We start from the raw sequence: 57,671 nt of genomic DNA, 5'->3' as shown, positions 1-57,671 counted from the left end.
GCCGTGCACCCGCGGGATGGCCTCGACCTCGGCGGCCAGGGTGCGGATGTCGGTGACACCGCGGCCGTCGATGCGCTTCTTCTCCTTGATGACGCGCTCGCGGACCAGGGACTTGGTCAGCGCGCGGTACGCGGCGGAGATCTCCTTCTCGCGGCCCTCGAACTCCGGCAGGAGCTTCTCGGCGGCGAGCTGCTTGACGCGGTCCAGCTCGGTCTCGCGCTCCTGCTTGCCGGCGATGGTGAGCGCCTGGGCGAGCTCGGGGCGGACGGCGGCGGTCAGCGCCTCCAGGACGTCGTCCTGGTGGTCCAGGAAGATCGGGAACTCGCCGGTCGGCTTGGCGGCCTTCGCGGCGAGGTCGGCCTGGGCCTTGCAGAGGACCTTGATGAAGGGCTTCGCGGCCTCGAGGCCGGCGGCGACGACCTCCTCCGTGGGGGCCTCGGCACCGCCCTCGACCAGCTTGACGGTCTGGTCGGTGGCCTCGGCCTCGACCATCATGATCGCGACGTCGCCGTCCTCCAGGACGCGGCCCGCGACGACCATGTCGAAGACGGCGTCCTCGAGCTCGGTGTGCGTCGGGAAGGCGACCCACTGACCGCGGATCAGCGCGACGCGGACGCCGCCGATCGGGCCGGAGAAGGGCAGACCGGCCAGCTGCGTGGACGCGGAGGCGGCGTTGATCGCCACGACGTCGTACAGGTGGTCGGGGTTGAGCGCCATGATCGTGGCGACGACCTGGATCTCGTTGCGCAGGCCCTTCTTGAAGGACGGGCGCAGCGGGCGGTCGATGAGGCGGCAGGTGAGGATCGCGTCCTCGGAGGGCCGGCCCTCCCGGCGGAAGAAGGAGCCGGGGATCTTGCCGGCCGCGTACATCCGCTCCTCGACGTCCACCGTGAGGGGGAAGAAGTCAAGCTGGTCCTTGGGGTTCTTCGAGGCCGAGGTGGCCGACAGCACCATGGTGTCGTCGTCCAGGTAGGCCACGGCGGAACCGGCGGCCTGCCGGGCGAGGCGGCCCGTCTCGAAGCGGATGGTGCGGGTGCCGAAGGAGCCGTTGTCGATGACGGCTTCGGCGTAGTGGGTCTCGTTCTCCACCAGTGGGTTCTCCGTTACTTGTCGTCTTTTGTCCCGCCTCGCCCGTGTGGCGGGGGGGACGGGGTGGAGAAGCGCGCCGTCTGGTGCGGGCCGGTCTTCGATCGAAGCTCCCGGGTTCATTCACCCGGGGGCCACTACCGAGGACCGGCGGCGGCGAGGTGCGCTTCCCTCGTACATCGGGACGTCCAGGGACGTCGGGGTGGCGCCGGCGACGACCGCGACCTGGTGCGGTACCGGTCGTCACAGCGAGTCGGTGTTCTTGTTGCCGCGTTGTGCTACCACACTACAAAGACGTGGTGACACTCCGCACGTACAGGCACGTACAGCAAAGGGAGCGGTCCCCTTTCCTCAGGGGAACCGCTCCCGTCACGGCGTCTTACTTGGCGCCCGCCGCACCGCGGCGGATGCCGAGGCGGTCGACCAGCGCGCGGAAGCGCTGGATGTCCTTCTTGGCGAGGTACTGCAGCAGTCGGCGGCGCTGACCGACCAGGATGAGCAGACCACGACGGGAGTGGTGGTCGTGCTTGTGGGTCTTGAGGTGCTCCGTCAGGTCGGAGATCCGACGGGACAGGAGAGCGACCTGGACCTCGGGGGAGCCGGTGTCACCTTCCTTGGTGCGGAAGTCGGCGATGATCTGGTTCTTCGTAGCGGCGTCGAGCGACACGCGTACTCCTCATGGTCTGTGACTGGCCACCGAGCGCCCCCGGTCTTCGCCTCGGGGGATCTTCCATGACTCGGAAGGCGGGATCCGCAGGGCGCGGCCTTCGGGGCTGGGCTCCGAGGGTGCGTACACATACGGCCGTCAGCCAGGGTACCAGCCGGAGGCGGGCCTCTTTACCACGGTTCGTGGAGCCGCCCAGGTGGGGCGGGGGGTGCCACTAATGTGAGCGCTCGTACCAGTCCATCGGGTCAGTCCATCGGACCAGTCATACGTCGGGAAGGGGTCGCTGCGACATGGCGGAGACGGCTGAGGAGATCAAGGCACGCAAGGAGCGGGAGAAGGACGAGCTCTACGCTCTCGACATCTCCGGCGTCGAGTGGCACAGCGCGCCGGGTACCGAGGAGCACGAGGAGCGGGTCGAGATCGCCCATCTGCCCGAGGGCGCGGTGGCCATGCGGTCGTCCCTCGACCCGGACACGGTGCTGCGGTACACGGAGGCGGAGTGGCACGCGTTCGTGCTCGGCGCGCGGGACGGCGAGTTCGACCTGGAGCCGGCGCCGGGGGCCGGGGAGGCGGGCACCGGCGGGACGGTGGCCGAGGCCGCCGAGTAGTCCGGGACTCCGAGCAGCCCGAGCACCTCGGGGCAGGTCCGGTGCTCCGGACCTGCCCCGAGGGGGTGACCGCCCATGACTCTTCTCCCATGGGCGGTTTCTTTCGTTTGCGCAGCGAATGTGTACGCCCCTTGACAGCGACGGGTGTTGTGGGTGGCACTGACTGAGGGTGGGCAGGGCTGACGGGGTGGGGCCGCCCGTGATTAGGCTGGTACCCGACGCGACGCCAGAACCCGCGAACCGGGTACCGGCGTCACAGGCCCGGGGGAGGCCGGTTCGGACGATGTCGTCCTCATACAGGGCCAGTTCGGACCACTGCAGGTGGTCGCCCCCGGCACAGCGCGACGGCACAAGGGTGCTCGACCAGACCAGGAGGAACTGTGGGCAGCGATCGGGACGGGATCCGCGGGGGCTGGGCAACACCCGGCGATGACCAGCCCGATGCGGAGTCCGCCGTCGAGGCGACGGGTGAGTTCACCATCGACTACGCGCCGCCGGCCTGGTACACGCAGAACGCTTCGGTGAGTTCGGAGCCGGGGTCGGGGTCGGGGTCGGGGTCGGGGTCGGGGTCGGGGCAGACAGGGTCGGAGCAGGCGGGGCCGGGGGCCGACGTGTCGTCTTCTTCCTTTTCCCCGAGGCCTGTTCCACCGTTGCCCGGGTTGACTCCGCCGCCGCACGCGGTCGGTGCTTCGGGGTCCTCGCCCCTTCCTCCGGCGCCGGCGCCGGCACCGGGAGCGCCTTTCACCCCGCCCGCGCCCGCTCCCGCGCCGGGCGCTCCTTTCACTCCGCCGGCTCCCGCGCCGGGGACGCCTTTCACGCCGCCCGCTCCGCCGTCCGGGGGGCCGGGCGGCGTACCGCGGCTTCCGGTGGGCAGCGGGTTCGAGCCGACACCGGGACCGTCGTCGGCGTCCACGCCGGAGCCGGGCTCCCTTTCGCCTGCGGCCGTGCCGGATCTTCCGGTCAGTGGGCTCGACCGGGACTCCGGTGGCGGTGACCTCGAGAGCGGTGCCACCATCCGCTTCTCCGCCGCCGCGCTGAAGCAGGAGATCCAGGACCGTGAGGCCGAGGCCACCGCCGGGCCCGAGGCGGACGCGGAGCCGGACGCCCGGCAGGGGCCCGCCGACGACCAGGAGCCGGCCGACGACGGTGGGCGCGTCGGAGACGGCGTCGAAGACACCGGCGGGCCCAAGGACGACGCCGAGGGCGACGACACCGACATCACCGACGCCTCCGAGCCGTCCGCGGAGGTCGCTGACGACGAGCGCGACGTGAGCGACGCCTTCGACGAGCACGAGGCGGAGGCGAAGCCCGAGGGGCCCGGGGCGGAGACCACGGCCGAGGCGGACGCGCCCGCGCCCGCGCCTGAGCCCGAGGACGCGGTGCCTCCGACGACCGTTCCGGCGGTTGCCGGGCCCGAGGACGCGAAACCGGTGGACGACGAACCGGCGGACGACGCGGTGCGTTCCGCGTCCGGCACCCTCGGCGGTCCCGAGGACTCCGTGCCTGCCGCGTCCGACACCCCGGCCCCGGAGGTCTGGACCCCTCCGGCACCGCCGGTCGTGCCGCCCCCGTCGTACCCCGCCGCGCCGGCGCCGGCCGGCCAGTGGCCGGCACAGCAGCAGCCACAGCAGTCGCCGCAGGTTCCCGCGGCGCCCCCGGCACCGGTCACCCCGGAGCCGGCGCAGCCGGCGGACGTGGACGCAGGCGTGCCTGCCCAGCAGCCGCAGCCCCCGTTCCAGCCGCAGGCGCCGCAGCCCGCGCCCGCCGCCTGGAGCACGCCGGACGGACCGATGCCGCCGCACCAGGCCCCCGCCCCGGCCGCGCACCAGCCTCCGTTCCAGCCGGAACCGCAGCCGCCGCTGCTGCTGCCGCCGGGGCAACAGGCCGTTCCGCCGGCCGGATACGGCTTTCCCCAGCCGGGCGCTCCCCTCCCCGGCCCTCAGGCCGGTTACGGCTTCCCGCCCGTCGGCCCCGCCCCTTCCTCCCCGGCTCCCCCGGCCCAACCGGGCGGTTACGGCTTCCCGCAGCGGCCGTCGACACCGCAGGAGCCCTCGCAGCAACCCGGCGTGCCCCCGCAGGCTCAGCCGCAGCAACCGCAGGCCTCCCAGCAGAGGTTCCCCCTCCAGCAGTCCCCTGCCCCGCAGCCCTCGCAGGCCGCTGCTCAGCCCCCGCACACCCCGCCCCAGCCCTCGCAGGCCGGCCGGCCGCCGCAGCCGCCCGTCGATCCGCGTGCCGGGGCCGCCTGGCCGCAGCCCATCCGGCACGACCAGCGGCAGCCGACCAACCCCGGTGCCGCGCCGCTCGGTTACACCGCAGCCGTGGAACTCTCGTCGGACCGGCTGCTCAAAAGCCGGAAGCAGAAGGCCAAGAGCAGCCGTCCCGCGGCGGGCGGGTCGCGGTTCAAGCTCGGCGGCAAGAAGGAGGAGGCCGAGCGGCAGCGGAAGCTGGAGCTGATCCGTACTCCGGTGCTGTCCTGCTACCGGATCGCCGTGATCAGCCTCAAGGGCGGCGTCGGCAAGACGACCACGACCACCGCGCTCGGGGCCACCCTCGCCAGCGAGCGGCAGGACAAGATCCTCGCGATCGACGCCAACCCCGACGCCGGGACACTCGGGCGGCGGGTGCGGCGGGAGACCGGGGCCACCATCCGTGACCTGGTGCAGGCGATCCCACATCTCCACTCGTACATGGACATCCGGCGGTTCACCTCGCAGGCTCCCTCCGGTCTGGAGATCATCGCCAACGACGTGGACCCCGCCGTCTCGACGACGTTCAACGACGAGGACTACCGGCGGGCGATCGACGTCCTGGGCAGGCAGTACCCGATCATCCTCACGGACTCCGGTACGGGCCTGCTCTACAGCGCCATGCGCGGGGTGCTCGACCTGGCCGATCAGCTCATCATCATCTCGACGCCGTCCGTGGACGGTGCGAGCAGCGCCAGTACGACGCTGGACTGGCTGTCGGCCCATGGGTACGCGGACCTGGTGTCGCGGTCGCTCACGGTCATCTCGGGTGTGCGGGAGACCGGAAAGATGATCAAGGTCGACGACATCGTGTCGCACTTCCAGACGCGGTGCCGCGGCGTGATCGTCGTACCGTTCGACGAGCATCTGGCCGCCGGTGCGGAGGTCGACCTGGACATGATGCGACCGAAGGTGCGGGAGTCGTACTTCCACCTCGCGTCGATGGTGGCCGAGGACTTCGTCCGGCACCAGCAGTCGCACGGCCTGTGGACCTCCGACGGCAACCCGCCGCCGGTCGCCGCCCCGCCGCTGCCGGGCCAGTACGCCCCTGGTCAGCCCCACGCCGGCCAGCAGGCACCGCACCCCCACCAGCCCCACCAGCCGCCGCAACACCCCCACCAGCCACAGCCCGGCCGGCCGTACGTCCCGCCCCCGGGGCAGCCCCACCCGCAGCCGGGCCATGGTCAGCCACCGGCGCAGCCCGGCCAGGAGTATCCGCAAGCCGCTCCCGGCCGGCCGTACCCCCAGCCGCCCGGTTACGGCTATCCCCAGCCGGAAGGACCGGACCAGCACGGCCGGCCCGGCGGCGGGCAGGCGCCGCCTCCGCAGCAGTAGCTGCCGCGCATGTCACCAGAGCGGCGCCTTCCGAGGGGCCGGCCCTGTTGTCGGCCCGCACCGTTCGTCCGTGGTGCGGGCCGTCCCCGTCTCCGGGTCGCAGCGCGGCGTCAGGCGCCGGCCGTCCCGCTGTCGGCCGGCCCCGGCGCGGACACCGTGAGGAGGCTCAGGGCAGTCCGCCGGAGCGGCCGAGCGCCGGTTCTCGCCTCGGGACCGACGGGTCCGGGCGCGATCTGCTCGGTGCTGGTGATCGGGGACGCGCGGGTGTCGCTGCCCGTGAGGGCTGCTCGCCGCCGGGCCTCGGTGCTCCCGCTCGGCGGGCAGGCGGACCGCGCGGGCGTCGCGGACGCGTGCCGGGGCAGGGATCCGGGCCCCGGAGAGCCTCGACGGCGGAGGCGGAGAGGGTGACGGCGGGGGCGTGGTCGGCCCAGTGGCCTGCCACTGGGCACACGCACGCGAAGCGGGGCCCGCTCCGGTCGGGTCGCCCGGGTCCCGCGTGCCCGGCTACGGCCTCTCGGCGGCTGCCACCAGTTCCTTGCAGCGCCTGACGTCCGCGGCCATCTGCTCCATCAGTGCCTCGAGTGAGTCGAACTTCGCCTGGCCGCGGACGAAGGCGAGGAAGTCGACGGCGACGTGGAGGCCGTAGAGGTCCAGGTCGACGCGGTCGATGGCGTACGCCTCGACCGTGCGCTCGGTGCCGTCGAACTGGGGGTTGGTGCCGACGGAGATCGCCGCAGGCATGGCCTCCCCCTGGGCGTGCAGCCAGCCCGCGTAGACGCCGTCGGCGGGGATCGCGCTGTGCGGGAGTGTCTCGACGTTGGCCGTGGGGAAACCCAGTTCACGGCCGCGCCGGGCGCCGCTGACGACCACGCCCTCCACCCGGTGCGGGCGGCCCAGGATCTCGGCGGCGCCCTCGACCTCGCCCTCGATGATCAGGCGGCGGGTGAGCGTGGAGGAGAAGGGCTCGCCGCCGCCCGCCTCACCGCTGACGTACAGATCCACGACCTCGACCTCGAAGTCGTAGACCTTGCCCTGTTCTGCGAGGAAGTCCACGGTGCCCGCGGCCCGGTGGCCGAAACGGAAGTTGGGGCCCTCGACGACCGCCCTGGCGTGCAGCTTGTCGACCAGGACCTTCACGACGAACTCGGCCGGCGACAGCTTCGAGAACTCCGTGGTGAAGGGGAGGATCAGGACCGCGTCCACTCCCAGTTCGGCCATGAGTTCGGCACGGCGGTGGTGCGGGGCGATCAGCGGCGGGTGGCTGCCGGGGCGGACCACCTCGCTGGGGTGCGGGTCGAAGGTGACGACGACCGCGGGGACGCCCAGCTGCCGCGCGCGGTCCACGGCATGCCTGATGATCAGCTGGTGCCCGCGGTGGACTCCGTCGTAGGAACCGATGGTGACGACGCTGCGCCCCCAGTCCTGGGGGATGTCCTCCAAGCCACGCCAGCGCTGCACTGCCTGCTCCTTGTCGAAACCTCGTCGGGCCGAGTCCGTGGACTTCTCCTGCGCAGGTCTAAGGGTGCCATGCCGACCGTGGTCGGCTCGCATCGGTATCGGCGCTCCGGTGCTGTGACGCTGTGCACTGCCCACCGCGGCTCAGGCGGGGACGCCCACTGCCGCCCGGGTTCCGATCATCCGCCGGGTGTCGGGGCCGACCAGGTCCGCCCATTCCCGGGGCGCGTCCGCCAGCCAGCGGGCCAGGGCGGCGGCGAAGCCCGGGACGTGCCGCCCCAGGTCGGCCAGGACGTGGTCGAAGCGGGCGGCGCCGTCGGGGGTGCGCAGGAGGAGCAGCCCGGTGTGGTGGACGAGCTCGCGTGCGGGGTCGCCGGTGCGGTAAGGGCCGTCGGTGTGGCGGGCGGCGGTGCCCAGCACCGCCGCCAGTACGTCGGGGTCGTCGTCGCGGGTGAGGAGCGGGTCCAGCAGCGCGCGGCGCAGGGGGCGCGAGGCGGGGGTGCCGGGCTCGGCGAGGGCACCGGCGAGGGCGGCCCGCAGCCGCCGCGGACCGGTGTCCAGCAGACCGGCGAGCAGGGGCAGGAGTACGTCGCGGTCGGCCGGCTCCTGGTCCAGGCGCCGGTCCGCGTACGCGGCCAGCTGTCCCGCGAGGTCCGGGCGCCGCTCCACCGCCGCACTCACCAGCGCGGCGACGCGGAGAACCGGGCCGGGCGTGTCGGCGCCGGCGTCCGCGGGGGCGGCCGCACGGGCATGCGCTGCAGTGGAAACGGGCTCATCGGCGGGGGTGTCCGGTGTTCGGCCCGCGTCCGTCCGGGCGGGCCCCGCGCGGACGGCGTCGAGGACGGCCTCCGGGCGGCTGGCGAGGGCGTCGGCCAGCGCGCCCGGCGGGACGTACGGGTCACCGGCCGCGAAGTGCTCCAGGGCCCGCGCGAGGTGACGGTCCCTGGTGCTCGGGTCCTGGACGAGCAGGGCGAGCGCGCCACCGTCGAGCGTGCGGTCGCCGGGGCGTACGAGCAGGGCGAGGGCCGCGTACCGCAGCAGGGTGCGGTCGGCCTCGTCACGGGCGTGCGGTGCGGCCAGCAGCCCGTACGTCACCGCCGCCTCGCGGCGGTCGGGGCGCTCGTCGCGGGCCCAGCGGTCGACGGCCCGGCACACCACCGGGGGATTCTCCTCGGCGAGCACACGGAGCAGTTGTCCGGCCCGCCGGTGCGGGCTGTCGGCGAGCGCCTCGGTCAGGGCGTCCGGAGCACGGTGCCGGTGGGTGTGCAGCAGTGCTTGTGCCGCTGTCGCGACCGTCGCGTGCGGGGTGGCGGGCAGCGGCCGTTCGTCCTCGAACCACCGGACGAGGTGCGGGAGTACGGCGACGGGGTCGGCGCCGAACAGACGGGAGGCAGCGTCCAGGAAGCGGGGGCCGGTCTCGTACGGGGGCCCGTCGGCGTGGACGAGCCCGCGCAGCAGCTCGAAGCCGGTCTCCAGGGGCAGGGGGAGAGCGGTCCAGAAGGCCGGGCCCAGCTCGCCGGGCACCGGCCGGCGCTGCTGCCGCCAGGCCACGATCCGGTCGGCCAGCAGCCGCAGCACCCCGGTGCAGGGCGTGGCGTCGGGCACGCGTGCGAGGGTTTCGGTGAGCAGCCGGGCGGCCCACCAGGAGCCGGTGTCGGTGTCGAGGGCGTACACCAGGTCGGTGAGTCGGGAGGCGAGGGGGCCGGTGCCCCGCTGGCGGGCGAGCAGCAGCATGGCCTGCACGACGGGGCCGACGCGGTGGTGCGGAACGGGCACGTTGTCGGGGCCGGGGGCGAGGCCGGGGCCACGAGAGGCGCCGAGGTTCTCGTGGACCAGGGCGCGCAGGGCGCCGTCCAGGTCCAGGTGGGTGCCCTGGAGCCAGTCGGCGAGTTCCTCATGGGCGAAGCGGTAGCCGGTCCCGGCGGGGACGAGGAGGCCCTCGGCGAGTACGGCGGAGGCCCAGCCGGTGCCGCCGCCCAGAGCGGCCGGGGCGGGCCCCCAGGGGAACACCGCTTCGAACGCCGCCCGGTCCAGCTCGCCCTGACCGGGGCCGAGGCTGCGGCGGGCGGCCTCGTGCACCTGCCCGGAGACCCTGGCGGCCAGCCGGCGTACGGCGGTGCCGCGCAGCCCGCTCCCGGCGGCGAGGCGTACGGCCACGCGCAGGCACGTCAGGTCCAGGTGGGCGGAGAGGACGTCGTGGCGGTCCGCGCGGGCGTCCGGCGCGTCCGGGGCGTCGGCGAGGGCGGCCCGGACCTCCGCGAGCAGCCGGAGCGTCAGCGGGTGCCGGGTGTCGGCCGGGGAGCCCTCCGGGATGCCGTAGCGGGCCCGTGCCTCGACGGCCTCGTCGGCGGTCAGGTCGCCGAGCCGCACGCACGCGGGAAGGCCCTCGGCGGCGGGCCCGCCCGGGGACTCGCCCCGGTGCCGGTGCAGCAGCTCCGCCGGGAGGAGCGCGCCCGCGTTCTCCCAGTACTCCGCGCGGCACCCCACCACCAGACGCGCCCCGGTCCGCCGCAGCCACCGTGCCGTTCCGTCGGTCCACTCGGCGAGGCGGCCGGCCAGGACGGGCGGCATCTCCTCGGGGCCGTCGAGCAGGAGCAGCAGAGGGCGGCCGGCGCCGCGGGCCAGGTCGGCGAGGCGCGCCGGGCCGAAGTCGCCGGGACCTTCGGGGCCGGCCGGGAACGGGGTGCGGGACGCGACGACGATGCGGGCGGCCCGGTCGAGCGCCCGCCGGGCCGCGTCGGCGACGGAGAGGTCCTCCTCCCGCAGATCGGCGCCGCGCAGCCACAGCGTGGGACCGCCGGCGCGGTGGCGGCGGGCGGCGAGCGCCGCGAGCTCCGTCGTACGGCCGCTGCCGGGCGGTCCGACAAGGCCGAGGACCGCGGCCGGACCGTGCTCGAACGCGGTGAACTCGGCGGTGGTGGCCGCTCGTTCCACCGGAACGACGTCTCCGGGGCCGAGGGCGCCCGGCGGGCCGTCCTGCCCGACCGAGGTGGCGGTGAGTTCCAGCACGCCGGCGAGGTTGAGGTCGGTGCCGTAGGCCGGGACCGTCGCCGCGTTCTCGGCGAGCAGTGCGGCGAGAGGGCCCGGTGCGGGGCAAAGCGGCACGGCGAAGCCGCCGTCGCGGCCGCCCGCGTGGAGCGCGGTGCCGAGCACGCCGAGGACGGCGCCGGTGGCGGCGTCGAGCACCGGCCCGCCGGCCGCTCCGCCGCCGGTGCGCAGCGCGTCGCGGCCGGTGGTGCCGATGGCCAGCTCCAGCGCGTCGTCGAGGGTGTGGCAGCGCCCGGTGGCGGTGTACGTCACGGTGGTCGCGCCGAGTACGCGCGCCTCGCGCCAGCATCCGGCGGCGATCCGCACGTAGGCGCCGCTGTCGACGCGGTCCCGCACGGTGACGGGCAGCGGGTCGACGCCGAGCCCCTCGGCACGCAGGAGCGCGAGGCCGAGCCCGGGCAGCGGCGTGACGGCGTCGGCGCCCACGACGCGGCGGCGGTCGCCGGGGGCGTGCAGGACGAGGCCGGGGAGGCCGTCGACGGCCTCGTGGCTGGTGATCAGCGTGCCGCGGTGGTCGGCAGGGAAGGCGAGACCGCGCGGGCGGCCGGCGAGGTCCTGCACGCGGACGAGGACATTGGCGGGTGACGGTCCCCGCCGCGCCGGAGAGGCCTGGTCCGGGCCCCGGCCGGCCGGGTCGTGGAGTGGGCCCCGCTCATGACGGGACGGATCGCGCGACGTCATCGTCGAACCTTCATGCCGAACCTTCGTGCCGTGCTGTCGTGCCGTGCTGTCGACTGCCTCGGCCTCGACGGTAGGGCCGGATGATCAGCGAAACAGCACCCTCGGCAAACGCGCCCCCTTCCACTCCCCCGTTCACTCCGAGCGCCTGCACTTACGGGTGAACGGGCGGCCCCGGATGGACACGCTGGAGGTGGGGGAACCGGGGGGACCGTGGAGCGGCGGCATGCGATCCCCGTGACGCCGCTCCACGGGCGGGTCCGGCAGTGCCGGACGGCCGGGCCGTCCGGCACCCGTCGGCCCCGCCCGTCAGCCGAAGACCGCCAGGCTCTTGGCCTTGCCCCGGTGTTCCTCGACGAGGGCGAGGAAGGTGCCCTCGGGGTCGAAGACGGCGACCGGGCCGGCGACCGCGTACTCCTCGGGCATCTCCAGGCGCACGCCGTTGGTGAGCAGCCGGGCGCGCCGGGCGTCGACGTCCCAGCGGGGGAAGGCCGCCGCGGCGGCCTCGGCGATCGGCATCACGGTCAGTTCCTGCTGGAGCTGGTCGAGCGTGCGGGCCGTGTCCAGCTTGTACGGGCCTACGCGGGTCCTGCGCAGCACCGTGAGGTGACCGCCGACGCCCAGGCCTGCGCCCAGGTCGCGGGCGAGGGCGCGGATGTACGTACCGGAGGAGCAGACGACGGAGACGACCAGGTCGAGCACCGGCGTGCCGTCCTCGGCGACGGCCGGGCGGACGTCGTAAACGGTGAACGAGGAGACGGTGACCGGCCGGGCCGGGATGTCGAACTCCTCGCCCTCACGGGCCCGCTTGTAGGAGCGCACGCCGTCGATCTTGATGGCGCTGACCTTGGACGGCACCTGCATGATGGCGCCGGTCAGCTCGGCCACCCCGGCGTCGACGGCCTCGCGGGTGACCTCGGAGGCGTCCGTGGACGAGGTGATCTCGCCCTCGGCATCGTCCGTGAGGGTGTTCTGCCCGAGCCGGATGGTGCCCAGGTACTCCTTCTCGGTCAGCGCGAGGTGACCGAGGAGCTTGGTGGCCCGCTCGATGCCGAGGACGAGGACGCCCGTCGCCATCGGGTCGAGGGTGCCGGCGTGGCCGACGCGGCGGGTCCGGGCGATGCCGCGCATCTTGGCGACCACGTCGTGCGAAGTGAAGCCCGACGGCTTGTCGACGATGACAAGGCCGTCGGGCGTGGTGTGCTTCTGGGTCATTCGGCGGTGTCGTCCGTCCCGGTGTCCGCAGGGTCCCCGGGGTCCTCGGGGTCCTCGGGCTTGCGGTACGGGTCGGCCCCGCCCGCGTACGTGGCTCCCGCGGACGCCTCGCGCACCTTGGCATCGGACTGACGCGCCCTGTCGAGGAGGTCCTCGATGTTGCGCGCGGTGTCCGGGAGCGCGTCCATGACGAACTCCAGGGTCGGCGTGAACTTCACACCCGCCGCCCGGCCCACCTCGGAGCGCAGGACGCCCTTGGCGCTCTCCAGGCCCGCCGCGGCGGCCTTGCGCTCCTCGTCGTCCCCGTACACCGTGTAGAAGACGGTCGCCTCCCGCAGGTCACCCGTGACCCGGGTGTCCGTGATGGTGACGTGCGTGCCGAGCCGCGGGTCCTTGATCCCGCGCTGCAGCTTCTGGGCCACCACCTCTCGGATGAGGTCCGCCAGCCTTTTCGCCCGCGCGTTGTCGGCCACTGGTCCGTCTCCCGTTCTTTCCTGTCCGCGTTGTCAAAGCCCCGCGTTCCCGGGGCTGGATTCGTCAGTCGTCCTCGCCGTGGAAGCGCCGCCTGACGGACAGCAGCTCCACCTCGGGGCGCCCGGCGACCAGCCGCTCGCACCGGTCCAGTACGTCGGTCAGGTGCGCCGCGTCGCCGGACACCACCGCCAGGCCGACGACGGCCCTGCGGTGAAGATCCATGTGATCCACCTCGGCCGCGCTCACCGCGTACTTCCGCTGGAGCTCGGCGACGATCGGGCGGACGACGGAGCGCTTCTCCTTCAGCGACCTGACGTCGCCGAGGAGGAGGTCGAAGGACAGCGTCCCCACATACATGCACAGCCGGTTCACCCGCCGGTACGGGATCGGTGACCCCGCCGTCCGTGGTGGGCGGGGACATCAGAACCGTACATCGAAGGGGCCTGCCGATCGACGGGTATTACGCTCCGCCGACCGGCCCGCCGGCCCCGGACGCACGAGCCGGCCGGCGGGACAGGGGTCCCGCCGGCCGGCCCACACCGTGGGGTGTTACGCCCGCGGCTTCTCGCGCATCTCGTAGGTCGCGATGACGTCGTCGACCTTGATGTCGTTGAAGTTTCCGAGGTTGATACCGCCCTCGAAGCCTTCCCGGATCTCGGTGACGTCGTCCTTGAAGCGGCGCAGACCGACGATGTTGAGGCTCTCCGCGATGACCTTGCCGTCGCGGAGGAGGCGCGCCTTGGTGTTGCGCCTGACCTCGCCGGAGCGGATGAGAACACCCGCGATGTTGCCCAGCTTGGACGAGCGGAAGACCTCGCGGATCTCCGCCGTGCCGAGCTCGACCTCTTCGTACTCCGGCTTGAGCATGCCCTTGAGGGCCGCCTCGATCTCCTCGATCGCCTGGTAGATGACCGAGTAGTACCGGACATCCACACCTTCGCGCTCGGCCATCTGCTGTGCCCGCCCGGCGGCGCGCACGTTGAAGCCGATCACGATGGCGTCCGAGCCCATCGCCAGGTCGATGTCGGACTCCGTGACCGCACCGACGCCGCGGTGCAGGACGCGGATGTCGACCTCTTCGCCGACGTCCAGCTGGAGCAGCGAGGACTCGAGGGCCTCGACCGATCCGGACGCGTCACCCTTGATGATCAGGTTCAGCTGCTGGATCTCGCCGGCCTTGAGCACCTTGTCCAGGTCCTCCAGCGACACGCGGCGCGTGCGCTTGGCGAACGCGGCGTTGCGCTCACGGGCGGCACGCTTCTCGGCGATCTGACGGGCCGTGCGGTCCTCGTCGACGACGATGAAGTTGTCGCCCGCACCCGGGACGTTGGTCAGGCCCAGGACCTGGACCGGCGTCGACGGGCCGGCCTCGGCGACGTTGTTGCCGTTGTCGTCGAGCATGGCGCGCACACGGCCGTAGGCGTCGCCCACCACCATCGTGTCGCCGACCCGCAGGGTGCCTCGCTGCACGAGGACGGTCGCCACGGCACCGCGGCCGCGGTCGAGCCGGGACTCGATCGAGATGCCCTGCGCGTCCTGCGTCGGGTTGGCCCGCAGGTCGAGCGAGGCGTCGGCGGTGAGGACGACGGCCTCCAGGAGGCTGTCGATGTGCAGACCCTGCTTGGCGGAGATGTCGACGAACATGGTGTCGCCGCCGTACTCCTCGGCCACCAGGCCGTACTCGGTCAGCTGACCGCGCACCTTGGTCGGGTCGGCGCCCTCGACGTCGATCTTGTTGACCGCGACGACGATCGGGACCTCGGCCGCCTTGGCGTGGTTGAGCGCCTCGACCGTCTGCGGCATGACGCCGTCGTTGGCCGCGACGACCAGGATCGCGATGTCGGTCGACCGCGCACCACGGGCACGCATGGCGGTGAACGCCTCGTGACCCGGGGTGTCGATGAAGGTGATCCTGCGCTCTTCCTCGTTGACCTCGGTCGCGACCTGGTAGGCACCGATGTGCTGGGTGATGCCGCCTGCCTCGCCCGCGATGACGTTCGTCTTGCGGATGGCGTCGAGGAGGCGGGTCTTGCCGTGGTCGACGTGACCCATGACGGTGACGACCGGCGGACGGACCACCAGGTCCTCCTCGCCGCCCTCGTCCTCGCCGAACTCCAGGTCGAAGGACTCGAGCAGCTCGCGGTCCTCCTCCTCCGGGCTGACGATCTGAACCGTGTAGTTCATCTCGCCGGCGAGGAGGTGGAGCGTCTCGTCGGAGACGGACTGGGTCGCGGTGACCATCTCGCCGAGGTTCATCATGACCGCGACGAGCGACGCCGGGTTGGCGTTGATCTTCTCCGCGAAGTCGGTGAGCGAGGCACCGCGCGACAGGCGAATGCTCTCGCCGTTGCCGCGGGGCAGCATCACGCCGCCGACCGACGGGGCCTGCATGGCCTCGTACTCCTGGCGCCTCTGCCGCTTCGACTTGCGGCCACGACGGGCCGGACCGCCGGGACGGCCGAAGGCGCCCTGCGTGCCACCACGGCCACCGGGACCGCCGGGACGGCCGCCGAAGCCGGGACGGCCACCGCCGCCGCCGAAGCCGCCGCCACCGGGACGACCGGCGAAGCCGCCGCCGCCACCGGGACGACCGCCGCCACCGCCACCCGGGCCGGCCGGGCGACCGGCGAAGCCGCCGCCACCGGGACGACCGCCGCCGGGACGACCGGCACCGGCCGGACCACGGCCACCGCCGGGACCGCCACCGGGGCGGGGACCGGCAGCCGGACGCTGCGGCATCATGCCGGGGTTGGGACGCGGGCCGCCGGGGCCGCCGCCACCGGGACGGGGACCGCCCTGCGGACGCGGCATCGAGCCCGGGGAGGGACGCTGCCCGCCCGGGGCCTGCGGACGCGGACCGCCACCGCCCTGGCCACCGGGGGCCTGGGGACGGGGACCGCCGCCGGGGGCACCGGGACCGCCGGGACGCGCGCCCTGCGGGCGGGGCGACTGCGGGCGGGCCATACCGGTGGAACCACCGGAGGTGAAGGGGTTGTTACCCGGACGCGGACCGGCCGGGCGTCCACCCGGACGCTGACCGCCGCCACCGGGACGCTGGCCCTGACCGGCCGGACGGCCGCCCTGACCACCCTGGCCGCCCTGACCGGCGGGACGACCGCCGGGCTTGGGGGCACCGGGACGCGCGCCGGGCTTCGGTCCGGCCGGAGCCGGGGACGGAGCCTGAGCGGCGGCCGGCGGGGCCTGGAACTCCGGGGCCGCCGGGGCCGGACGCGGCGCGGGGCGCGGGCCCGGCGTCGGACGCGGACCGGCGGGGGTCACCGGAGCGGGCGCCGACGGGGCCTCGGACTGCTGGGCCGCGGCGGGCTTGGGTGCGGCCGGCGGCCGCGGTGCTGCCGGACGTGCCTGCGCCGGGGACGGCGCGGGCCTGGGCGCGGCCTTCCTGGGCGCGCCGGGCTTGGCACCGGACCTGCCGTTGCCCCCGCCCTGCTGGAACGCGTCGGTCAGCTTGCGTACTACGGGCGCTTCGATGGTCGAAGACGCCGAACGGACGAATTCACCGAGCTCCTGGAGCTTGGCCATGACGACCTTGCTCTCGACACCGAACTCCTTGGCGAGTTCGTAGACCCGGACCTTAGCCACTTCGCTCCTTTGAGGTCCGGGTTGCGTCCGGACCGTCGCTAGTTCATGGGCGTACTCATCGCGTACTCATCGAGTGCTCATCGCAATCTCGACCTGCTTTCGACTCGCGAGGTACCAGACCGCACGGGGGGTTCCGCACGGCATGTCTTCTTACGGGTTGCTGTCGCAACCCTGTGCCTGCTCCACGTAGTGGCGCAACGCCTTTACGTCGAGCGGTCCCGGGACGCGGAGCGCCCGCGGAAGCGCCTTTCGGCGCACCGCCTGGTCAAGACAGACCGGGGCGGGGTGCACATACGCACCCCGACCGGACAGCGTACCGCGTGGATCGGGGACGCACACGTCCTCGACCGCCACGATCCGCAGCAGCTCACTCTTGACCGCTCGCTCCCGGCAGCCCACGCAGGTGCGCTCTGGGCGCGCGCGGGTAGGTGTCCGGCCAGACACTCCTAAGTCTACCTCCCCGGACCGACCTCACCCCTATGGGGCAAGCATCGAACATGCGCCGCGCGCAAGACTGTCGTGATCTCGGCGTGCGGCGGCTTGGATCTATTCCCCGGGCTGTTCCGTGTCCGGCCGGATGTCGATCCGCCAGCCGGTCAGGCGGGCGGCCAGGCGGGCGTTCTGCCCCTCCTTGCCGATCGCCAGGGACAGCTGGTAGTCCGGCACGGTCACCCGGGCGGACCGGGCCGCCAGGTCCACGACCTCCACCTTGGTGACGCGGGCCGGGGAGAGCGCGTTGGCCACCATCTCGGCCGGGTCGTCCGACCAGTCGACGATGTCGATCTTCTCGCCGTTCAGCTCGCCCATCACGTTGCGTACGCGGCCGCCCATGGGGCCGATGCAGGCGCCCTTGGCGTTCAGCCCGGACCGGGCGGCGCGGACGGCGATCTTCGTACGGTGGCCGGCCTCGCGGGCGATGGCGGAGATCTCCACCGAGCCGTCGGCGATCTCCGGCACCTCCAGGGCGAAGAGCTTCTTCACCAGATGGGGATGTGTGCGCGACAGGGTGACGGACGGGCCGCGCACCCCCTTCGCCACCCGGACGACGTAGCTGCGCAGCCGCAGCCCGTGCGCGTAGGTCTCGCCGGGCACCTGCTCCTGCACCGGCAGGATGGCCTCCAGCTTGCCGATGTCGACCAGGACGTTCTTCGGGTCGCGGCCCTGCTGGACCACACCGGTCACGATGTCGCCCTCACGGCCGGCGTACTCGCCCAGCGTCGCGTCGTCCTCGGCGTCCCGCAGGCGCTGCAGGATGACCTGCTTGGCCGTGGTGGCGGCGATGCGGCCGAAGTCGGACGGGGTGTCGTCGAACTCTCGGGCCTCCTGGCCCTCGTCGAGGTCCTCGGGGTCCTCCTTCGCCCACACCGTCACGTGCCCGGTCTCCCGGTCGAGTTTCACGCGCGCGTGGCGGCGGCTTCCCTCGGTGCGGTGGTAGGCGATGAGGAGGGCCGATTCGATTGCCTCGACCAGCAGGTCGAGGGAGATCTCCTTCTCCCGTACCAAGAGCCGAAGGGCACTCATGTCGATGTCCACGGTTACGCCTCCTCTTCCGTCTCGTCGTTGGTGTCGTGCACGTCGTTCGCGCCCTGCGCGGCGGGCCTGTCGTCCTTGCGGTTGAACTCGACCTGGACGCGCGCCCTGCCGATCTCCCCGAAGGCGAGCCGGCGCGCGGTGGGCCTGCGGCCCTTGACGCCGGGCACTTCGAGGTCGAGACCTTCGTCGTCGGTCCGCAGGATCCGGGCGGTCAGTTCGTCGCCCGTCGTCAGCCGGAAGCTCACCAGGCGGCCCGTGGCGCGCACGTAGTGCCGGTGCTCGGTGAGGGGGCGCTCGGCGCCCGGGGTGCCGACCTCGAGGGTGTACTCGCCGCTGCCCATCGCGTCGGTCTCGTCGAGCTTCGCCGAGAGCGCGCGGCTCACATCGGCGATCCGGTCCAGATCCGCGCCGCTGTCCGAGTCCACGACCACACGCAGCACCCGCTTGCGGCCGACCGCGTCGACGGCGATCTCCTCGAGATCGAGGCCCTGCGAGCTGACGAGCGGTTCCAGAAGTTCTCGGAGCCTCTCGCTCTGGGTGCTGCTCATCCGGGTGACTCCTCGGCCGCGTGTGCTGTTGTGGTGTGGGGCGCGTGTCTGGTTCAAAGGGTATCCGGTCGCGGGGGGTGATGCCGTCCACCCGGTGACGGAGGGTGCCGCTGAGCGCCGTCGGGGAGATGCACGGGTACCGTGATCACGGGACCGGGCCCTGCCGTCGCCCGGTGGACGGGAGTACGGCGACAGCGCCTGTGGGTCCCTCTTCCGTCGCCACGTTCCGTACGAGCCCCCGAGGACGTCTGCCGTGCCGTTCCCCCACGCTCCGCGCGCCCGTACGGGACCGCGCAGAAGGAGTTTGCTCGCCGTCGCCCCGGCGGCGCTGTTCGCGGCGGGCTGTTCCGCCGCGGCCGAGGATCCCGGCCCCACCGCCGGCAGCCGTCCCCCGGCCGGCGAGCGGGCACGCGCGCGTGCGGCGCGCGACAGCAGGGAGCTGGCCGAGCGGTACGACGCCGTGATCGCGGCGCACACCGGGCTCGCGCAGCGGCTGGCTCCGCTGCGCGAGGACGTCGTGCGGCATGCGAAGGCCTTCGAGAGTCCCGGGACCGCGGCGGGCACGGCGTCGGCCTCGCCCGAGTCGCCGGTGCCCACCGGGGCGGGGCCGTCCGCCTCGCCGCCGGTGCCGGTGCCGGTGCCCGCGAAGGAGAAGGACGCCCTCGCCGGGCTCGCCGCCACCGAGCGGGAGATCGCCGACCGTCGTCTGGAGGCGCTGCTCGACGCGCCGGCCGAGCTGGCCAGGCTGCTGGCGTCGGTGGCGGCGGCCGGGGCCGCGCACGTGTTTCTGCTGACGGAGGGCTGACGGGTGAGCGAGGCGAAGGACCGGGAGCTGCGGGCGCTGCAGGGCGCCCTGGCGGCGGAGCACGCGGCGGTGTACGGCTACGGGGTCGTCGGCGGGCTGATCGCCGACGACCGGCGTGCGGACGCGCGCGCGGCGTACGACGCGCACCGCGCGCGCCGGGACGCGCTGGTGCGTGAGGTGAAGGACACCGGCGCCGACCCCGTGGCGGCGGCCGCGGGGTACGCGCTGCCGTTCCAGGTGCCGGACTCGCCCGCGGCCGTACGGCTCGCGAAGGAGCTGGAGAGCCGGGTGGCCGGGGTGTACGCGGACCTGGTGCGGGCGAGCGGGGGCGAGCGCCGCCGTGCGGCGGCCGAGGCGCTGCGGGAGGCGGCGGTGCGGGCGGTGCGCTGGGGCGGGGAGAGCGTAGCCTTCCCTGGGCTCGCCGAGCGGGCCGAACCGTCCTCGGGGGCTCCGTCGACGCCGGCGGTGTGACAGGACCGCACGCGAGGGCGCGCCGGGGCGGCGGGAGCGGACGGCGGCAGGTGCCGCGCACGGCACGAAGGGAACGAAGGGAACGACTCGCGCATGGTCTTCGAACCGCCGCAGCGTCTGGTGAGGGCGCTGGGTGAGACGGCTCCCGACGGCGGTGCGCACTGGCTGGAGAGGCTGCCCGGGGCGGCGCGCGAGGCCGTCGCAGTGCGCGGGCTGACCGTGGAACGGGTGCAGGTGCCGGGGGGACGCAGCAGCCTGGTGGTGCTGGTGCGGACCGCCGACGGCCTGCCCGCCGTGCTGAAGCTGGCCCCGGCGCGGGCCCGGCCGGAGAGCGAGCGGGCCGCGCTGGCCCACTGGAACGGGCTGGGCGCGGTCCGGTTGCTGGAACCCTTCGCCTCGGACGGGGCGCTGCTGCTGGAGCGGCTGCACCCGGATGTCTCGGTGCGGTCCCTGCCGGAGGCGAAGGCACTGCTCGAGGCTTCCGGGACGCTGCGGCGGCTGTGGGTGGAGCCGCCCGCCGGGGACACCGCTCACGTCTTCGAGACGGTGGCCGAGCGGACCGGAAGGCAGGCCGAGGCGATGCGGACGGGTGCCGCCGGCGACCCGGAGGTGGAGCCGCTGGTCTCGGCGGCGCTGGCGGCCCGCGAGGAACTGCTGGCCGGACCGCCCGAGCACCGGCTGCTGCACGGCACCTTCCGCCAGAGCAAGGTGCTCTCCGCCGAGCGGATGCCGTGGCTGGCGGTGGGCCCGGACCCGGTGGTCGGGGAGCGCGCCTTCGATCTGGCCCGGCTGGTTCGCGACCGGGTGGAGGACCTGGTCGCCCAGCCGTCCGGCGCGGCGACGACCCGTCGGCGGGTGAAGCGCCTGGCGGAGTCCCTGGAGATCGACCAGGAGCGGCTGCGCGGCTGGACCCTGTTCCGCGCGGTGGAGTCCGGCGTACGCGCCCGCCGCGTCGGCCGCGGCCGGGACGCGGAGCTGCTCCTGGAGTTCGCGAGCTGGCTCTGACGCCGTGCGGGACCACCAGGAGCCCGCGCGAAGGACGCTTCCGCACGGGCTCCGGTGGTGGGGTGGTCAGGCCGTGAGACGGGTGATCGCCTCGGCCACGGTGAGTTCCTCGCGTTCGCCGGTGCGGCGGTCCTTCAGCTCGACGATGCCCTCGGCGGAGCGGCGGCCGGCCACCAGGATCTGCGGGACGCCGATCAGCTCGGAGTCGGTGAACTTCACGCCCGGCGAGACACCCGCGCGGTCGTCGACCAGGACGCGGACGCCGGCGGCGGCGAGCCGGTCGGAGACGTCGAGGGCGAGCTCGGTCTGCAGGGCCTTGCCGGCGGCGACCACGTGGACGTCGGCCGGGGCGACCTCCTTGGACCAGCACAGGCCCTTTTCGTCGGCGCTCTGCTCGGCCAGGGCCGCCACCGCGCGGGAGACGCCGATGCCGTAGGAGCCCATGGTGACGCGGACGGGCTTGCCCTGCGGGCCGAGGACGTCGAGCTTGAGGGCGTCGGCGTACTTGCGGCCCAGCTGGAAGATGTGGCCGATCTCGATGGCGCGGTCGAGCCGGAGCCCGGTGCCGCACCGGGGGCAGGGGTCGCCCTCGTCGACCACCACGACGTCCACGTAGGCGTCGACCTCGAAGTCACGGCCGGCGACCACGTTCCTGGCGTGGGTGTCGGCCTTGTTGGCCCCGGTGATCCAGGCGGTGCCGGGTGCCACGCGCGGGTCGGCGATGCAGCGGACCTTCTCCAGGCCCTGCGGGCCGACGTAGCCGCGCACCAGGTCCGGGCGGCCGACGAAGTCCTCGGCGGTGACCAGTTCGACGGCGGCCGGGGCGAAGTGCGCCTCGACCTTGCCCAGGTCGACCTCCCGGTCGCCGGGGACGCCCACGGCGACGATCTCGCCGTCGACCTTGACCAGCAGGTTCTTCAGCGTGGCCGAGGCGGGGACGCCGAGCGAGGCGGCGAGGGTCTCGATGGTGGGGGTGTCGGGCGTCGGGATGTCCTCGGCGGCCGGCACGGCGGAACCGTCGACGGGCTTCAGCTCGTAGGAGATCGCCTCGGTGTTCGCGGCGAAGTCGCAGTGGGGGCAGTCCGCGAAGGTGTCCTCGCCGGCCTCGGCGGGGGCGAGGAACTCCTCGGACTTGGAGCCGCCCATGGCGCCGGCGGTGGCGGCGCAGATGCGGTAGTCGAGACCGAGGCGCTCGAAGATCCGCTGATACGCCTGGCGGTGCAGACCGTAGGACTGTCCCAGGCCCTCGTCGTCGAGGTCGAAGGAGTAGGAGTCCTTCATCAGGAACTCGCGGCCGCGCAGGATGCCCGCGCGGGGGCGGGCCTCGTCACGGTACTTGCTCTGGATCTGGTAGAGGGTCACCGGCAGGTCCTTGTAGGAGGACGCCTGGTCCTTCACCAGGAGGGTGAAGATCTCCTCGTGGGTGGGGCCGAGGAGGTAGTCGCCGCCCTTGCGGTCCTGGAGGCGGAAGAGCTCGGGGCCGTACTCCTCCCAGCGGCCGGTCGCCTCGTAGGGCTCACGCGGCAGGATGGCGGGGAGCAGCACTTCCTGGGCGCCGATGGCGTCCATCTCCTCGCGGACGACGCGTTCGACGTTGGCGAGGACCTTCCTGCCCAGGGGCAGCCAGCTCCAGATGCCGGCGGCGGTCCGGCGTACGTAGCCGGCCCGGACGAGCAGCTTGTGGCTGAGGACCTCGGCGTCCGCCGGGTCGTCGCGCAGCGTCTTCGCCATCAACTGGGACATGCGCTGGACCGGTGCATTCGCCATGGTTCTCGTACTCCTGCTGCGTCTGGGTGATGACAGGAGGTTAGCCGGGCGGGACCGGGGGGCGGAAATCCGTTATCGGCGAAGGAGTGGCAAGGGGGCGCCCATCACGGCGTACGGCTTGGGAGCGCTGGGGAAGTGGACGCGGCGGGCGAGGTCGTCGTAGCCGAGGGAGCGGTACAGGCGGCGGGCGGGGCTCTCGATGTCGATGGCGGAGAGGATCGAGCGGGGTTCCTCGGCGCCGTCGGTGATCGTGGTGATCAGGGAGCGGCCGATGCCGTGCTTCTGGTAGCGCGGGTGGACGTGGAGTTCGGTGATGACGAAGGAGTCGTCGAGCCAGTCGTCGTGGCCGCGGGCGCGCAGGTGGGGCTCGACGACGGTGGACCACCAGTGGGCGCGGTCGTTGGGCATGCCGTAGACGAAGCCGACGAGACGGCCGTCGACGGTGGCTCCGAAGGCTCTGGCGCCCTGCAGGGTCATGTGGCGCAGCACGATCTGCCGGCGTACGGCCACCTCGTCGGGGCCGAGGCCGAACGCCTTCGCCTGGACCGCCAGTGCCTCGTCGACGTGGGCGACGAGGTCGAGGGGGCCGATCACGATGTCGTCGGGGCGGGGGTGCCCGTGACCGGGAAAGCGCAGCATGCCGGGGAGACTACAGGGGACGGTGGGAGACCGTGGGGTCAGAACAGGATGCTCATGAACTCGCCGACCTCCTGGAACCCCACCCGCCGGTAGGTCCGGCGCGCGGCGGTGTTGAAGTCGTTGACGTAGAGGCTCGCCACGGGGGCCACGTCCGCGAGGGCGTAGCGCAGTACGGCCGCCATGCCGGGGGCGGCGACCCCCCTGCCCCGGTGTCCGGGTGCCACCCATACGCCCTGGATCTGGCAGGTGCGGTCGGTGGCGGCACCGATCTCGGCCTTGAAGACGACCTTGCCGTCGGCGTCGAAGCGGGCGAAGGCACGTCCGGCACCGACGAGTTCGGCGACCCGGGCCTGGTAGAGCAGGCCGCCGTCACCGGCCAGCGGGGAGATCCCGACCTCCTCGGTGAACATCGCCACGCAGGCCGGCATGATCTTTTCCATCTCGTCCTTGCGGACGCGGCGGACGTAGGGGTCCGGGGCGATGCCGTCGGGCAGCCGGTCGGTGACCATCAGGGGCTGGTGGGCGCGGACCTCGCGGGCGGGGCCCCACTGGGGTTCGAGGAGCCGCCACAGGGCGGCGGTGGGCGTCGCGGGGCCGACGACGGAGGAGCAGCGGCGGCCGGCCCGGCGGGCGCGGTCGGCGAAGGCGCGGACGGCCCGGGGGGTGGCGCAGATGGGGACCAGGTTGGCACCCGCGTAGCACAGGGAGGTGAGCATGCCGCCCTCGTACCAGCCCCACATCTCGCCACCGAGGCGCCACGGGTCCAGGCCCGCGACCTGTACCCGGGACGCCACGAAGGCGTTCGCCACCGGCTCGCGGTCGAGGATGGCGAGGGCGGCGTCCAGGTCGCTCGGTTCGAGGACCCGGGAGGTGGTCTGCGTCAACACGTGCGGGGGGCCTCACACACTTGGGTCTGCTGGTTTCCGCACTGTACCCGCCGAATTTGTGTGCTGCCGACTCGCGGGGGAGAAACGGTCCTGCCCGGGGTTTCCCGGGCAGGAAGCGCCGAGGGGCCGGTCTGCCCGAGCGGGCGGACCGGCCCGGGGGTACGGCTGCCTGACGGGCTTCGTCAGCCGGCGACCGAGATCCGGGGTTCGCCGGAGGCCACGCCGTCGGCCTCCATCTGCTCGGCGATCTTCATCGCTTCCTCGATGAGGGTCTCCACGATCTTCGACTCCGGGACGGTCTTGACGACCTCGCCCTTCACGAAGATCTGCCCCTTGCCGTTACCCGACGCCACACCCAGATCGGCCTCACGGGCCTCGCCCGGACCGTTGACCACACAGCCCATCACCGCCACCCGCAGCGGGACCTCCATGCCCTCCAGACCGGCCGTCACCTCGTCCGCGAGCTTGTACACGTCCACCTGGGCACGCCCGCAGGACGGGCAGGACACGATCTCCAGACCACGCTGCTTCAGGTTCAGCGACTCCAGGATCTGCAGACCCACCTTCACCTCCTCGGCCGGCGGCGCCGACAGGGAGACACGGATCGTGTCACCGATCCCCTGGGACAGCAGCGCTCCGAACGCCACCGCCGACTTGATCGTCCCCTGGAACGCCGGACCCGCCTCGGTCACCCCCAGGTGCAGCGGGTAGTCGCACTGCGCGGCCAACTGCCGGTAGGCCTCCACCATCACCACCGGGTCGTTGTGCTTCACCGAGATCTTGATGTCCCGGAAGCCGTGCTCCTCGAACAGCGAGGCCTCCCACAACGCCGACTCCGCCAGCGCCTCCGGCGTCGCCTTCCCGTACTTCTGCAGCAGACGCCGGTCCAGCGACCCCGCGTTCACCCCGATCCGGATCGGGGTGCCGTGGTCCTTGGCCGCCTTCGCGATCTCCTTGACCTTGTCGTCGAACTGCTTGATGTTGCCCGGGTTCACCCGTACCGCCGCACAGCCCGCCTCGATCGCCGCGAACACGTACTTCGGCTGGAAGTGGATGTCCGCGATCACCGGGATCTGCGACTTCCGCGCGATCGTCGCCAGCGCGTCCGCGTCGTCCTGCGTCGGACACGCCACCCGCACGATCTGGCACCCCGACGCCGTCAGCTCCGCGATCTGCTGCAACGTCGCCCCGATGTCCGACGTACGCGTCGTCGTCATCGACTGCACCGACACCGGCGCGTCCCCGCCCACCGCCACCGACCCGACCTGGATCCGCCGGCTCTTGCGCCGCGGGGCGAGCGTGGTCGGAACGGACGGCATACCGAGAGAAATCGCAGTCATCTGCTGTGCAACCCCAAGTCGTGGATCAAGGTCCGGCTCCCGGTGAGCAGCGGGCTCCGGGCTCCGAGATTACGGCACCGCCGTCGGCCCCGGCACATCCCGGCCGTAAACGCGCCCAAAGGACGACGGCCCGGAACGAAACGGTTCCAGGCCGTCGTGAACGGCAGGTGTCCGGCGGATGCGTGCCGGACGGGTCCTACGAGATCCGTATCGGGTTCACCACGTCCGCGACGAGGACGAGGAGGGTGAAGCAGACGAAGATCCCGGCCACCACGTAGGCCACCGGCATCAGTTTCGCCACGTCGAACGGGCCCGGGTCGGGGCGGCGCAGCACCCTGGCGAGGTTGCGGCGCAGCGACTCCCACAGGGCGCCCGCGATGTGCCCGCCGTCGAGGGGCAGCAGCGGGAGCATGTTGAACAGGAACAGGGAGAGGTTGAAGCCCGCGAGCAGCATCACGAACATGGCCATCTGCTGCGAGGCCGGGATGTCGAGCGTGGCGATCTCGCCACCCACCCGGGCCGCTCCGACGACGCCCATCGGGGAGTCCTGCTCGCGCGGGCCGTCGCCGAAGGCGGCGTCCCACAGGGCGGGCACCTTGGACGGCAGGGCGGCGAGGGAGTCGACCGCGTCGCCGACCCGGTCGGTCATCCAGACCACGGAGTCGCCGAAGTCCTGCTTGACGACGCCGGTGGCCGCGCTGAAGCCGAGGAAGCCGGCCTTGACGTACTCGCCCTCGACGTAGAGCCCGTTGGAGTCCTTCTTGGCGACCAGGTTGGTGGCGATCTCCGCCTGGAGGGTGACCTCCCGGCCGTCGCGGTCGACGACGATCGGCACGGCCTTGCCGGCGCTGTCGCGGATGAGGTCGGAGAGCGTGCCCCAGTCGTCGGTCCGGACGCCGTCGAACGCGACGATCCTGTCGCCCGCCTCCATGCCGGCCGCGGCGGCCGGGGACCGGGGGTCGGACCCCTCGCACGCGTCGCGGTTCTCGCTCTGCGAGATGACGCAGGGGGAGACCGAGCTGACGGTGGTGGTCTGCTGCTGGATGCCGAAGCCCATCAGCACCGTGAGGAACAGCACGACCGCGAGGATCAGGTTCATGAACGGGCCCGCGAACATCACGATGACGCGTTTCCAGGGCTTGCGTGTGTAGAACAGGCGCTTCTCGTCGCCGGGCCGCAGTTCCTCGAAGGCGGCGGAGCGGGCGTCCTCGATCATGCCGCGCCACGGTGAGGTGGAGCGGGCCTCGAGGCGTCCGTCGGCGCCGGGCGGGAACATGCCGATCATGCGGATGTAGCCGCCGAACGGGATCGCCTTGACGCCGTACTCGGTCTCGCCCCTGTGCCGGGACCAGAGGGTCGGGCCGAAGCCGACCATGTACTGGGGCACCCGGATGCCGAACATCTTGGCCGTGGACAGGTGTCCCAGCTCGTGCCAGGCGATCGAGAACAGCAGGCCGACCGCGAAGACCACTATGCCGAGGATGAACATCAGGGTCGTCATGCACGCGCCTCCGCGCTCGCCGTACGGGCTGTCAGTTCCCGGGCCCTCGCTCGCGCCCAGGTCTCCGCTTCGAGGACGTCCGGGACCGTCAAAGAGGTTCCCGGCCGGGGGGTGCCGTGCTCCTCGACCACCCGGGTGACCGTATCGATGATGCCGTTGAACGGCAGCGCGCCGGCGCGGAACGCCTCCACGCACTCCTCGTTCGCCGCGTTGAACACCGCCGGGGCGGTTCCCGCGAGCCCGCCGACGTGCCGGGCGAGGTTCACCGAGGGGAAGGCCCCGTTGTCGAGGGGGTGGAACTCCCAGGTGGACGCCTTGCTCCAGTCGAAGACCGGGGCGGCGTCGGGGACCCTTTCGGGCCAGCCGAGGCCGATGGCGATGGGCCCGCGCATGTCGGGGGGCGTCGCCTGGGCCAGTGTCGATCCGTCCGTGAACTCAACCATCGAGTGGACATACGACTGCGGGTGGACGACGACCTCAATGCGATCGAAGGGAATGTCGTACAGCAGGTGTGCCTCGATGACTTCGAGGCCCTTGTTGACCAGGGTCGCGGAGTTGATGGTGATCACCGGGCCCATGGCCCAGGTGGGGTGGGCGAGGGCGTCCTCGACGGTGACGTTCGCCAGTTCGTCCCTGGTACGGCCGCGGAAGGGGCCTCCGGAGGCGGTGACGACGAGCTTTTGGACGTCCGCGCGGGTTCCGGCGGCCAGCGCCTGGAACAGCGCGGCGTGCTCGGAGTCGACCGGGATGATCTGGCCCGGCTCGGCCAGTGCCTTGACCAGCGGGCCGCCGACGATCAGCGACTCCTTGTTGGCGAGCGCGAGGGTGCGGCCCGCCTCCAGGGCGGCGAGGGTCGGGGCCAGCCCGATGGAGCCGGTGATGCCGTTGAGGACGGTGTGGCAGTCGGACGCGGCGAGCCGCGTGGCCGCGTCCGCTCCGGCCAGGATCTCGGGCAGCGGCTCCCCCGCGCCGTACCAGGCGCTCAGGGCGTCTCGCAGCGCGCCGACGACGTCCTCGCGGGCGACGGCGACCGTGCGGACCCGCAGCCGGTGGGCCTGCTCGGCGAGGAGCGCGACGCGGCCGCCGTTGGCGGACAGGCCGGTGACGCGGAAGCGGTCGGGGTTGCGCAGTACGAGATCGATGGCCTGGGTGCCGATCGAACCCGTGGAGCCGAGGATCACCACGTCCTTGGGGCCGTCCCCCGCCACGGGGTCGTACACCAGGTGCGGGTCGGCGAGCGGAGCTGGAGCGTCGGTCATGGGCACCATTGTGTCCGGTCGCGGGCGCTGCCGGGGCCCCGCCCCGGCAGCTCGCGCGTCAGCGGATCGGCCGGTGCCGGTTCTCGTGGGTGCTCGGGCCGGGCGCGGCGTCCGCGATCCAGGGGCCGTCGCCCGAGGGGTCGACGACCCCCTGTTCCAGCCACGTGTAGGTGCCGGAGAGCACGCCCTTGACCACCTTGCGGTCGATGTCGTCGGTGTTGGTCCACAGCCGGTCGAAGAGCTCCTCGACGCGGACGCGGGACTGACGGCAGAAGGCGTCGGCGAGCTGGTAGGCCTCGCGGCCGTTCTCGCCGCGGGTGCGCAGGAGTTCGGCGCGGACGCAGGCGGCGCTCATCGCGAACAGTTCGGCGCCGATGTCGACGATCCGGCCCAGGAAGCCCTGCTTGGTCTCCATCCGGCCCTGCCAGCGGGACATCGCGTAGAAGGTGGAGCGGGCGAGTCTGCGGGACGCGCGCTCGACGTACCGCAGGTGCGGGGAGAGGTCGGTCCCGTGCTTGAACTCTCCGTAGGTGCCGGGGAGCTGTCCGGGACCCGCCACGAGCCTGGGCAGCCACTTCGCGTAGAAGACGCCCGCGTTCGCCCCCGCCCTCGCCTTGTCGCCCAGGGGCTTCCCGGGGTCGATGAGGTCGCCGGCGACGGACAGGTGGGCGTCGACGGCCTCCCGTGCGATCAGCAGGTGCATGATCTCGGTGGAGCCCTCGAAGATGCGGTTGATGCGCAGGTCGCGCAGGATCTGCTCGGCGGGGACCGCCCGCTCGCCGCGCTCGCGGAGGGAGTCGGCCGTCTCGAAGCCGCGTCCACCGCGGATCTGGACCAGTTCGTCGGCCATCAGCCAGGCCATCTCCGAGCCGTACAGCTTGGCGAGGGCGGCCTCGATGCGGATGTCGTTGCGGTTCTCGTCGGCCATCTGCGAGGACAGGTCGAGTACGGCCTCCAGGGCGAAGGTGGTCGCCGCGATGAACGCGATCTTCGATCCGACCGCTTCGTGCAGCGCCACCGGCTTGCCCCATTGTTCGCGGGCCGCCGACCACTCCCGGGCGATCTTCAGGCACCACTTTCCGGCGCCGACGCACATCGCGGGCAGGGACAGCCGTCCGGTGTTCAGCGTGGTGAGCGCGATCTTCAGGCCCTGTCCCTCCTCGCCGATGCGGTGGGCGGCGGGGACCCGGACGCGGTGGAAGCGGGTGACGCCGTTCTCCAGGCCGCGCAGGCCCATGAAGGCGTTGCGGTTCTCGACGGTGACGCCCTCGGAGTCCGCTTCCACGACGAAGGCGGTGATGCCGCCCCGGTGGCCCTCGGACTTCGGCACACGGGCCATGACGACGAGGAGGTCGGCGACCACACCGTTGGTCGTCCACAGCTTCACGCCGTCGAGGACGTACGACCCCTCGTCGTCCGGGACGGCGGTGGTCGCGAGCCGTGCCGGGTCGGATCCCACGTCGGGCTCGGTGAGCAGGAAGGCCGAGATGTCGGTGCGGGCGCAGCGGGGCAGGAAGGTGTCCTTCTGCTCCTGGCTGCCGAACATCTTCAGCGGCTGCGGGACGCCGATCGACTGGTGGGCGGAGAGCAGGGCGCCGATCGCGGGGCTGGCGGAGCCGACCAGGGCGAGGGCCTTGTTGTAGTAGACCTGCGTCAGGCCCAGGCCGCCGTACTTGGTGTCGATCTTCATGCCGAAGGCGCCGAGTTCCTTGAGGCCGGTGACCACCTCGTCGGGGATGCGCGCCTCGCGGTCGATCAGGGCTCCGTCGATCCGGGTCTCGCAGAAGTCGCGGAGCTTGGCGAGGAACTCCTCGCCCCGTTCGGCGTCCTCACGGGCCGGGAGGGGGTGGGGGTGGACGAGGTCGAGCCGGAAGCGGCCGAGGAACAGTTCCTTGGCGAAGCTGGGCTTGCGCCAGTCCTGTTCCCGGGCGGCCTCGGCGACCTGACGGGCCTCGCGTTCGGTGACGGTGGGTCGGGACGGGGACCGGGGGGTCTCGGGTGTGGCGGACATGAGGCTCACCTCGCCGCGTATCGGAAGGCCGGAGGGTCGGAGGGCGTGCGGACTGCGTGCGGGCTCGGCACCGGCCCCGGGGATCCTTCGCGCGATCCCGGGGGGGTTACGTCACCGACTGGTGCTACTTGTACGTATGTACCCGACGCGTAGCGGCCCCGCCACCCTTCGTGCACCCGTTCGGCCGACCCGCCGCGCCCTTCCGGCGCGGCCGGGCCCTCTCGGGGTCGCGGCGGCGCGTTCGTGGCAACCTGGAGGTACGGGAGTCCGGCTCGCCCCTGGTCCACGAAGCCTCGGACAGGTCACCGCGATCCATCCGTCGAAGCGCTTCGACAGGTGTATGGACACGCACCCATGCCGGTATTAGGGTCGAGCCACCGATCGAGTCATCCTCGTCCGTCCCATCGTCCTGGCGCACCGTCGAAGCGCTTCACAACAATTGGAGAGCTGGATGGTCACCCTCGCCGAGGTCGCCCAGCACGCCGGAGTCTCGGCGAGCACGGTGAGTTACGTCCTCAGCGGCAAGCGGTCCATCTCCGCGAACACCCGGCAGCGGGTCGAGGAGAGCATCCAACGGCTCGGGTACCACCCGAACGCGGGGGCCCGCGCCCTGGCCAGCAGCAGGTCCAACATCATCGCGCTGATGGTCCCGCTGCGGACGGACATGTACGTGCCCGTGATGATGGAGATCGCCATCGCCGTGGCCACCACGGCCCGCACCCACGGGTACGACGTCCTGCTGCTCACCGGCGAGGAGGGGCCCGACGCGGTGCGCCGCGTCGCGGGCAGCGGACTCGCCGACGGGATGATCCTGATGGACGTCGAACTCGAGGACGACCGGCTGCCGTTGCTGCGCGGCGTGGACGCCCCGGAGGCCCCCGGCGGAGCGCGGCCGGGCCTACGGGCGGACCAGCCGGCGGTGCTGATCGGACTGCCCGCCGACACCTCCGGCCTGACCTGCGTCGATCTCGACTTCCGGGCCACCGGCGCGCTCTGTGTGGGGCATCTGGCGAAGCTGGGGCACCGCGACATCGCCGTCATCGGCGAGGCCCCCGCGGTGTACGAACGGCACACCGGCTTCGCCGAGCGCACCCTGGACGGACTGCGCTCCGAAGCACGGGAGCTGGGTGTGCGCCTGCTGCACCGGCCGTGCGGGGGCGGGTACGACGCGATGGCCGTGACGCTCGCCCGGATCCTCGACGAGCGTCCGGACACCACCGGGTTCGTCGTACAGAACGAGTCGGCGGTGGAACCACTGCTCGCCCTGTTGCGGCAGCAGGGGCGGGCCGTGCCGGAGGACGTCTCGGTGGTCGCGGTCTGCCCCGAACAGGTCGCCGTCCAGGCGTCGGTGCGGCTGACGTCGGTCGCCATCCCCGCGCAGGAGATGGGCCGGTACGCCGTGGAGCACCTGGTCGCCAAGCTCGACGGCCGGGGCGAGGACGTGGTCGTGCTGATCGCGCCCGAGCTGACGGTCCGGGCGAGTTCGGGCCCGGCACCCGCCCGCGCGTGACCCGCGGCGCCTCCGCGCCACCCCGTGCAGGCACTCCCGCCGTCTCGTTCCCGCTCCTTCGCCCGGTGGCCGGTCCGGCCGCCCACCGGGCGCGGGCAGGGGTCAGCTGCTGCTGACCGTCAGGTTGTCGGTGCGGAAGTCCAGCCCGCCGGACGACGAGGTGATCTCGTAGCCGAACTGCACGTCGCCGATGGTCTCGTTGCCCATCCAGCCCTTGGTGTCCTCGATCCGGTCGAGGATCGGCAGGATGTCGACGGTCCCGGAGCTCGAGTCGGACGTACGCAGGAACGAGAAGACCTGGTTGGCGCCGTTGTCGCCCTTGTGGACGTTCCAGGTGTGACCGCCGAGGCTCACCGTGCCCTGCGGGCTGCCGAGCGGGCCGACGGCGCCGTGGTGGTTGACCCACAGCATGATCTCGTAGTCGTGGTCCGTGTCCCAGATGTCGTACGACGTGTTGTACGCGCCCGCGGACGGGACGGTCACGTCATAGCTGCTGGTGAGTGAACCGAGCGAGTCGATGGGCTTGCCGACCACCTTCTTGGCGTTCGGATACGACTTGATGCCGCCGGTGTTCGGGTGGTCGGCCCACACACCCCAGTGGGTGCCGGAGTTGGCCCAGACGCACTGGCTGCCGGTGCCGGAGCCCCAGATGTTGTTGTAGAGGGTGTAGCCGTTCAGGGTGGTGTTGCCCCACTGGTCGCAGGAGCTCCAGATCGCGGCGTGGGCGGGGGCGGAGGCCGTGCCCACGGTGATGCCGAGGGCGAGGACGGGCGCCGCCAGGGCCGTGCCGATCCTGCTCGTGATGCCTGGTGCCATGAAATGTTCTTCCATGGGTGGGGGGATGGTGCCGGCGTCACCGCGCCTTCAGGGTGAGGAGGCGGTCTTCGTGGGCGGCGAGGTCGAGCGGCCCGGCGCCTTCGGAAGTCCTCAGTTCGATGCGGACGGTACGGGTGGGGCGCAGGACGGCGGTGGCTCCGTCCGGGGTCCAGGTGAGGTCGAGGGCGGCGCCGAAGCGGGTCCGTACGCCGTGCAGCGCCCCGCGCGGGTGGCCGGCGGGCGGGGCGGGCAGCAGGACCAGCCGGCCGGGGGTGGACTGCACGAGCGCCTCGATCAGCACGGCCGGGAGGGTGTGGGCGGCGTCGGCGTTGTAGACGTCGCGGTGGGGGTAGTGCGCGCTCATCAGGGAGGCGTGGAAGAAGTCGCCGTCGAGGACCCGGCCGAGGGCGCCCGTGACCCGTTCCGCGTCGCGGAGGCGGGCGGCGATCAGGGCGTGGTGCAGATGGCCGTGCGCGGAGTCGTTCTCGGGGCCGCGCAGTTCGAGGGCGCGGTGGGCGGCGGCCGCCAGGTCCGGGGTGTCGTACGGGGTGATCTCGTGCAGCGGCCAGACGGCGTAGAGGTGGCTGAGGTGGCGGTGGTCGTAGGAGTCCTCGAGGCCCGGCCTGGCCCATTCGGCGAGGGCGCCGTCGGCGTTGGTCCGGTGCGGCGGGAGCCGGTCGGCGAGGGCCCGCCAGCGGCCTGCGTGCTCGGGGTGGCGGTCGGCGGCGGTGCGCAGCGCGTGCCGGGCGGCGGAGAGGTCCATGGCCGCGTTCACGGTGCCCCAACCGGCGTTCGCGGGGCGGTTCTCCGGCGAGTAGGAGGGAACGACGACCAGGTGGCCCCCGTCGTCGGTGCGGGTGAGGAAGTCCTCGTAGAACAGGGCGACTTCGGCGAGGGCGGCGGTGGTGCGGGGATCGTGCTCGCCGCGGGTCTCGTCGTGGTCGACGAGCGGCCCGAGGAGCCAGTCGGCGCCCGCTGTCCACAGGTGCAGCGGGTACTCGCGGTTGAAGTGGTAGCTGTGCCCGGACTCGCCGTCGGAGTGGGCGGGCGCGACCACGCCCCGGGCGCCGAAGACCTCGCGGGCGTTGTCCCGCCAGTCGGGGAGCTGGCGCTGGACGAGTGACGCCAGCGCCTCGCTGACCTCGGGGAGGGCCGCCGCGGCGGCGGAGGCGGTCTGGAGGTTGAGGTTGGCGTCGTTGGTGAAGGCGCCGGACCAGGCGGTGTCCCAGTCGCCGGTCCACAGGCCGGTGAGGCGGGGCGGGAACAGGCCGCCGGAGGACAGCAGGTGGTAGCGGCCGGCCGCGAAGAGGCGCTCGAGCAGGGCCGCGCTGCGCGGCCGGGCCAGCAGCTCCGATCCCGGCAGGGCGCGTTCGGCCGGGTCGGCGGCCAGGTCGAGGGTGACGCGGTCGTAGGCGGTGCGGTGGTGGGACAGATGGCGGGCGAGGAGCATGCCGTACGGGCCCGGTTCCTCGCCGAGCAGGGCGCGCAGGGCGCGGCCCTCGGCGACCACGTCCGCTTCCCAGGTGTGCCGCCGCACCCGGGTGAGCAGCAGGACGGACCGCGCGCCCGCGACGCGCACGCCCTGCGGAGCGAGTGTCGTCGTGCCGCCGGTGACGGCGGCCAGGGTGACGCCGGTGTACGCGAGGTCGCTGTCCGGGTAACGGGCGCGCAGGCTGAGCAGGGCGCCCCCGGGGGTGAGGACGGCGCCGTGGCCGACACCGAGCGTGGCGGGGGCGCCGGCGAGGCGGTGGTCCAGGCGGATGTCGAGGGTGAGGTCCGGCCCGGTGACGTACTGGACGATCACGTCGTCGGCGCGGGAGACGAAGACGCGGCCGGTCCGGTCGGCGCGGGCGGCCTCCGCCACGCCGGTGCGGAAGTCGAGGGTGCGGCGGTGGAACGGCGGGGCGCCGGCCTCGTCCCGGGCGCCGTCGGGTCGGCGCAGGCGTACCTGGAAGGCCGGGTGGAAGGGCCGGACCCACTGGAGCGGGCGGCCGTCGGTGAAGGTCTCGGCGGCCTTCGTGTCCCCGGCGAGCAGCCGGTCCTGGAGGGCGGGCAGTTCCTCGGCCAGCCGGGGCGGCAGCCGGTCCTCGTCGGCGCCGACCGGACGGACCAGGGTGTGGTGGGTGACGACGACCCGTTCGTCGTCCGGGTCACCGAACACGAGGGCGCCGTGGTGACCGTTGCCGCTCAGGAAGGCGTCCTCCCAGCGGGCGGCGGGCTGCGGTTCCCAGGTCCCGTGAACGGGTGCGGTGTGGTGCGTGGGCTCGTTCACCAGTGCGTCCACGGGTGTGTTCACGGGTTCGTTCCTGGGTTCGTTCCTGGGCGGAGCACCGCCGCGCCGTGGCGGCCGAGGGTGACCCGGCCGGTGACGTCGGTGCCGGTAAGCAGGTCGTGGTGGGCGCCCGGCAGGTCGACGGCGACCGGTTCCCGGCCGTGGTTGAGCAGGAACAGCAGGTCCCCCCGGCGTACCGCCTCCACCTGGTCGGGGAGCCCGTCGAGCACAGGCCGTACGCCCGCCCCGGCGGCGATCCGGGTGAGCAGGTCGCGCAGCGCCCCGGGTTCCGGGAGCGTCGAGACGTACCAGGCGCGGCCCTTGCGCAGGACGGCGGGCAGGCCGTCGAGTTCGCCGCCCTTGTAGGGGGTCGTCGCGTCGGCGGTGCCGTCGGCCTCCAGTTCCTCGGACCACAGGGTGCCGCGGAAGCCCTCGCAGGCGACGGTCTCCCCCGCCTCCAGCGGCCACCACTCGTGCAGGGTGCGGATGCCGAAGAGGTCCCGCAGTCGGGCGTCCATGCCGCCGGGCCGCACCCGGTCGTCCTCGTCGGCGACGCCGGTCAGGAAACCGCAGACGAGGGTGCCGCCCCCGCGTACGTAGCCGAGGAGGTTGTCGACGGCCGCGTCCGTGAGCAGGTAGAGCTGCGGGACGACGACCAACGGGTAGGCGGACAGGTCGTGTTCCGGGTGGGCGAAGTCGGTGGTGAGGTGGGCCTGCCACAGGGCGCGGTGCCAGGCGCGCAGCATGCCGGGGTGGTCGACCTCGTGGGACGGCCGGGCGTCCTGGTCGCCGGCCCACCAGGAGTGCCAGTCGTGCAGTACGGCGACGCGGGCGGTGCCGTGCGCGCCGGTGACGTGCGGGGCGATCCGCGCCAGGTCGGCACCGAGCTGCCTGACCTCCTGGTACGTACGGCCCTGCTCGCCGGCGTGGCTCACCATCCCGGAGTGGAACTTCTCCGCGCCCTGCCGGGACTGGCGCCACTGGAAGTAGCAGACGGCGTCCGCGCCGCGTGCCACGGCCTGCAGGGACCACAGCCGGTTGAGGCCGCGGGGCTTGGGGTGGTTCACGCCGCGCCAGCTGACCGGCCCGGCCGCCTGCTCCATGAGCATCCAGGGGCCGCGTGCCTGGGAGCGCGTCATGTCCTGGACCAGGGCGCCCTCCTGGGCGCCGAAGGGGTCGCGCGGGTCGGGGTAGAGGTCGACGGAGACGACGTCCTCCTCCTCGGCCCAGCGCCAGGCGTCCTGCCCCGCCCACAGCGGCATGAAGTTCGTGGTGACCGGGAGGTGCGGGGTGTGCCGGCGGACGATGTCGCGTTCGGCGGTGCAGCACTCCAGGAGCATGTCGGAGGTGAACCGTTTGAAGTCCAGCACCTGGGTGGGGTTCTTCAGGTAGTGCGGGTGACGGGGCGGCATGACCTCGGCCCAGTCGCCGTAGCCCTGGCTCCAGAAGGCGGTGCCCCAGGCGGTGTTGAGGGCGTCGAGGGTGCCGTGACGGTCGCGCAGCCAGTCGCGGAACCGGGCGGCGGCCTCGTCTCCCCAGTCGTAGGTGCAGTACTCGTTGTTGATGTGCCACATGGTGAGGGCCGGGTGGCCGGCGTAGCGGGCGGCCAGGTCCTCGGTGACGGCGGCGGCGTAACGGCGGTAGGTGGCGCTGGAGTGGGAGAAGTGCTGCCTGCCGCCCCACCACTCGGTGCGGCCTTCCTCGTCGCGGGGCAGGGTGTCCGGGTGGAGGTGCCCCATCCAGGGCGGCGGCGAGGCGGTCGGGGTGGCGAGGACGACGCCGATGCCGGCCTCGTGCATCAGGTCCATGATCCGGTCCAGCCAGCCGAAGTCCCGCTCCCCCGGACGGGGTTCGAGCTTCGCCCAGGAGAAGACGCCCAGCGTCACGGAGTTGACGCCGGCCTGCAGCATCAGGCGGATGTCCTCGTGCCAGGCCTCCTCGGGCCACTGCTCGGGGTTGTAGTCGCCGCCGTAGAGGATGCGCCCGCGGGTGGCGTCGCCCAGTCCGGGCATCAGGCACGCTCCTGGAGGGTGAGGAACGTACGGGATGTGCGGGACGCGTGCATGAGCTGGCCTACCTCGTTCGGCGGATGGTGGGGAAGTGGGGTGGGAGGGCCGCGGCGGATCGGCGGATCGCCGGGCCCCCTCCGGTCAGCCCTTCACGGCGCCCGTGAGCATGCCCTTCTTGAAGTGCTTCTGGACGAAGGGGGACAGCACGGCGACGGGGAGCAGGGCCATGACCATGACGGCCATCTGGACGGCCAGTCCCGACAGTTCACCGGTCTTGATGGCCTGTCCGAGGCCGACGGGGGCCTCCTGTTTCTGGACGAGCTGGATCATGACGTTCTGCAGGGGCAGCATGTTCTGGTCGTTGAGGTACAGCGAGGCGTTGAACCATGCGCTCCAGTAGCCGACGGCGTAGAAGAGCGTGATGACCGCGATCACCGCGCGGGACAGCGGCATGACGATCTGCCACAGGATGCGGAAGTCGCCCGCCCCGTCGATGCGGGCGCTGTCGGTGAGTTCCTGCGAGATGTTCATGAAGAAGCCGCGCAGGACCAGGATGTTGAAGACGCTGATGGCGCTGGGGAGGATCAGCGCGAGGTAGCTGTCGGTCAGGCCGAGGGTCTGCACCAGCAGGTACGTCGGGATGAGGCCGGCGCTGAAGAACATGGTCGCCAGCAGCGTCATCAGGGTCCAGCGGTGCCCCAGCGAGTCGGTGCGCGACAGGCCGTAGGCGCAGAGCACGGACACGGTCATCGAGAACACGGTGCCGACCAGCGTGACGCCGATGCTGACCAGGGCGGCCCTGGTGACCTGGCCGCCGCTGAGCAGTTCCTGGTAGGCGATGAAGGTGATGTCCTTGGGCACCACCACCAGGCCGCCGGCCTCGTCGATGGCCCTGCGGGTGGACAGGCTGGTGACGATCACGATCCACAGCGGGAAGACGACCGCCATGCAGGCGAGGGCCAGGACGATGCCCTTGCCCGCGAGTCCGGCCCCGGTGGGTGCTTCCTCCCACACCGGGCGGGGCGGGGCGGCCCAGCCCCGGCCCTTGTGCGTCGTGGGTTCGTCGATCACGGCGGTCACTTCTTGTACACCCCCTGCTCGCCCATGAGATGGGCCACCTTGTTCGCGGCGAGGACCAGTCCGAGGCTGACCACGCCCTTGATGAGGCCTGCGGCGGCCGCGTAGCCGAAGTCCTGGTTGCGCACGCCGTTCCACCAGACGAAGGTGTCGAGGACCTCCGACGCCCCCGGTCCGACGGCGTCGCGTTGCAGCAGGATCTGTTCGAAGCCGACGGTGAGCGCGTCACCCACCCGCAGGACGAGCAGCAGCGCGATCACGGGCCGCAGCGCGGGCAGGGTGACGTGCCACATCCGGCGCCGGCGTCCGGCACCGTCCATGGCGGCGGCCTCGTACAGGTCGGGGCTGACAGAGGCCAGCGCTGCGAGGAAGACGATGATCCCCCACCCGGCGTCCTTCCACACGCTCTGCGCGGTGAGCAGGAACATGAAGGTGTCGGGGTTGGTCATGACCTCCAGGCCGTCGTGGCCGTTCTGGCGCAGGAGCTGCGAGAAGATGCCCGCACCGCCGAACATCTGCTGGAAGACGGCGATGACCAGCACCCAGGAGAAGAAGTGCGGCAGGTACAGGACGGCCTGCGCGACCGCCCGCACCCGGGGCCTGACCACGCTGTTGATGAGCAGCGCGAGCAGGATCGGGATCGGGAAGAACAGCACGAGCTGGAGGAAGAAGAGCACCAGGGTGTTCTTCAGGGCGTTCCAGAACGCCGAGTCCTCGAGGATCCGCTGGAAGTTCTCCAGTCCCACCATGGGACTGTTCAGCATCGAGGCGACGCCGTTGTCGCTGATGTAGGGGTCGTAGTCCTGGAAGGCGACGACGTTGCCGAGGATCGGCAGGTAGTTGAAGACCAGGACCAGTGCCACGGCGGGCAGGGTCATCAGCAGCAGGACGCGGTCGCGCCGGTATCTGAGCCGCAGGCTCAGTTTGCCGCGCTTTCCCCGGCGTGGTGCGTCCGGGGGGCCGGCGGCGTCACCGGACGCCGCCGGCTTCTCGACCGGCTTCGTGGCCTCGGCCTTGCTCCGAGGCACCGTGCTGTGCGACACGGCGGTTCTTCTTGCCTCGGTCCCGGGTCAGCCGGCCGCCGAACCGTTCTCGTCGAGGATCTTCCGGTACCAGTCGCGCAGTTCGTCCCCGCCCCTGCTCTTCCAGTCGGAGACGGCCTGCTGTACGTCACTGATCTTCTTGCGGCCCCGGATGACGTCGTCCTCCAGCTGCTCGAAGTCGTTGGAGAGGTTGGTGTAGCGGGTGGGCTCGGTGATCTGCATGCCGTAGAAGGACGACTTCCTGGTGAACGCGCCCATCCGCTGCTGCCACTCGACCTGGCCCTTGGCGACCTCGGGGAAGTCGGGGTGGGCGATGGTCGCGGCGGGGCTGGCGACCATCACGTAGGCGTTCATCACATCGATGTTGCCCTGGTCGTTCTTGGTGGGCACACCGTCCTTGACGGTGTAGTGGGTGCCCTCCACGCCGTAGTTGGTGAGCATGTACTCCTTGGTGCCGTACGGCGCGGCGGTGACGTTGGCGAGGGCCAGCACGTCACGGATCACGGCCTCGGACGCCTTCTTGTTGACGAAGGCGAAGATGCCGGCCGGGTTCTTGGCCCACAGGGTGGGGTCGCCGCCGTCGTGGCCGAAGATGTCCATGCCCCAGATCTTGAAATCCGGGTTCTGGGTGGCCTGCTCGGCGGTGCGGCTCCACCACTGCGAGGAGTCCTGGTTGTAGATCAGGAACTCGCCGGCGGCGAACTTGGGCCCGGGGTCGGTGGCGTTGCTCTTGCCCAACTTGGCGTCGGGGTGCACGACACCGGCGGCGAACAGCTTGCGCGTCCACTCCAGGGCCTCGAGGTACTCGTCGGTCTCTATGCGGTAGAGCAGCTTGCCGTCGGCCTGGTTCCAGCCGAGCGACTTCTCCTCGCCGGAGAGCACGCCGAAGGCGTTGAAGGCGGTCCACTTCATGTCCAGGCAGGCCCAGCGCTTGGCCCTGGCGTTGGTGGCGTCCTTGGCCAGCGCCATGAACTCGTCGCAGGAGCGGGGGACCTCGTACCCCTCCTTCTCGAAGATGTCCTGGCGGTAGAGCGGCACGATGCCGGTGACGTACGAGGAGGGCATGGGCAGGCCGCGCAGCTTGCCGCCGAAGATGGACCGCTGCCAGGCGTCGGTGGGGATCGCCGCGAGGTTCGGGTAGTCCTTCACCGCGTCGCCGGAGAGGTACGGGCCGAGGTCGGCGAACTTGCCGATGACGGCGCTGGGGATCTTGCCCGTCATGTTCCAGCCGGGCACGACGACCACGTCGGGCACGTCGCTGGAGGCGAGGACCGCGCCGAGCTTCTGGTCGTAGGTGTTGCCGTCCTGGTTCTGCCAGACCACGTCGACGCCGATGAGGTCGTTCATCGCCCTGTAGTAGGCGTTGCCGCCCTTGGGCGGGGAGCCCCAGAACGGCGACATGACGGTGATCCTGCTGCCCTTGCCGAGCTTCTCGGGCACCGACGTCTTCAGGCCGGCGAGGTCGAGCTTGCTGGTGAAGCCGACCGCAGAACCGTTCTTGCTGGGGATGTCGGGGGTGACCACGTTGCTGGCCACGTACGTCGGCAGCAGCTTCTTGGCATCCTTGCCCGACGTGGTGCCCTCCCGCGAACCTCCGTCGGACCCGCCGCACGCGGCGAGCAGCGGCATTCCCCCCGCCACCGCTGCGGTGGCGACCGCCGTGGAGGCGAGGAAGCTTCTCCGGCTGGGCCCGGAGGAGGTGGAGGCGTTCGGCGTCATTGCGTCAACCCTTCATGGCACACCAGGACACCCGGCGGTGGCCGTCGGCTGCGGTGTCTTCACTGGAACTGGCTGAGCCGAAGCGGTCGTTCTCAGGGAACGTGCCGGGGAGGCGGCCCCGCAGTCGAAGCGCTTCGATGTTGCTGCGAGGTTAAGTGAACACCCAGGGGCGCACAAGAGTTGCTTACAAGATTCCTCCGAGGTGTGCCGAGGAACTGCGCGATCAGCATGCGCGCTCACTCCTCACGGAATGTCCGTGAGATCCCCCGGAGCGTCCGATCCGTCGCGCCCATGTCCTTGACACCCACCCCTGCTCGGAATGAGCATCGAAGCGCTTCGAAAGCGCCTCGCCGCTCCACCGCAAAGGGATGTCCACGTGACCGCACCAACGCCGCACACGCCGCCTTTCCGCGATCCGCACCTGCCGTTCGCGAAGCGCATCGACGACCTTCTGTCGCGGCTCACCCCCGAGGAGAAGATCGGAGCTCTGCACCAGTTCACGCCCGCTGTCGAGCGGCTCGGCATCGCCGCCTTCCGCACCGGCCAGGAGGCGCTGCACGGCGTGGCCTGGATGGGTCCGGCGACCGTGTTCCCCCAGGCCGTCGGGCTGGGGGCGACCTGGAACCCCGAGCTGGTGCGCCGGGTGGGCGAGGCGGTGTCCCGGGAGACCCGCGCGATGCGCGCCCGGGACGAGCGGGTCGGCCTCAACGTGTGGGCGCCGACCGTCAATCTGCTGCGCCACCCCCTGTGGGGCCGCAACGAGGAGGGGTACTCGGAGGATCCCCGGCTCACCTCGGCGATCGCCACCGCCTACACCCGCGGTCTGCGCGGTGATCATCCGGTGTACTGGCGCACGGCGCCGGTGCTCAAGCACTGGCTCGCGCACAACAACGAGACGGCCCGGGACACCGCCTCCAGCTCGGTCCGCCCGCGTGTGCTGCACGAGTACGATCTGCGCGCCTTCCGCGACGCCGTCGAGGCGGGCGCGGTGGCCGGGGTGATGCCCGCGTACAACCTGGTCAACGGCCGCCCGAACCATGTCTCGCCGTACCTGCGCGAGCAGCTGCGCACCTGGACGGAGGAGGAGCTGCTGGTCTGCTCGGACGCCGGCGCACCGTCCAACCTGGTCGATTCCGAGCACTACTTCGACACCCACGAGGAGGCCGTCGCGGCCTCGCTGCGGGCCGGGGTGGACAGTTTCACGGACCACGGCACGGACAGCTCGGTCATCGTGGGGCGCCTCGAGGCGGCGTTGCGGCAGGGACTGCTGACGGAGGCCGAGATCGACGGCGCCGTCCGCCGGCAGCTCTCGGTGCGCTTCCGGCTCGGCGAGTTCGACCCGGGTGAGGACCCGTACGGGAACGGCGGGGACGGCGGGGACGGCGGTGTCCCGCAGGCGGAGGGGCGCGCCGACGAGCACGCCTTCGACACCCCGGAGCACCGGGCTCTGGCGCAGGAGGCCGCCGAGCAGGCGGTCGTCCTGCTGAAGAACGACGGCCTGCTGCCCCTGGCCCCGGCGCCCGCCCGTGTCGCCGTGGTCGGCCTGCTCGCCGACGAGTGCAAGCTCGACTGGTACAGCGGCACCCTCATCCACCGTTCCACTCCCCTGGAAGGGCTCTACGAGCGGTTCGGCGCCGAGCGGGTGGAGTTCACGGAGGGCGTGGACCGCGTCCTGCTGAGGACCTCCTCGGGAGCCTTCCTGCACGTCCCGCCCGCGCCCGACAGCGCCGACGAGGTACGCGGCGCCGCCGGCGCGCTGGACCCGGCACTGCTCGCGGGCCGGACCGACCTGGCCCCGCTCACCGCCGGGCCGGAGGGCACCGAACTCGCTCTGGTCGACTGGGGCGAGGGCGTGCTGACCCTGCGCGCCCCGGACGGCCGGTACCTGTCGGTCGCCGAGGACGGCTACCTCCGCGCCTCCGCCGACCAGCCGGGCGGCTGGGTCGTGCAGGAGACGTTCCGGCTGGAACCGCACGGCGGCGGTCACCTCCTCAGGCACCTGGGGACAGGGCGCCATGTGCAGGTCACCGCCGACGGTGTGAAGGTTGCCGCGGAGAACGCCGAGAGCACCGAGCACACCGGGAGCGCCGGGAGCGCCGGGAGCCCGGAGGAGGTCACCGCCGGGGAGGGTCCCGCCGCGTCGGCCCCCGAGGTCTTCGAGCTGATCGTCACCGAGAACGGCGAGGAGGCGGTGGCGCGGGCCGCGGCGCAGGCCGACGTGGTCGTGGTGGTCGCCGGCAACGACCCTCACATCAACGGCCGGGAGACCGAGGACCGGACGACGCTCCGGCTGCCCGCCCAGCAGGAACTGCTGCTGCGCGCGGCCCGCGTCGCCAACCCGAACACCGTGCTGGTGCTGGTCTCCGCCTACCCGTACGCGGTCGACCCGACGGACCTGCCGGCGGTGCTCTGGACCGCGCACGGCGGGCAGGCCGCGGGCACCGCGCTGGCCCGGGTGCTCGCCGGTGACGTCTCCCCCGCCGGCCGGCTTCCGCAGACCTGGTACGCCAAGGACGCCGATCTGCCCGGCCTGCTGGACTACGACGTGATCGGCTCCCGCCAGACCTACCTGTACTTCGGGGGCACTCCGCTGTTCCCCTTCGGGCACGGCCTGTCGTACGCGGCCTTCGCCTACGGCGAGCTGACGGCTCGCGCCGAGGGGCGGGCGGTGCGGGTGTCGTTCACGGTCACCAACACCGGCGCCGTCCCGGCCGACGAGGTGGCCCAGCTCTACACGCGGGCCGTGGACCCGTCGGTGCCGCGTCCGCTGCGCGAGCTGGCGGCCCACCGGCGGCTGACCCTCGCTCCCGGCGAGACGGCCGAGGCCGTCTTCGAACTCCCCCTGTCCGCCTTCGCGTTCTGGGATGTGGCGGTGGGCCGGTGGCGGGTGGAGCCGGGCCGGTACGAGCTGCTGGCCGGCGCGTCCAGCACGGACGTCCGGCAGTGGACCACCGTCACCCCCGACGGCGAGCCCTCCGTCCCCCGCCCGGTTCTCGGGCACGGACTGGACGCGGCGGACTACGACGAGCAGAGCGGCACCGAGATCGTCGACCGGACCAGGGAGTCGGGCGACGCGGTGACGCCGGCGGCCGGGCAGGAGGGCGAGCTGGTCTTCCGGCGCTGCGACTTCGGGGAGGGGGCGACGGAGGTGACCGTCGAGGTGTCCGGCGAGGGCAGCGTCGAGCTCTCCCTCGACGACGGCCCGGTGCTCGCCACGCTGTCCCCGGCGGCCCCGTCGGACCCGTACGACTACGTCACACTCGAGGCGCCCCTCGCCCGCGCCGGGGCCCCGGCGGCCACCGCCGGCGTGCACCGGGTGCGCCTGGGGCTGCGCGGCGCGCTGCGGCTCGCCCGGGTCGGCTTCTCCGGCTGAGGGACACGAAGAGAGGCACGCCCCGGCGTCGAGAGGGAGGGGCCCACCACCCGCCTCAGAGGGCGAGACCGGTCAGGACCATCACCCGCTCGTAGGTGTAGTCGTCCATCGCGAACCTCACGCCCTCGCGGCCCACACCGGACTGCTTGGCACCGCCGTACGGCATCTGGTCGGCGCGGTAGGAGGGCACGTCGCCGATGACGACCCCGCCGACCTCCAGGGCGCGGTGGGCCCGGAAGGCGGCCTGGAGGTCGTGGGTGAACACTCCTGCCTGGAGGCCGTACTTGGAGTCGTTGGCGGCGGCGAAGGCGGCTGCCTCGCCGTCCACCTTCGTCACCGTCAGGACGGGACCGAAGACCTCCTCGCGGGCGATCGTCACCCCGTCCGGTACGTCGGCGAGCACGGTCGGCGTGTAGGAGGCGCCGTCACGCCTGCCCCCGGTGAGGACGGCGGCGCCGGCCTCGACGGCCTCCCGCACCCACGCCTCGACCCGCTCGGCGGCGTCCTGGCTGACCAGCGGGCCGACGTCGGTCGCGTCGTCGGCCGGGTCCCCGGTGACCTGGTCCTCGACGGCGGCGACGAGGCGCGGCAGCAGCCTGTCGTACACGGAGGCGTCCGCGATGACCCGCTGCACGGAGATGCAGGACTGTCCGCCCTGGTAGTTGGAGAAGGTGGCGATGCGCTGCGCGGCGCGGTCCAGGTCCTCGTCGCTCGCCCAGTCGGCGAGGACGACGGCCGCGCCGTTGCCGCCGAGCTCCAGGGTGCAGTGCTTGCGCGGCACCGAGTCCATGATCGCGTAGCCGACCTTCTCCGAGCCGGTGAAGGAGATCACCGGCAGCCGCTCGTCCTGCACCAGGGCGGGCATGCGGTCGTTCGGGACCGGAAGGATGCTCCAGGAGCCGGCCGGCAGCTCGGTCCCGGCGAGCAGCTCGCCGATGAGCAGCCCGGACAGCGGGGTCGCCGGAGCGGGCTTGAGGACGATGGGGACACCGGCGGCGATGGCCGGGGCGATCTTGTGGGCGCACAGGTTCAGCGGGAAGTTGAACGGCGCGATGCCCAGGACGACGCCCTTCGGGAACCGCCGTGTGAGGGCGAGCCGCCCCTGGCCGCCTGCGTCGGTGTCGAGCCGCTGGCCCTCGCCGCCGTTGAACCGGCGTGCCTCCTCGGCGGCGAACCGGAACACGGACACGGCCCGGCCGACCTCGCCGCGCGCCCACTTGATCGGCTTGCCGTTCTCGGCGGAGATCAGCCGGGAGATGTCCTCGGCGCGCTCGACGAGCCGTCGGCCGACGTGGTCGAGGGCGGCGGCGCGGACATGGGCGGGGGTGGCCGCGAACTCGTCCCGTACGGCGTACGCGGCGGCCACGGCCTCCTCGACCTGGGCGTCGGTGGGCTCGCTCACCGTGCCGACGACCCTGCCGTCCCACGGGGAGGTGACGTCGAAGACGGCCTCGCCGGTGGCCTGGCGGCCGGCGAGCCAGAAGGCGTGGGTGGCCGCCGTGTCTTTCTGGGTCATGAGTGATCCGGCCCTTCCGCGTTGGGGGGTGTACGTGGCCTGCTGCGTCCACCGTAGGGGCGCGCCGGCGACGTGACGCTTGTCCGAGTCGTAGCAGTCGCTTCCCGGTACGCGCCGCTTTGGCAGATCTGTCGGCGGTCGACGACAGAAGGACGGGAAGAAAAGACCGGAGGACCGGAAGACCGGAAGACGGGAGGACAATCCGTCGCGGTCGTCAGTCGGACGAGGTCGCCTTCAGCGCCAGCCACAGCTCCATGCGGACGTCCGGGTCGTCCAGGGAGCGGCCGAGGATCTCCTCGACGCGACGCATCCGGTAGCGGAGGGTGTGGCGGTGCACGCCGAGGTCGGCGGCCGCGGCGTCCCACTGCCCGTGCCGGGAGAGCCAGGCGCGCAGGGAGGCGACGAGGTCGCCGCGCCCGGTCGCGTCGTGTTCGTTCAGGGGCCGCAGCAGTCCGTCGGCGAAGGCGCGGACCGCGTCGTCCGCGAGCAGCGGTACCACGGACCCGGCGGCCATCTGCTCGTGTTCCACCAGCACCCGGCCCCGCCTCCTGGCCACCGACAGCGCCTGTCCGGCCTGCTTGTAGGCGGCGGAGGCGGCGATGGGGCCGGCCGGTGCGGAGAGGCCCACGACCAGTTCGTCCTCGCCGGCGCCCACGAGGGACTCGTGGGCGCCCGTGGCACCGCGCGCGGCCTCCAGGGCGGCCGCGTGGTCGCAGCACGCGGTCACGGCCGCGCCGCCGTCGGCGGCCAGCACCACCAGCCGCTCTCCCTCCGGCACGACCAGAACCGCCTCGCCGGAGCGGGCGGCGGCGGACTCCACGGCTTCCGCGAGCGCGGCGAGGGCGTCGCCGTTCGGGTCGCTCCGGGCACGGGCACGGGCGGCGGGCGCCGTGCCCGCCTCGGCCACGACGATCCTGAAGGGCGCGTCCAGGAGACCGCCGTACAGGTGTCCGGCCACCGCGCGGGCGTGGTCCGGCTCCCCGGCGAGCAGCATGCGCAGGACCGCGGCCCCGATCCGCTGCTCGGCGGCGTGCAGGGAGCGGGAGCGTTCCGTGGTCAGGGTGAGCAGCGCGACGGCGGAGTGGACGGCGTACCGCTCGGCGGTGCCGAGCGTGGCGGCCGTGCCGACGGCGAGCGCGGCACGGGGGCGCCGGCCGGTGCCGAGGGAGTGCAGTTCGACCCGGTCGTCGTCCTCCGGTCCGGCGACGACCGACGAGGCGGGCGCCGCCCGCTCCCGCAGCCGGCGTACGTCGGCCGTGAGCCGTGCGGCCCGCCGGCCCGCCCAGTCCGGTGCCGTGGCGACGACGGCGCCCGAGGCGTCGTACAGCGCGGCCCATCCGTCGATCTGGGTGGCGAGCGCGGCCAGCAGGCCCTCGGGGCCGCCGGTCAGCCCCTGCCGGGTCAGCTCCCGCTGGGCCGCGAACCCCGCGGTCACCGCGCGGTACTGGTCGGCGGCGACGGCGGCGGAGACGGCCTTGCTGATCGCGAGGAAGGGGGTGCGGCGCGGCACCTCGAGGAGCGGCAGACCCTCCTGACGCGCGGCGTCGACCAGCGCCTCGGGGATGTCCTCGTAGTGGACTCCGACGGCGAACCCGAGGCCGACGACCCCCGCGTCCACCAGCCGCCTCACATAGCGGCGCATCGCCTCCGCGTCCTCCGCGTCCAGCTTGAGCGCGGTGATGAGCAGCAGTTCGCCGCCCTCCATGTACGGCACGGGGTCGGCCAGCTCACTGGCGTGCGCCCAGCGGACCGGTACGTCGAGGCCGTCCCCGCCCGCGCGCACGGTCAGCTTGAGCGCGGAGTGGTGGGCGAGCGAAGCGAGCGTCAGGGGCATGGCGCCTTCAGGTCGACGGCGGGGACGGTCGGTCGGTGTCCGGGTCGGTGAGCGGTCTGACGTTTTGGCCGTTACGTATGAACGACCCCTGCCGATTCTGCCTCACCGTATGCACACCGCGTCACCACACGTGCGCCGCCCCGACGCGCTCCTCAGCTCCGCAGGTCGACCAGCAGCGGCGGCGCGTGCTCGCCCCGGACGTCGGTCAGGGACAGCACCGCGTGCCCGGCCGGCATCGCGTGCGCGAGTTCCGACGCGGACCACCGCTCCCGCTCGACCTGCCGTACGGTGACCGCGCGCGCGGTGGGCGCCTTGCCGGTGATGGCGCGGCGCACCGCGTGCCAGGCCTTGCCCGCCGGGCTCTCCGCGATGATCTGCCGGTCGGTGACGTCCCGTGCCTCGGTCCACTCCTTGCCCCAGACCTCGGCGAAGTCCTGCCCGTCCCACGGGGTGAGCCCGGCCAGCGCCATCCTGCATCCGACGGTCCCGAGCAGAGGGCCGCGCAGCGGCCGCGCCACGTCGTCCAGGGTGCGCAGGGTGAGCACGGCTCCGGCGTTCGCCGACCGCAGCCGCTGGATGCCGCGCACGGCCTCGGGGGTGATGACGCCGGTCGCGTCGTCCAGTACCAGGCAGGCGAACAGGGACCGGTCCTCGCGCTCCGTCACGCTTGCCGTGAACTGGGCCAGGACCAGCCGTGCCAGGACCCGCGAGGCGTCGGCGTGGCCCCGCGCGGGCAGGTCGACGCGGACCCGTACGGGATGGTCCAGCGCCTTGAGGGTGAACGGCCGGGACTGCCCTGAGGTGTCGAAGCCCCGGCTCTTGAAGAACGTCGCGAAGGCCGGCCGGTCGAGCAGCGCCACCCGGTCGGCGAGGCTTCCGCCGACGTCGCCGGGATGCGCCATCTGCCGTTCCCGGGCGTCGAGTTCGCGCAGCAGCGACTGCTGCCCCGTCTCCGTCAGGGCCTGGCGCAGCTCGGCCAGCGGGCCGGGCGAGCCGTCGAGCAGACCGCGCAGCTCGGGGACGGAGGGGAAGCGGCCGTGCACCGCGTGGAAGGGGCCGAGCAGTTGGGCCAGGACGGTGGTGGCACGCCGGCTGTCGTTGCCGGGGTGCGGGTCGGCCAGGTCTCCGACCAGCGCCTCGGCGAGGACCGCGGCGGCCTCGTCGGGATCGGTGGTCCCGCCGTACAGGTCGAGGTCGTACACGGAGTCGGGGTTGCCGATCCGTACCACGACGTCGTACGCGTCGGCCGGTCCGGCTGCCACTCCGGCGGCACCGACGACGACCACGGCGGCACGTCCGGCGAGCGCGTGCAGGCACAGCGACTCGGCGAGCGGCCGGACGACGGCACTGGTCTTGCCGGAGCCGGCCGGTCCGACCGCGACCAGGGAGGTGCCCAGCAGTTCGGGGCCGAGGGCGAGTCCGGTGCCCCGGTAGGCGTACGGGTTGCGGGCGTCGTCGGCGGTGGTGCCGAGCCGTACCTGACCGGTGACCAGGTCGTGCCGGGCCTGCCGGGCGGGCAGGTCGCGGGCGCCGGAGGGGTGCGGGCAGGCGGCGGCACCGTGGCCGAGCACGGCGCCGGTGAAGGTGGCGAGGGAGTGCCGGCCGCTGCGTACGCCCTGCCAGGCGCGGGTGATCCGGGCGTGGTCGACGTCCCGCATCAGCCCGGCGCGCGCGTCGGCGGCGAGCCGGTCCGCCGCGTCGGCGGCGCCGGCGGCACGCAGCGCGGGCCAGCCGGCGGGGTCGTCCTCGAGGGCCGGCTGCGGTTCCTTCGGCTCGGGGCGTCGCAGCCGGGGTGCCACGAAACGGCGCCAGACCTCACCCCAACGGCCCAGCCTCCCCACCCCGATCATGATCGCGAACACGACGAGCAGGGTGTAGCCGTCCCAGACGACGAGGTTGACGATCTGGTCGTCGCTGGTCCGCCACGCATCCGGAGTGAACAGCTCCAGGGGAAGAAGCCACCAGCCGCCCAGATAGCCGTTCGCCAGCAGTGACCAGACCAGCCACCCCACGAGCAGGGCGATGAGTGCTCCGCTGAGCAGTTCCCGGGTCGCGATCTGTACCGGTTCCTCCATCGGCCGGGGCCGGTGCCCGAACCGCCACACGCCGGGCAGCGCCTCGGGGCGGGGGGTGCGCAGCCAGGTCAGGAACGCCGACCCGTCCGGCAGGGGCGGCATGCCCGGTGCCCTGGCCGGCCTCGGTGGCACCGGAGGCACCTCCGGTGGCCCGGCAGGACGCGGCACCGGGTTCGCGTGCGTACCCCGCGCGTCCTGCGTCCCGTCGCTGTCCATCGCCCTTGCCCCCTGAGCCGCCGCGCCGTTCACCGTCAGCGAGTCAATCTAACGCCCCCGCAGGGCGAGTTCACCGTTCACCCGGCCGGGGCGGGCCACGCGGGCGCTTCGTGCGGTGCGGACGGTGCAGGGTGAGCCCCGGATCCCGCGCGGTTCCCCGGCCTGCGCCGCGCGGCGGTTCCCCGGCCTGCGCCGCGCGGCGCAGGCCCGCCGGGCCCCGGGCCGCCGTCACGTCCGTCGCCCCTCTGCCGCCCTCCGTCCCCCGCTATGTCCACACCGGACAACCCGGCCCCCCGGACAACGCCCACATGGAGCATGCCCAGCCTCCCTTCCTCGCCCTAGCCTGCGAGAAAAGAAGGCACGTGTCCGTTTCACCCCCCAGGAGCCCCTCATGACCGCACTTCCGCAGGAGCGCCGCGTCGTCACCGCCATCCCGGGCCCGAAGTCACAGGAGCTGCAGGCCCGCCGTACCGCCGCGGTCGCACAGGGCGTGGGCTCCGTGCTGCCCGTGTTCGCCGCGCGTGCGGACGGCGGGATCATCGAGGACGTCGACGGCAACCGGCTGATCGACTTCGGCTCGGGCATCGCGGTGACCTCGGTCGGCGCCTCCGCCGAGGCCGTCGTACGCCGTGCCACCGCCCAGCTCGCCGACTTCACTCACACCTGTTTCATGGTCACGCCGTACGAGGGGTACGTGGCCGTGGCCGAGGCGCTCGCCGAACTGACCCCGGGCGACCACGCCAAGAAGTCCGCCCTCTTCAACAGCGGCGCCGAGGCCGTCGAGAACGCCGTCAAGATCGCGCGGGCCCACACCAAGCGGCAGGCGGTCGTGGTGTTCGACCACGGCTACCACGGTCGCACCAACCTCACCATGGCGCTCACCGCGAAGAACATGCCCTACAAGCACGGCTTCGGACCGTTCGCACCCGAGGTGTACCGCGTCCCCGTCGCCTACGGCTACCGCTGGCCGACCGGCTCCGACCACGCCGGCCCCGAGGCCGCCGCCCAGGCCGTCGACCAGATCTCCAAGCAGGTCGGCGCCGAGAACGTGGCCGCGATCGTCATCGAGCCGGTACTCGGCGAGGGCGGCTTCATCGAGCCGGCGAAGGGCTTCCTGCCCGCGATCAGCACGTTCGCCTCGGACAACGGCATCGTGTTCGTCGCCGACGAGATCCAGTCCGGCTTCTGCCGCACCGGCCAGTGGTTCGCCTGCGAGGACGAGGGCATCGTCCCGGACCTGATCACCACCGCCAAGGGCATCGCCGGCGGGCTCCCGCTCTCCGCCGTGACCGGACGCGCCGAGATCATGGACGCGGCCCACTCCGGCGGTCTCGGCGGCACCTACGGCGGCAACCCGGTGGCCTGCGCGGGCGCGCTCGGCGCCATCGAGACGATGAAGGAGCTGGACCTCAACGGGAGGGCCAAGGCGATCGAGGCGGTCATGAGGACCCGGCTGACCGCGATGGCCGAGAAGTTCGACGTCATCGGTGACGTCCGCGGCCGCGGCGCCATGATGGCCGTCGAGCTCGTCAAGGACCGCACGACCAAGGAGCCGGACGCGGAAGCGACGACCGCGCTGGCCAAGGCCTGCCAGCGGGAGGGGCTGCTGGTCCTGACCTGTGGCACCTACGGCAACGTGTTGCGCTTCCTGCCGCCGCTGGTCATCGGCGAGGACCTGCTGAACGAGGGCCTGGACATCCTCGAGCAGGCGTTCGCACGCGTCTGAGCAGGCACGGGTGCACATCTGAGCCGCCGACGAAGCGGGTGAGCCGCTCCGGCATCCGCCGCCGGGAGGTGAGCGGCAGAGCGTGTGAAGAACGTGTGCGGGATGGATGACAGGAGCCGGTTGGCCCTGTCGCGGGCCCACCCCCTGCCGTAGGTTCTACCGGGACAAGAGAGACACCCGCTCACAGGTGACCGTGAGCGGTACAGGCCGAGGCCTCCCCGGCTTCGACCTGGTCGTGCCCTCGCGCACACAACCGGAGCTCCCGGGTTCCGGGTCTCCTCACGATCGGACAGCCGCGCGCCCCAAACCCCCCGGGGCGCGCGGCGTTCCGGTCCGGACGGCTGTCCACGCGTCATGCGCGACAGGCCGTTTCCCGAAGGGCCAGTGCTCTCCCCCCCTGCGCTGGCCCTTCGGCGTGCCCTGCCCCGCACTGCCGCCGCGAACGGCCGCGAGCCCGTGCGTGCGACGCTGTGCACCATGCTGCTGCTCGGACCTCCCGTCCTCCTCTTCGCCCTGATCACCTGGCAGGTCGTCGCCGACGGCCCTCTGGTGGACCTGGACGAACGACTGAGCAGGGTACTCGTCGAGCCGGACACGGCTTCCGAGGTGCTCTCCGACCTCGGCAACATCGAGGTGGCCCTGCCCCTCCTCGCGGCCGCCCTGGTGTACGTCGCGTGGCGGGGGCGTGCCGTGGGCCGGGACCGCTGGTGGCTGCCGCCCGCCGCCGGAGCGACGGCGATGGCCCTGGTGCCGGTGCTCGTCGTGCCCCTGAAGGAATGGACCGACCGCCCCGGCACCCCGGCCGTGCCCCCGGCGGTCGGCTACTACCCGTCCGGCCACACCGCCACCGCCGTCGTGGCGTACGGTGCGACGGCCCTGCTCCTGCTCCCGCTGCTGCGCTCGCGGGCGGCCCGCCGCGCTCTCCTGCTGCTCTGCGCCGCCCTGGTCGCCGGCGCCTCCTACGGGCTGGTGCGCAGGGGCTGCCACTGGCCGTTGGACGTGGCCGCCGGCTGGTGCCTGGGGGCGGTCCTGCTGATCTGCCTGTGGCTGCCGGCCGGCCGGAGCAACGCTCAGGCAGCCACCGGACGGCAGTCGACCGGACGGAAGCCGGCCGGCCGGCCAAAGTAGCCGTCGCAGGTCCGCCGGACCTCCCCGAACCGGTCGGATCCGGGCCGCCGCACACTCCATGGGGCGCTCCGCAGGCCCTGCCCGCGGGCGTCCTCGCGGGCACGCACCCTGGGGTGATCCACGACTGCTCCCGGCCACGGGGGACGACGGGGGACAAGTGCGAGGGCTGGAGCACCCTCGGACGGTCCGCGCCAACCAGACCGCCAGAACCTCCGCCACCGATCGACCCTGCCCGCCACACCCCCTACCACCCGGCAAGCCCCGCCACCGCCTCGTGCATGGCCAGTTCGAGCAGGGCCGGATCGGTGAGCGTGCCCGAGCCGTCCGGCGGGAACAGCCAGCGGGTCCCGCCGGCCGACGGTCGGCCCGGATACGGCACCACGATCCAGGTGCCGGCCCCCGCCGTACGGATACCGGTGCCGACCCAGCGGGCCGCGGTGCCCGGCGGCACGAGGAAACCCATCCGCGTGTCGGCGGAGTCGACCAGCACCGGGCCGGGCCGGTCGAGGACGCGGGTGAGCACGTCGAGCGTGGGGCGGCCGAGCCCGCCCGGCAGGATCAGCACGTCCCACGCCGTGCCGGCCGGCAGCAGCGCCACCCCGTGCGGGCTGCGCTCCCACTCCCGGCGGCACGTCCCGGGATCGGGCGCGACGGAGGAGAGCCATTCGACCGCCGACTTCGTCCCTGTCATCACACACGCCTGCCTCTCTGTCGTGGACGCGGGAAAACGCGTCACGAGGAGGAGAGGAGGCTTCCTGCCGGGCATTACGCGGGTTCCGGCACCCCTTGAAGTGAAACGGATCACATCGAGTGAAATCCGGTCACCGCTGCCGAAAATCGGCCACGGCCGCCGGGGCCCGGGATCCCGCCGCCGGGAATCGCTCTCAGCTGTCGAAGCCCAGCCCCAGCCTGTCCATCGTCCGCAGCCACAGGTTCCGGTGCCCGTCGTGGGTGTCGGCGTGCGCCAGCGACCACTTGGTGAGTGCGATGCCGGTCCAGGCGAAGGGCTCGGGCGGGAACGGCAGCGGCTTCCTGCGCACCATCTCCAGCTCCGTACGCTCGGTGCGCTCCCCGGCCAGCAGGTCCAGCATCACCTCGGCGCCGAAGCGGGTGGCGCCGACGCCGAGCCCCGTGAAGCCGGCCGCGTAGGCGGCCCTGCCCCGGTGGGCGGTGCCGTAGAACGCCGAGAAGCGGGAGCAGGTGTCGATCGCGCCGCCCCAGGCGTGGGTGAAGCGGACGCCCTCCAGCTGCGGGAAGCAGGTGAAGAAGTGCTCGGCGAGCTTCGCGTAGGTCTCCGGCCGGTCGTCGTACTCGGCGCGCACCCGCCCTCCGTACGGGTAGACCGCGTCGTAGCCGCCCCACAGGACGCGGTGGTCGGCGGTCAGGCGGAAGTAGTGGAACCGGTTGGCGCTGTCGCCGAGTCCCTGCCGGTTGCGCCAGCCGACGGACGCCAGCTGGGCGTCGGTGAGCGGCTCGGTCATCAGGGCGTAGTCGTAGACCGGGACGGTGTAGGCGCGGGCCCGTCTGACCAGGCTGGGGAAGACGTTGGTGCCGAGGGCGGCGGTGCGGGCGCGGATCTGCCCGTAGGGGGTGCGCACGGCCAGTCCGGCACCGTAGGAGCGCAGGGTGAGGGCGGGGGTGTGCTCGTACACGCGGACGCCGAGGCCGAGGCAGGCCCGCTTGAGCCCCCAGGCGAGTTTCGCCGGGTGGAGCATGGCCACGCCCCTGCGGTCCCAGAGGCCGGCCAGGAAGGTGGGCGAGTCGACCTGGGCGCGGACCTCGTCCGTGTCCAGGAACTCCATCCCCTCCGCGAGTCCCCGGCGGTCGATCTCCCGGTACCGGTCGCGCAGTTCGTGTGCCTGGTAGGGCGCGGTGGCGACGTCGAGCTCGCCGGTGCGTTCGAAGTCGCAGTCGATGGCGTGGCGGGCGACCGTCTCCTCGATGGCGTCGAGGTTGCGGGCGCCCAGCCGCTCCAGTTCGTGGATCTCGTCCGGCCAGCGGGTCAGGCCGTTGGACAGACCGTGGGTGAGGGAGGCGGCGCAGAACCCGCCGTTGCGGCCCGAGGCCGCCCAGCCCACCTCGCGCCCCTCCACCAGGACGACGTCCCGCCCCGGGTCACGCTCCTTGGCGATCAGTGCCGTCCACAGTCCGCTGTATCCGCCGCCCACCACCAGCAGGTCGCAGCTCTCGGCGCCGGTGAGGGCGGGCCGGGGTTCCGGCCGGCCGGGGTCGTCCAGCCAGTACGCGGACGGACGGGCATCGGCGAGGGATTTCGTCCAACGGCTCATGGTCCCGGCCCCCTACGCCTTCTGCCGCTCGCGGCGGTTGCCGACGGCCATGGAGACCAGCACCAGCAGCACGGCGACGACGAACATGGCCGTACCGACGACGTTGATCTGTACCGGGGTTCCGCGCTGCGCGGAGCCCCAGACGAACATCGGGAAGGTGACGGTGGACCCAGAGTTGAAGTTGGTGATGATGAAGTCGTCGAAGGACAGGGCGAAGGCGAGCAGCGCGCCCGCCGCGATGCCGGGGGCGGCGATCGGCAGGGTGACCCGCAGGAACGTCTGGACCGGGCCCGCGTACAGGTCCTGGGCGGCCTGCTCGAGGCGCGGGTCCATCGACATCACGCGCGCCTTGACGGCGACCACGACGAAGCTGAGGCAGAACATGACGTGGGCGATGAGGATCGTCCAGAAACCGAGCTGGACGCCCAGGTTGAGGAACAGGGTCAGCAGCGACGCCGCCATGACCACCTCGGGCATCGCCATCGGCAGGAAGACCAGCGAGTTCACGGTGGAACGGGCACGGAAGCGGTAGCGGACCAGCGCGAAGGCGATCATGGCGCCGAGCACGGTGGCGCCGAGGGTCGCCCACAGGGCGATCCGGAGGCTGAGCGACAGCGAGCCGCACAGGCCGGAGACCCCGCACGGGTCCTTCCAGGCGTCGGTGGAGAACTCCTGCCACTCGTAGTTGAAGCGGCCCTTGGGCTTGTTGAGGGAGAACACGGCCACCACCACGACCGGCAGCAGCAGATACGCGAGCGTCAGCAGTCCCGCGATGACGACGAGACGGCGCTTGAGCCAGTTGACGAAGGCCATTTACACCAGATCCTCCGTGCCGGACTTGCGGATGTAGAACGTGACGGCGAAGAGGATCGCGGCCATCAGGATGAAGGAGAGCGCCGCGGCCGTCGGGTAGTCCAGGATGCGCAGGAACTGCGTCTGGATCACGTTGCCGATCATGCGGGTGTCGGTGGAGCCGAGCAGGTCCGCGTTGATGTAGTCGCCGGTGGCCGGGATGAAGGTGAGCAGCGTGCCGGAGACGACGCCGGGCATCGACAGCGGGAGGGTGACCCTGCGGAAGGTGGTCGAGGGCTTGGCGTACAGGTCGTTCGCCGCCTCGTGCAGCCGTGGATCGATGCGCTCGAGGGAGGTGTAGAGCGGCAGGATCATGAACGGCAGGAAGTTGTACGTCAGGCCACAGACGACGGCGAGCGGTGTGGCCAGCACCCGGTCGCCGGCAGTCCAGCCGAGCCAGGAGGTGACGTCCAGGACGTGCAGCGTGTTCAGGATCCCGACCACGGGGCCGCCGTCGGCGAGGATCGTCTTCCAGGCGAGGGTGCGGATCAGGAAGCTCGCGAAGAACGGCGCGATCACCAGGACCATGATCAGGTTCCGCCAGCGTCCCGCGCGGAAGGCGATCAGATACGCCAGCGGGTAGCCGAGCACCAGGCACAGCACGGTCGCGGAGGCCGCGTAGAGCACCGAGCGGACGAACTGCGGCCAGTACGCGGACAGCGCGTCCCAGTAGGTGGCGAAGTGCCAGGTGACCTCGTAGCCCTCCTCCAGGGAGCCCGTCTGGACGGAGGTGGAGGCCTGGTAGACCACCGGCAGCGCGAAGAAGACGAACAGCCACAGCAGGCCGGGCAGCAGAAGCAGGTACGGCGTCCGGCGGCCCCGCTTCCGCGGGGGTTTCACCTGCGGGGCCGGCTCCGGGGACGGCGACCGGGGTGGCGGTGACTGGGGCGGCGGCGACTGGGTGACGGTGGCCATCAGAGGGCCTCCTCCCCGGCGGTCTGCGCACCGGCGGAGCCCCCCGCTGTCCCCGCGAGCAGGGACTGTGCGGCGTCGAGACCGAAGGTGTGCGCCGGGTTCCAGTGCAGGACGACTTCGGCTCCGGGCACCAGCCGGTCGTCGCGGTCGATGTTCTGGACGTAGACCTCGAACGCGGTGCAGACCGGGCTGTCGACGACGAACTGGGTGGAGACGCCGAGGTAGCTGGAGTCGGAGATCCGGCCGGTGATCCGGTTGCGGCCCTCGGGTATGCGTCCGGCGTCGTCGGCGTGGACGAGGGAGATCTTCTCCGGGCGCACCCCGAGCAGCACCTTGCCGCCGGTCGCCGTGGGGCCGCTGTTGCGAGCCGAGGGCAGGACGAGCCTGCCGGCGCCCGCCTTCAGCACGATGTCGTCGCCCGACCTGGTGTCGACGTCGGCCTCGATGAAGTTGGACGTGCCGAGGAAGTCGGCGACGAACGTGGTGCGCGGGTTCTCGTACAGCTCGGTGGGCGCGCCGAGCTGCTCGACACGGCCGGCGTTCATCACGGCGACCGTGTCGGCCATGGTCATGGCCTCCTCCTGGTCGTGCGTGACGTGCACGAAGGTGATGCCGACCTCGGTCTGGATGCGTTTGAGCTCCAGCTGCATCCGGCGGCGCAGTTTCAGGTCGAGGGCGCCGAGCGGCTCGTCGAGCAGCAGCACCTTCGGATGGTTGATCAGCGCGCGGGCCACGGCGACGCGTTGCTGCTGGCCGCCGGAGAGCTGGTGCGGCTTCCTGCGGGCCTGCTCTCCGAGCTGGACGAGCTCGAGCATCTCCCCGACCTGCTTCTTCACGCTCCTGATGCCGCGCCGACGCAGACCGAAGGCGACGTTCTCGAAGATGTCGAGGTGCGGGAAGAGGGCGTAGGACTGGAAGACGGTGTTCACCGGCCGCTTGTACGGCGGGAGCGCGGTGACGTCCTGGTCGCCGAGGTGGACGGCACCGGCGGTGGGTTCCTCCAGGCCGGCGATCATCCTGAGGGTGGTGGTCTTGCCGCAGCCGGACGCGCCGAGCAGGGCGAAGAAGGAGCCCTCGGGCACGGTCAGGTCGAGGGGGTGGACGGCGGTGAACGTGCCGTAGGT

Annotated in this window: 41 protein-coding genes (2 of these 41 running past the window's edge); 9 read left to right on the top strand and 32 right to left on the bottom strand. The window is 72.6% G+C overall.

Features of this window, described 5'->3' with window-relative positions:
• On the bottom strand, positions 1 to 1,089 hold the start of the coding sequence (locus tag TU30_RS11830) for a polyribonucleotide nucleotidyltransferase (protein ID WP_042168276.1). 1,125 nt of this gene lie to the left of the window's left edge; the window shows 1,089 of its 2,214 coding nt (coding positions 1–1,089); its start codon is at positions 1,087 to 1,089; the stop codon falls past the left edge of the window.
• A gap of 376 nt (positions 1,090 to 1,465) precedes the next feature.
• On the bottom strand, positions 1,466 to 1,753 hold the full coding sequence (gene rpsO / locus TU30_RS11825; RefSeq protein ID WP_042168273.1) for a 30S ribosomal protein S15: 288 nt from the start codon (positions 1,751 to 1,753) through the stop codon (positions 1,466 to 1,468).
• A gap of 290 nt (positions 1,754 to 2,043) precedes the next feature.
• On the opposite strand from rpsO, the gene TU30_RS11820 reads away from it, so the two are divergent.
• Both TU30_RS11820 and TU30_RS11815 read left to right on the top strand, forming a co-directional pair.
• Positions 2,044 to 2,361: a DUF397 domain-containing protein gene (locus TU30_RS11820; RefSeq protein WP_042168270.1), complete on the top strand. Its 318-nt coding sequence runs from the start codon at positions 2,044 to 2,046 to the stop codon at positions 2,359 to 2,361.
• 380 nt (positions 2,362 to 2,741) lie between these two features.
• Entirely contained in the window at positions 2,742 to 5,942 is a 3,201-nt protein-coding gene (locus TU30_RS11815) for an SCO5717 family growth-regulating ATPase (RefSeq protein ID WP_042168266.1), read from the top strand.
• Positions 5,943 to 6,446: 504 nt separating this feature from the next.
• Here the strand turns inward: TU30_RS11815 and TU30_RS11810 are convergent.
• The 9 genes from TU30_RS11810 to rimP form a co-directional block, all read right to left on the bottom strand.
• A complete protein-coding gene (locus tag TU30_RS11810) occupies positions 6,447 to 7,400 on the bottom strand; it encodes a bifunctional riboflavin kinase/FAD synthetase (RefSeq protein ID WP_042168264.1) in 954 nt (317 codons plus the stop codon).
• A 141-nt stretch (positions 7,401 to 7,541) separates the two neighbouring features.
• Positions 7,542 to 11,126 (bottom strand): hypothetical protein, encoded by a 3,585-nt coding sequence (locus TU30_RS11805; protein ID WP_042168262.1) that lies wholly within the window; start codon positions 11,124 to 11,126, stop codon positions 7,542 to 7,544.
• 306 nt (positions 11,127 to 11,432) lie between these two features.
• The gene (gene truB, locus TU30_RS11800) at positions 11,433 to 12,338 is read right to left on the bottom strand and encodes a tRNA pseudouridine(55) synthase TruB (protein ID WP_042168261.1); all 906 of its coding nucleotides are present in this window, start codon (positions 12,336 to 12,338) and stop codon (positions 11,433 to 11,435) included.
• On the bottom strand, positions 12,335 to 12,811 hold the full coding sequence (gene rbfA / locus TU30_RS11795) for a 30S ribosome-binding factor RbfA (protein WP_042168258.1): 477 nt from the start codon (positions 12,809 to 12,811) through the stop codon (positions 12,335 to 12,337). The genes truB and rbfA overlap by 4 nt, the downstream gene beginning before the upstream one ends.
• 64 nt (positions 12,812 to 12,875) lie before the next feature.
• Entirely contained in the window at positions 12,876 to 13,169 is a 294-nt protein-coding gene (locus TU30_RS11790; protein WP_042168337.1) for a DUF503 domain-containing protein, read from the bottom strand.
• Positions 13,170 to 13,361: 192 nt separating this feature from the next.
• Positions 13,362 to 16,412, bottom strand: coding sequence for a translation initiation factor IF-2 (gene infB / locus TU30_RS11785; RefSeq protein ID WP_042168256.1), 3,051 nt, complete (start codon positions 16,410 to 16,412; stop codon positions 13,362 to 13,364).
• 150 nt (positions 16,413 to 16,562) lie between these two features.
• Positions 16,563 to 16,856: a YlxR family protein gene (locus TU30_RS33935; RefSeq protein WP_078878232.1), complete on the bottom strand. Its 294-nt coding sequence runs from the start codon at positions 16,854 to 16,856 to the stop codon at positions 16,563 to 16,565.
• A 102-nt stretch (positions 16,857 to 16,958) separates the two neighbouring features.
• A complete protein-coding gene (nusA, locus tag TU30_RS11780) occupies positions 16,959 to 17,945 on the bottom strand; it encodes a transcription termination factor NusA (protein WP_042168254.1) in 987 nt (328 codons plus the stop codon).
• A gap of 2 nt (positions 17,946 to 17,947) precedes the next feature.
• Positions 17,948 to 18,493 (bottom strand): ribosome maturation factor RimP, encoded by a 546-nt coding sequence (gene rimP, locus TU30_RS11775; RefSeq protein ID WP_042168251.1) that lies wholly within the window; start codon positions 18,491 to 18,493, stop codon positions 17,948 to 17,950.
• A 253-nt stretch (positions 18,494 to 18,746) separates the two neighbouring features.
• Between rimP and TU30_RS11770 the strand changes: the two genes are divergently transcribed.
• The 3 genes from TU30_RS11770 to TU30_RS11760 all read left to right on the top strand — a co-directional run bounded on the left by TU30_RS11770 (position 18,747) and on the right by TU30_RS11760 (position 20,774).
• Positions 18,747 to 19,298 (top strand): hypothetical protein, encoded by a 552-nt coding sequence (locus TU30_RS11770; RefSeq protein ID WP_078878231.1) that lies wholly within the window; start codon positions 18,747 to 18,749, stop codon positions 19,296 to 19,298.
• Between the two features lie 3 nt (positions 19,299 to 19,301).
• Positions 19,302 to 19,769: a ferritin-like domain-containing protein gene (locus TU30_RS11765; protein ID WP_042168245.1), complete on the top strand. Its 468-nt coding sequence runs from the start codon at positions 19,302 to 19,304 to the stop codon at positions 19,767 to 19,769.
• Positions 19,770 to 19,862: 93 nt separating this feature from the next.
• Positions 19,863 to 20,774 carry an aminoglycoside phosphotransferase family protein gene (locus TU30_RS11760; RefSeq protein WP_042168241.1) on the top strand — a complete coding sequence of 304 codons (912 nt, stop codon included), beginning with the start codon at positions 19,863 to 19,865 and terminating at the stop codon, positions 20,772 to 20,774.
• 66 nt (positions 20,775 to 20,840) lie between these two features.
• Here TU30_RS11760 and TU30_RS11755 read toward each other — a convergent pair whose 3' ends face one another.
• From TU30_RS11755 to TU30_RS11725, 7 genes are all read right to left on the bottom strand, one after another.
• Entirely contained in the window at positions 20,841 to 22,541 is a 1,701-nt protein-coding gene (locus TU30_RS11755; protein ID WP_042168238.1) for a proline--tRNA ligase, read from the bottom strand.
• A gap of 72 nt (positions 22,542 to 22,613) precedes the next feature.
• On the bottom strand, positions 22,614 to 23,180 hold the full coding sequence (locus TU30_RS11750) for a GNAT family N-acetyltransferase (protein WP_042168237.1): 567 nt from the start codon (positions 23,178 to 23,180) through the stop codon (positions 22,614 to 22,616).
• Positions 23,181 to 23,218: 38 nt separating this feature from the next.
• The gene (locus tag TU30_RS11745; RefSeq protein ID WP_042168233.1) at positions 23,219 to 24,067 is read right to left on the bottom strand and encodes a GNAT family N-acetyltransferase; all 849 of its coding nucleotides are present in this window, start codon (positions 24,065 to 24,067) and stop codon (positions 23,219 to 23,221) included.
• 182 nt (positions 24,068 to 24,249) lie between these two features.
• Positions 24,250 to 25,407, bottom strand: coding sequence for a flavodoxin-dependent (E)-4-hydroxy-3-methylbut-2-enyl-diphosphate synthase (gene ispG / locus TU30_RS11740; RefSeq protein WP_042168231.1), 1,158 nt, complete (start codon positions 25,405 to 25,407; stop codon positions 24,250 to 24,252).
• 196 nt (positions 25,408 to 25,603) lie between these two features.
• Complete coding sequence (locus TU30_RS11735; protein WP_107068433.1) at positions 25,604 to 26,896, bottom strand: RIP metalloprotease; 1,293 nt, start codon at positions 26,894 to 26,896, stop codon at positions 25,604 to 25,606.
• 8 nt (positions 26,897 to 26,904) lie between these two features.
• A complete protein-coding gene (dxr, locus tag TU30_RS11730; RefSeq protein ID WP_042168225.1) occupies positions 26,905 to 28,167 on the bottom strand; it encodes a 1-deoxy-D-xylulose-5-phosphate reductoisomerase in 1,263 nt (420 codons plus the stop codon).
• Between the two features lie 58 nt (positions 28,168 to 28,225).
• The gene (locus TU30_RS11725) at positions 28,226 to 30,178 is read right to left on the bottom strand and encodes an acyl-CoA dehydrogenase family protein (protein ID WP_042168222.1); all 1,953 of its coding nucleotides are present in this window, start codon (positions 30,176 to 30,178) and stop codon (positions 28,226 to 28,228) included.
• Positions 30,179 to 30,629: 451 nt separating this feature from the next.
• On the opposite strand from TU30_RS11725, the gene TU30_RS11720 reads away from it, so the two are divergent.
• Positions 30,630 to 31,688, top strand: a complete 1,059-nt coding sequence (locus TU30_RS11720) for a LacI family DNA-binding transcriptional regulator (protein WP_042168218.1) — start codon at positions 30,630 to 30,632, stop codon at positions 31,686 to 31,688.
• A 102-nt stretch (positions 31,689 to 31,790) separates the two neighbouring features.
• Here TU30_RS11720 and TU30_RS11715 read toward each other — a convergent pair whose 3' ends face one another.
• The 6 genes from TU30_RS11715 to TU30_RS11690 all read right to left on the bottom strand — a co-directional run bounded on the left by TU30_RS11715 (position 31,791) and on the right by TU30_RS11690 (position 40,624).
• The gene (locus tag TU30_RS11715) at positions 31,791 to 32,504 is read right to left on the bottom strand and encodes a hypothetical protein (protein WP_042168216.1); all 714 of its coding nucleotides are present in this window, start codon (positions 32,502 to 32,504) and stop codon (positions 31,791 to 31,793) included.
• A gap of 37 nt (positions 32,505 to 32,541) precedes the next feature.
• The gene (locus TU30_RS11710; protein WP_234307838.1) at positions 32,542 to 34,800 is read right to left on the bottom strand and encodes a glycoside hydrolase N-terminal domain-containing protein; all 2,259 of its coding nucleotides are present in this window, start codon (positions 34,798 to 34,800) and stop codon (positions 32,542 to 32,544) included.
• The gene (locus TU30_RS11705) at positions 34,797 to 36,788 is read right to left on the bottom strand and encodes a beta-galactosidase (protein WP_042168213.1); all 1,992 of its coding nucleotides are present in this window, start codon (positions 36,786 to 36,788) and stop codon (positions 34,797 to 34,799) included. Before TU30_RS11705 ends, TU30_RS11710 begins: the two co-directional genes overlap by 4 nt.
• A 138-nt stretch (positions 36,789 to 36,926) precedes the next feature.
• Positions 36,927 to 37,865: a carbohydrate ABC transporter permease gene (locus TU30_RS11700; RefSeq protein WP_042168211.1), complete on the bottom strand. Its 939-nt coding sequence runs from the start codon at positions 37,863 to 37,865 to the stop codon at positions 36,927 to 36,929.
• Positions 37,862 to 38,905 (bottom strand): sugar ABC transporter permease, encoded by a 1,044-nt coding sequence (locus TU30_RS11695; protein ID WP_042168210.1) that lies wholly within the window; start codon positions 38,903 to 38,905, stop codon positions 37,862 to 37,864. Before TU30_RS11695 ends, TU30_RS11700 begins: the two co-directional genes overlap by 4 nt.
• 27 nt (positions 38,906 to 38,932) lie before the next feature.
• Complete coding sequence (locus TU30_RS11690) at positions 38,933 to 40,624, bottom strand: extracellular solute-binding protein (protein ID WP_042168208.1); 1,692 nt, start codon at positions 40,622 to 40,624, stop codon at positions 38,933 to 38,935.
• Positions 40,625 to 41,000: 376 nt separating this feature from the next.
• On the opposite strand from TU30_RS11690, the gene TU30_RS11685 reads away from it, so the two are divergent.
• The gene (locus tag TU30_RS11685; protein WP_042168205.1) at positions 41,001 to 43,997 is read left to right on the top strand and encodes a glycoside hydrolase family 3 C-terminal domain-containing protein; all 2,997 of its coding nucleotides are present in this window, start codon (positions 41,001 to 41,003) and stop codon (positions 43,995 to 43,997) included.
• Positions 43,998 to 44,052: 55 nt separating this feature from the next.
• Here TU30_RS11685 and TU30_RS11680 read toward each other — a convergent pair whose 3' ends face one another.
• The 3 genes from TU30_RS11680 to TU30_RS11670 form a co-directional block, all read right to left on the bottom strand.
• Complete coding sequence (locus TU30_RS11680; protein WP_042168202.1) at positions 44,053 to 45,513, bottom strand: aldehyde dehydrogenase family protein; 1,461 nt, start codon at positions 45,511 to 45,513, stop codon at positions 44,053 to 44,055.
• Positions 45,514 to 45,727: 214 nt separating this feature from the next.
• A complete protein-coding gene (locus TU30_RS11675; RefSeq protein ID WP_042168199.1) occupies positions 45,728 to 47,347 on the bottom strand; it encodes a PucR family transcriptional regulator ligand-binding domain-containing protein in 1,620 nt (539 codons plus the stop codon).
• A gap of 152 nt (positions 47,348 to 47,499) precedes the next feature.
• Complete coding sequence (locus tag TU30_RS11670; RefSeq protein WP_042168196.1) at positions 47,500 to 49,638, bottom strand: hypothetical protein; 2,139 nt, start codon at positions 49,636 to 49,638, stop codon at positions 47,500 to 47,502.
• 391 nt (positions 49,639 to 50,029) lie between these two features.
• On the opposite strand from TU30_RS11670, the gene gabT reads away from it, so the two are divergent.
• Positions 50,030 to 51,364, top strand: a complete 1,335-nt coding sequence (gabT, locus tag TU30_RS11665) for a 4-aminobutyrate--2-oxoglutarate transaminase (RefSeq protein WP_042168194.1) — start codon at positions 50,030 to 50,032, stop codon at positions 51,362 to 51,364.
• A 477-nt stretch (positions 51,365 to 51,841) separates the two neighbouring features.
• On the top strand, positions 51,842 to 52,492 hold the full coding sequence (locus tag TU30_RS11660; protein ID WP_042168331.1) for a phosphatase PAP2 family protein: 651 nt from the start codon (positions 51,842 to 51,844) through the stop codon (positions 52,490 to 52,492).
• 244 nt (positions 52,493 to 52,736) lie between these two features.
• Here TU30_RS11660 and TU30_RS11655 read toward each other — a convergent pair whose 3' ends face one another.
• The 5 genes from TU30_RS11655 to TU30_RS11635 form a co-directional block, all read right to left on the bottom strand.
• A complete protein-coding gene (locus TU30_RS11655) occupies positions 52,737 to 53,183 on the bottom strand; it encodes a hypothetical protein (RefSeq protein WP_042168192.1) in 447 nt (148 codons plus the stop codon).
• A gap of 193 nt (positions 53,184 to 53,376) precedes the next feature.
• On the bottom strand, positions 53,377 to 54,780 hold the full coding sequence (locus TU30_RS11650; protein WP_042168189.1) for an FAD-binding oxidoreductase: 1,404 nt from the start codon (positions 54,778 to 54,780) through the stop codon (positions 53,377 to 53,379).
• 12 nt (positions 54,781 to 54,792) lie between these two features.
• Positions 54,793 to 55,593: an ABC transporter permease gene (locus TU30_RS11645; RefSeq protein WP_042168188.1), complete on the bottom strand. Its 801-nt coding sequence runs from the start codon at positions 55,591 to 55,593 to the stop codon at positions 54,793 to 54,795.
• A complete protein-coding gene (locus tag TU30_RS11640) occupies positions 55,594 to 56,547 on the bottom strand; it encodes an ABC transporter permease (RefSeq protein ID WP_042168185.1) in 954 nt (317 codons plus the stop codon). It lies immediately after the preceding gene.
• Positions 56,547 to 57,671, bottom strand: the 3' portion of a protein-coding gene (locus tag TU30_RS11635) for an ABC transporter ATP-binding protein (protein ID WP_042168183.1). 63 nt of this gene lie beyond the right edge of the window; the window shows 1,125 of its 1,188 coding nt (coding positions 64–1,188); the start codon falls outside the window, past its right edge; its stop codon occupies positions 56,547 to 56,549. The genes TU30_RS11640 and TU30_RS11635 overlap by 1 nt, the downstream gene beginning before the upstream one ends.

This window comes from Streptomyces sp. NBRC 110035 (assembly GCF_000829695.1).
Classification (GTDB): Bacteria; Actinomycetota; Actinomycetes; order Streptomycetales; family Streptomycetaceae; genus Streptomyces.
The sequence above is the reverse complement of the archived record's forward strand: the minus strand, read 5'-3'. Positions and strand labels throughout refer to the sequence as shown.

Coding starts and splice junctions, on each gene's coding strand:
- ispG (WP_042168231.1), bottom strand. CDS start 25,407: ATGACTGCGATTTCTCTCGGTATGCCGTCCGTTCCGACCACGCTCGCC.
- TU30_RS11690 (WP_042168208.1), bottom strand. CDS start 40,624: ATGACGCCGAACGCCTCCACCTCCTCCGGGCCCAGCCGGAGAAGCTTC.
- TU30_RS11715 (WP_042168216.1), bottom strand. CDS start 32,504: ATGGCACCAGGCATCACGAGCAGGATCGGCACGGCCCTGGCGGCGCCC.
- TU30_RS11705 (WP_042168213.1), bottom strand. CDS start 36,788: ATGCCCGGACTGGGCGACGCCACCCGCGGGCGCATCCTCTACGGCGGC.
- TU30_RS11755 (WP_042168238.1), bottom strand. CDS start 22,541: ATGGCGAATGCACCGGTCCAGCGCATGTCCCAGTTGATGGCGAAGACG.
- TU30_RS11645 (WP_042168188.1), bottom strand. CDS start 55,593: ATGGCCTTCGTCAACTGGCTCAAGCGCCGTCTCGTCGTCATCGCGGGA.
- TU30_RS11640 (WP_042168185.1), bottom strand. CDS start 56,547: ATGGCCACCGTCACCCAGTCGCCGCCGCCCCAGTCACCGCCACCCCGG.
- TU30_RS11680 (WP_042168202.1), bottom strand. CDS start 45,513: ATGACCCAGAAAGACACGGCGGCCACCCACGCCTTCTGGCTCGCCGGC.
- TU30_RS11655 (WP_042168192.1), bottom strand. CDS start 53,183: ATGACAGGGACGAAGTCGGCGGTCGAATGGCTCTCCTCCGTCGCGCCC.
- TU30_RS11750 (WP_042168237.1), bottom strand. CDS start 23,180: ATGCTGCGCTTTCCCGGTCACGGGCACCCCCGCCCCGACGACATCGTG.
- TU30_RS11660 (WP_042168331.1), top strand. CDS start 51,842: ATGCTGCTGCTCGGACCTCCCGTCCTCCTCTTCGCCCTGATCACCTGG.
- TU30_RS11670 (WP_042168196.1), bottom strand. CDS start 49,638: ATGGACAGCGACGGGACGCAGGACGCGCGGGGTACGCACGCGAACCCG.
- TU30_RS11650 (WP_042168189.1), bottom strand. CDS start 54,780: ATGAGCCGTTGGACGAAATCCCTCGCCGATGCCCGTCCGTCCGCGTAC.
- rimP (WP_042168251.1), bottom strand. CDS start 18,493: ATGAGCAGCACCCAGAGCGAGAGGCTCCGAGAACTTCTGGAACCGCTC.
- TU30_RS11790 (WP_042168337.1), bottom strand. CDS start 13,169: ATGTATGTGGGGACGCTGTCCTTCGACCTCCTCCTCGGCGACGTCAGG.
- TU30_RS11760 (WP_042168241.1), top strand. CDS start 19,863: ATGGTCTTCGAACCGCCGCAGCGTCTGGTGAGGGCGCTGGGTGAGACG.
- TU30_RS11735 (WP_107068433.1), bottom strand. CDS start 26,896: ATGTTCATCCTCGGCATAGTGGTCTTCGCGGTCGGCCTGCTGTTCTCG.
- TU30_RS11805 (WP_042168262.1), bottom strand. CDS start 11,126: ATGACGTCGCGCGATCCGTCCCGTCATGAGCGGGGCCCACTCCACGAC.
- TU30_RS11725 (WP_042168222.1), bottom strand. CDS start 30,178: ATGTCCGCCACACCCGAGACCCCCCGGTCCCCGTCCCGACCCACCGTC.
- truB (WP_042168261.1), bottom strand. CDS start 12,338: ATGACCCAGAAGCACACCACGCCCGACGGCCTTGTCATCGTCGACAAG.
- dxr (WP_042168225.1), bottom strand. CDS start 28,167: ATGACCGACGCTCCAGCTCCGCTCGCCGACCCGCACCTGGTGTACGAC.
- TU30_RS11675 (WP_042168199.1), bottom strand. CDS start 47,347: ATGCCCCTGACGCTCGCTTCGCTCGCCCACCACTCCGCGCTCAAGCTG.
- TU30_RS11820 (WP_042168270.1), top strand. CDS start 2,044: ATGGCGGAGACGGCTGAGGAGATCAAGGCACGCAAGGAGCGGGAGAAG.
- gabT (WP_042168194.1), top strand. CDS start 50,030: ATGACCGCACTTCCGCAGGAGCGCCGCGTCGTCACCGCCATCCCGGGC.
- TU30_RS11720 (WP_042168218.1), top strand. CDS start 30,630: ATGGTCACCCTCGCCGAGGTCGCCCAGCACGCCGGAGTCTCGGCGAGC.